The sequence below is a fragment of the Bacillus sp. N6 genome, from assembly GCF_052805735.1.
The window spans coordinates 475,515-520,000 of the sequence record NZ_CM127843.1; the positions used below are offsets into that span (position 1 = coordinate 475,515).

The following is a 44,486-nucleotide window of genomic DNA, read 5'->3' on the forward strand; positions in this document are numbered from 1 at the left end:
GATATTTCAATAGCGCCTTTAATTTTTCCATTTTCTATTATAGGGAAAGTATCGTTAATCGTTGTAATTTCTTGTCCTTTGTTGTTAAAATACGTTTGTTTTATATTTTTGTTTGTTTTTCCTAATTTTAATGCCTCTATAAGAGTACTATTTTTATTTTCTTCAAATGCAAATATTTCTAAAGGACTTTTATATAATACATCTGAGCGTTCCATTGATTCAATTTCCATCATTTTGCGGTTATAGATAATCGTTTTACTTTCCTCATTAATAATATGAATCCCGATATCGAGTTCATTGAGTAAAGTTTCATATAGCATGTTCATTTCAATGATCTGTTTAAAATTAATGTCTTCTGTACGCATAGATTATCTTCTCCTCATTTCACCCTATGAAGACTGACTTTTTATAATTTTATTAAAATTCTTATAAAACCGCAAAATTTTTTTGCTATTTTCCTTTTAAAACTTTTCAAATGATAGAAAAATTTTGCGGTTGTGCACGCTTTTTTGTGTAAAACTCTCATTTAATATATGAATTAGAGACTTGGTACGCATTTTGCATAAATAATATTTGAAATCTCTAGAGGGGAGAATATGAATTTTTACAGGATATACAACGTTTCGGTGTCAATTAATAAGAGGGAGGGATTTATAAAGTGAAGACAGTTATAGAAGGTGTGTATAGTCCTTGTTATGGAAAAGTAGAGAAGTTATTTGTTACGGAAAGTTCTTACGTATACGAGTGGGAGAAATTAGCGTTAATTGAAACGATAGATAAACAGAAAGTAGAAATTAAGATAGGAATCAGTGGTTATATTGAATCATTAGAAGTAGTAGAAGGACAAGCTATTGCTGATCAAAAGTTATTAATAACAGTAAGGGATGACCTTTTAGTAACAGGCAGTGATTAATGTAAGTGATGTGTATTTTTGCTATTTTAAATCATTATTTTTACGGTGAAGAATTTTAAAAACGCTTACATTGAATGGATTGGCAAAGTGAAAAGGGGGGATTTATATGATGGATCAAAACCAAGGATTAAAAAGAGAATTGAAAAGCAGGCACATATTTATGATTGCACTCGGTGGAGTTATTGGTACAGGACTTTTTTTAGGATCAGGTTATACGATTCATGAAGCTGGGCCTGGAGGAGCAATTGTAGCCTATCTTGTCGGTGGATTTGTAATGTATTTAACGATGCTCTGTCTTGGAGAATTAGCGGTTGCGATGCCTGACGCAGGGTCTTATCAAACGTATGCGACAAAGCATATTTCCCCTGCAGCGGGTTATGTAGTGGGATGGATGTCGTGGTTAAACTGGTCTGCTACGATAGGCATTGAATTAATTGCGGTTAGTATTTTGATGAAACGTTGGTTTCCTGATGTACCGTCATGGATTTGGTGTGTAGTATTCGCGGTACTGCTCTTTGCTATTAATGCGTTATCTTCAAGAAGTTTTGCGGAAGTGGAATTTTGGTTTGCAAGTATTAAAGTAATTACAATTATTGCATTTATTATTTTGGGCGGGGCAGCAATGTTTGGTTTTCTAGATATGAAAGGAAATGAACCAGCGCCAATGTTCTCTAGCTTTACTGATTATGGTGGATTGTTTCCAAATGGATTATCAGCCATTTTAATTACAATGATTGCAGTTAATTTTTCTTTCCAAGGAACAGAATTAGTTGGTATTGCAGCAGGTGAGAGTGAAAATCCAGAGAAAACGATCCCGAAGGCAATTAACAATACAGTTTGGCGTATACTTGTTTTCTTTGTACTATCTATTTTTATTCTTGCTGGACTATTCCCTTGGCAGCAAGCAGGAGTAATAGAAAGTCCATTCGTAGTTGTATTTGATAAAATTGGTATTCCTTATGCAGCAGATATTATAAATTTCGTTATTATTACAGCAGTACTATCCGTTGCGAATTCAGGATTATATGCAACTTCGCGTATGCTATGGTCTATGTCTAATCAAGGAATGATTAGTCCAATTTTTGGCAAGTTATCTAAAAACGGTGTTCCTATTTATGCATTAATCGTAAGCACAATTGTAGGGTGTCTCTCACTACTATCAGGTATTTATGCGGAAGATACAGTTTATTTATGGCTGCTTTCTATCGCTGGGTTCGGAGCGATACTAGTTTGGGCATCTATTGCTTTATCAAATTTATTAGCTAGAAGGTCATACATGAAGCGGGGCGGGGATGTTAAGGACTTGAAATTTAAAACACCATTGTATCCATTTGTACCACTTCTTGCGTTAGTATTAAATTTAACAGTAATCGTTGGCATGGCCTTTATTCCAGAACAAAGAATGGCATTGTATTGTGGTATTCCATTTATGATTGTTTGTTTACTGTTTTATCGTGCTACAAGAAATAAGGGAAGTAATGTGGAGCATATTGAAAAGACAAATACAACGGAAGTAGAGAATTTATAATAGTGATTAATTAGGAGACTGTAAAATTGTAAACAGTCTCTTTTTTTGTGAAAATAAAGCTGGAAACATACTATGTATGCAAAGGGGAATTAGCGATGAATCCAGAAGTTTCGCAGTTGTTAAAACAAATAGATTCAAGGAAAGAGGAATTACTAGAACTTACAAAAACTTTAATTCGTTTTGAAACACCAGCACCGCCAGCGAGAAATACAAATGAAGCACAAGAATTTGTTGCAGAGTTTTTAAGAAAACGAAATTTTAGTATTGATAAATGGGATGTATATCCGAATGATCCGAATGTTGTTGGGGTAAAAAAAGGGATAAAAAGTGACTCATATAAAAGTCTTATTATTAATGGACATATGGATGTAGCCGAAGTGTCAGCAGATGAGGCGTGGGAAACAAATCCATTTGATCCATTTATAAAAGATGGCTGGTTAGTTGGACGTGGCGCAGCAGATATGAAAGGTGGGCTGGCTGGAGCGCTATTTGCCATTCAACTTTTACAAGAAGCTGGTATTGAATTACCTGGAGATTTAACTTTTCAATCGGTAATTGGAGAAGAAGTTGGAGAAGCAGGTACACTTCAATGCTGCAAAAGGGGTTACGATGCTGATTTTGCAGTAGTAGTGGATACGAGCGATTTACATATGCAAGGACAAGGCGGTGTCATTACTGGATGGATTACAGTGAAAAGTCCACAAACGTTTCATGATGCAACGCGCAGACAAATGATCCATGCTGGAGGACGTTTATTTGGAGCGAGTGCGATTGAAAAAATGATGAAAATTGTACAAAGCTTACAAGAATTAGAGCGCCACTGGGCAGTTATGAAAACATATGAAGGCTATCCATTTGGAACAACAACAATTAATCCAGCTGTTATTGAGGGAGGAAGGCATGCGGCGTTTATTGCGGATGAGTGCCGATTGTGGATAACAGTGCACTTCTATCCGAATGAAACACATGAACAAATAATAAACGAAATTGAAGAGTATATTGGAAAGGTGGCAGCTGCCGATCCATGGTTAAGTGAAAATCCGCCACAATTTAAGTGGGGCGGAGAATCAATGATTGTAGATCGTGGGGAAATTTTCCCTTCATTAGAAATAGATAGTGAACATAAAGCTGTAAAAAAACTTAGCTCAGTACACGAGTCTATTCTATCAAAAAATGCAATTTTAGATATGTCTGCAACGGTAACTGATGGCGGTTGGTTTAGTGAGTTTCACATTCCAGCGATTATATATGGACCAGGTACATTAGAAGAAGCACATTCTGTAAATGAGAAAGTTGAGATTGAACAGTTAATTGAATTTACAAAAGTGATAACAACATTTATATATGAATGGTGCCACACGAAAAAATAGATTTGTATAGTAAAATCGTACGAGTATGTATACTTGTACGATTTTTTAGTGAACTATTTCAGAGTTGAATATAAACAACTGAAATAGTTCTTTATTTTGCTATGTCTTTCGTTTCATTTCAATTAATTTCTCTTTCGCTAATTCAACGGCAATCGCATCATCTAAATAGCCAATTGGAAAGAGATAGTCGGGAATAATATCTGTCGATAATATGAAATAAAGTAATGCGCTCCCAAGAACTGCACGTTCTTCTTTTGAAATGGTTTCATTACAAAATTGTTGATACATATCTGTTAATTGTTCAATAAAAGGACCAGCACTATCAATTTGCTCTAATTTGCTTGCAAAACTGTCATGAATACGTTTTTCGCCTTCTGTTGTCTGGGCATAGCGTTCGTAATTTTCGAGTTCTTGTTTTACGCGAGTTGTAGTGTAATCGAAATCGAATAAGTTAGAGGATTGTAAAGTTTGTTGAATGGTATCAAGAGATGTGTACATATCCGTTTTTTCTTTATTAATGTGAGGAGAATCAGGGTACATTTCATCAAATAACAATTGGGGTGGAACTTGAAGACATTCTGCAAATTTTTGTAGATGTTTTTGTTTTGGCGGTTGTTTGCCATTAATAATTCTTGAGACTGTTGCAGGATCAATATTTGTAAGTATTCCTAGTTGGCGCATAGATAAGGCGCGTTCTTTTAAAAGTTTTTTTATTAATTTACCAAGCCGATCATTCGGGTTTTCATTAGCCATAGTGCAGGCACTCCTTTTTTAGTGTTGAAAAAATGTTGAGCATTTATTACAAGTATATGAAACAGACAGGCACAGTTGCTCAACATTTTCATAATATGCATTGAAAAGTGAGAAAAAGGGGTGACTATTTATGAGTACGGTAGGCTTATTTTCAATTTTTTTAATTGGGATCGCTTCTAATTTAGATAATGCAGGTGTTGGGATTGCGTATGGCATTCGTAAAATTCGTATTTCGTGGTTTAACAATTTTATCATCGCATTCTTTGGATTTTTATTTACTTTACTAGCTGGATTTTTTGGGAACTGGATTGCATTATTTATTTCAGAGTTTACAGCAAACCTGATTGGAGCAATCGTTTTAGGGATAATTGGGGTGTTTATTTTATGTCAGCCTTTCTTGGGTCAAAAAAATACTGTAGGTTCTAAAGATGATAATGTACTTATGGGAATTTTACGTGATCCAGAAAAAGCAGATTTTGATGGATCTAAAACAATTAGTTTTTCTGAAGCACTTGTTTTAGGAGTTGCATTATCTATTAATAATATTGCAGGTGGGTTTGATGCTGGAGTAACAAATTTAAACCTTTGGCTTACAGCGACTATTTCTGGGGTATTTAGTTTTATTTGCATAAGTGGTTTTGCATATGTAGGAAAACGATATTTAGCAGAATACTTAGGGAAATGGGCGACGGTTATTGCAGGAGTGTTATTAATTCTTATTGGGATCGATCAGTTGTTGTAAGGAGAGTAGAAAACAAGGTTCGAGTATTTCCTTGGAAATACAGCAAGGGATTGCATATATCGACGTACTTTTCTCCATACTAATACGGATTTCTTTTAAGAAAGGGGGATTTGTATGGGACGCGGGAAAGCATTTGATCATAAGAAAAAAGGGCATGATCATCAACCACCTAAAGGTGCGTTCATTCATAAAGATGTAAATGAACATACTTTGGAAGAGGAAGAGCTACCAGTAAATATTGAGGCGTATAAAAATAGTTTAAAAAAACATTAAAAGCACCTACATAGGTGCTTTTTTTACCGTATATCTTCAATTAATTGTTCGGATTCTTCATGCATACTGTACTCACTTAATACTTGAATGCAAAGCCACTTTAATTCTTCGATCGTATGCTCAAGTTCTTCAGGAAGCACATGGTGAATGTCTTCAAGTCCCATTCCGAAATGAATAAGTTCAAGTACTTGATCATCGATGTTCCGATCCATTAATAGTTCAAGTACTTCTAAATTGAATATGTATCGGTGAGCTTCATCGAGTGAAACAACTTTTAGCTTTAAGCTTTCTACAATACTCAATATAAAAAGAAGAATTGTTTTTTCAAGAACAGGCTGTTTTCCCATTTGAAATATTAGTTTCATCTTTCACACCTCCACATATAGCGCTAGGTTGTACTATATTATTCAGGAGGGGGGAACAAATATGCATGATATAGAGAAACTTTCAGCACTGTTTTTGTAAGAGGATTGATAACTGACAAAAGTGAGGTTTTGGTGAAATAAAAAATCCTGCTAGTATAGCAGGATAACTCGCGATTAAAAAATACTCCAGCCTTCTTGAGCAGAAAGAAGTTCAAGGATTTTAAAACCAGCAATGCTATTTCCGTTTGCATCTAAAGCTGGTCCGAAAATACCGATTCCCATATCGCCTTTTACGCAACCGAAAATACCACCGGCTACACCACTTTTTGCAGGGATACCAACACGAATTGCAAATTCACCAGATTCGTTATACATACCACATGTGACCATAAATGTTTTGCAAATTTTTGTAATATGTTTAGGGATGATTTGTTTCTTTTTATATGGATCATATCCATCCATTGCAAAAATTAAGCCGATACGTGCTAAATCGATGCAGTTTACTTCAACTGCACATTGACGAGTATATAAATCCATAAGTTCTTCAATATCACAATCGATAATTCCGTTTTGTTTCATATAATAACAAAGTGAACGGTTTAGATAAGCTGTCTCTAATTCTGAATCGGCAACTTTAGAGGAATAATTAATAGTAGGATTATCTGTTATTTCACGTACAAAATGAAGAATACGTTCCATTTTTTCCTCGTTATCTTTTCCTGCTAACATGCTTGTAATAGCTAATGCTCCTGCATTTATCATTGGATTAAGGGGTTTGGACGGACTTGTCGTTTCTAACTTAATAATAGAATTAAATGGGTCACCCGTTGGTTCCATTCCAACTTTAGAAAATACATATTCTTCGCCACGGTCTAAAAGGGCAAGGGCAAGTGTAATTACTTTGGAAATACTTTGAAGAGTAAATAGTGTTTGTGAGTTGCCTGCATGGATATATTCTGTTTCTTTATGGAAAATGGCAATCCCTAAATCGTCTGGATTTGCATTTCCTAGTTCGGGGATATAAGTAGCAAGTTTTCCTTTTTTCGTATATGGTTTTACTTGTTCTAACAACTGTTGTAAGTTGTTTGTTTCAATGCACTGCATAGTACCAACGCTCCTATTTTGAATTAACTAAGTTTACTTTTCCCGATATGCTCGGAAATAAATAATAACATGAAAAAGTGGAATGATAAAACGAAAGTTTAATGTGCTATAATAGGTCTTTCGTTTCGAGTATTCTGTATTTTTAAAAGGAGAATTTTCCTTTTATATAACAGTTTGGAAATAGGAGATTTATCCATAAAAAGTTCAGAAATAAAAACTACACATCTATACAACTATATGTTATTATGGTTATGTAATAGAAAGCGTTTTCTAAAGCGTATTTATAATGATAACGATTTCATAAATTTAATTAGGGGGAATTAAAATGTTGCAGTTTTTACAACGTATTGGTAAAGCTTTAATGCTTCCGATCGCAGTACTACCAGCAGCAGGATTATTGCTTCGTCTAGGACAAGAAGACGTATTAAACATTCCTGTTATGGCACAGGCCGGTGCAGCAATTTTTGATAATTTAGCACTTATTTTTGCAATTGGTGTTGCAATCGGTTTATCTATTGACGGTAGTGGTGCAGCTGGTCTTGCAGGTGCAATTGGTTATTTAGTTATGAAGAATACAACTAATGCTTTAAGTGTTACTTACTCAACAGCAGAACTAAATGATAAATTAAAAAGTGTTCAAGATTTAGTTGGTTCAGTAGATCCAACTAAATTAGCGGATACGATGAATAAAGTTTCTAAAGCAGCAGCTTTGACGCCCAAAATAAATATGGCCATACTCGGTGGTATTATTGCCGGGGTTATCGCTGGATTACTATACAACAAATTCCATAAGATTAAACTACCAGAATGGTTAGGATTCTTCGCTGGAAAACGTTTCGTACCAATCATTACTTCTATTGTAATGCTTCTTTTAGGATTAGTATTCGGTCAAATTTGGCCAACAATCCAAACTGGTATTGATGCAGTATCACACGGTATCGTAAACTTAGGTTCAATCGGTGCAGGGTTATTCGGATTATTAAACCGTTTATTAATTCCAATCGGTTTACATCACGTAATGAACACATATTTCTGGTTTGTACTTGGTGACTTTACAAATGCAGCTGGCGATCTTGTTCATGGTGATATCGCTCGTTTCTTTGCAAAAGATCCATCAGCGGGTATGTTTATGACTGGTTTCTTCCCAGTTATGATGTTTGGTTTACCAGCAGCTTGTTTCGCAATGATTGCGGCTGCTAAACCAGAAAAACGTAAAGCAGTTACTGGTATGTTAGCTGGTTTAGCGTTAACTTCATTCTTAACTGGTATTACAGAGCCAATCGAATTCTCGTTCATGTTCTTATCACCAGTATTATATGGTGTGCATGCAGTATTAACAGGTCTTTCTTTATTCATAACAACATCACTTGGCATTCGTGATGGTTTCACATTTAGTGCAGGTGCTATTGATTATGTTATTAACTTTGGTATTGCAACAAAACCTATATTATTAGCAGGTATCGGTTTAATTTATGCAGCAATTTACTTTGCAGTATTCTACTTCTTAATTAAGAAGTTCAACTTAAAAACTCCAGGTCGTGAAGATGACGATGAGTTAGTTGAAGATGCGGATGCACCAGTTGCAGGTTCAATTGGTGAAACTTACGTAGCAGCTTTAGGCGGAAAAGAAAACTTAACAGTTATTGATAACTGTGCAACACGTCTACGCTTACAAGTGAAAGATGCTGGTCAAGTAAACGAAGCGGCACTAAAACGTGCGGGTGCAAAAGGTGTTATGAAATTGAGTGACACAAGTGTACAAGTTATCGTAGGTACAAATGTTGAATCTGTTGCCGATGATATGAAAAAACACGTATAAATAATTAGATAAGAGGATATCCAAAAAAATTGATAACATCAGTTTTTTAGAGGATATCCTCTTTTTTTATGTTGAAAATTTAACGGGAATCTTACTTTTGTAAATTTTCTTTTTCTTTTTTGTATATATAGGTTGGTAATATGTGCAGTGCGTGATAAAGTAGGGATGATATAGAATGGATTATCCATAATCTACTAAAATGAAACTTTAGTAGAGGAAGTAAATTATTGGTGAATAAGGGGAAAAAGGCAATTATGGATCAGGAAAAAAATAATGCGAATGGGAAAGCACGTCGGCCGATTGTATACATAAAAAGAACAATCATTCTCGTCTTACTATTATTACTTGTATATTTCATGTATACAAAAATTGTTGCGCATAATAAGAAAGAAGAAACTTTAAAAGCGGCAGCAGAAATGAAGAAACAAGAAGAGCTAAAAAAGAAAGAAGAGGAAAAAAAGAAGCAAGAAACACAAAAACAAAAAGAGCAGGAAGAACAAGTGAAGCAAGCGCAAGCTGTGGAGAAACCTGCTGAAGGGCCACCTCAAGAAATTAATGAAAACGCTCAACTGGATCAATATTTACAAAACGCAGGGTTTAGCGGGACAGCTGTTATTGTGAAGAACGGAAAAGTTCTTTTGAATAAAGGATACGGTATGGCAAATAAAGAGCAGCAAGTACCGAATAATTCAGAGACGACTTTTTATATTGGTTCTATTTCAAAGGCGTTTGTAGCAACTGCTATTATGCAGTTGAAAGATCAAAATAAATTACAAGTAGAAGATACTGTTGCAAAATATATTCCAAATTTCCCACAAGGTAATAGTATTCAGCTAAAACATCTATTAACACATACATCAGGGATTCCCGAATATGAGCAGGGAAAAGAAGATATTTCTCATGAAGAACTGATAAAGCGAATAGGAAATCAAAAGCGTATTGGTGGTCCAGGAGAGAAGTGGAAGTATTCCGATTCGAACTACTCTATACTTGCATACATTGCCGAGAAGGTAAGTGGACAGTCGCTTGAAGAATATATTAAACAACATATTTTTGCTACTGCTGGTATGAAACATTCTGGTTTTGGCACAGCGTTAGAACAAACAAGATTCCCATCAACGGGTTATAAAATAGTAAATAATAATATGACAACACCTAATATTCCGAGCATGTCACAACTATATGGTTGTGGTGATATATATACGAGTGCACATGATTTATATTTATTTAACGAAGCGTTATACTCTGGAAAGTTAATTTCAAAAGCGAGTTACGATCAGATGTTTACAGCCGTGAAAAAGGATTACGGATTTGGCTGGTACGTAGACCCAGGAAGCTATTCGAATCACGGTGTAATGCCAGGTTGGAATTGTTTAAATGGATTTAGTAAAAATGGTAGTGTGTATGTTGTTTTATTATCTAACATTCAAAATAACATTAAATCATTTGGTAAAGTGAATAATGATATTTATACGATGTTGCGAAATATTGAAGTGTAAAAAACTATCCTTTTGGATAGTTTTTTTTTGCCCTGAAACAAATATTTCTTTTAGAAAATGTATGCCTTACCTATCACAAAAATATCTATTTTGTATACATTAAGATGTATGGATGTAAAATTTTATAATCTAAAAATAATAGGAGGAGAAGTGTATGTGTCTGTTCAGAAAATATTGGCATAAATTATCAAGATTGTTTAATAGACAATTAAGCTATTTTTTAGATGATAAATTATTGCCTGCTGTGGAACGACTTTTATTTTCGCAAAACTTTGCAAGGTTTATTCAAAGAAACTCTAAGCAAGCTACGGAAGAATTTATAAAATCAAGCCAATTTCAATCTATTATTTGCAACATTTTAAAAGAATGCAATACATCACCTTTTAAAGAAATTGCAAAGCAGTATTTAGGTAAAAACGTTGAAATTACGGTGACAGTTGGACAATTAACAGGCGTTATTGTAGCAGTCGGTGATGATTTCTTAACATTGCAAGAAGGTATAGGAACTGAAGTTTTATTACCATTTACAAGTATTATATCAATTAAAGAAGTGTAAGAAAGGAGAGCTATATATGTTATTTACTGATGAATTACGTAACCATGTTGGTGAATTAGTGCAAGTTGTGACAGCTGTAGAAATTGTTACAGGCATTCTTTTATCTGTGACAGATGGGGCGGTAAGTGTTCGTACTTCTCCTTCTTATGGACCACCGGAAGATGTAATTGTGCGTACTCCTATTATTGCTTATGTTCGCTTGGAAGGGTAAGCGTGATACAAGTATGAGAGTATCAGTTGTTATTCCAGCGCACAATGAAGCGAGTACTTTATCACAAGTTTTAGTAGAAGTGGAGAAGCTCAAGCCTTACGAAATTATTGTAGTAGATAATGGCTCGACAGATGGAACGAAAGACATAGCGTTACAACATCATTGTCACGTGATTTATTATAAACATTCTCTTGGCAATGATGTTGGACGGGCTATTGGAGCTAGAGAAGCAAAAGGTGAAATTGTTTTGTTTTTAGATGGTGATATTGTTATTGATAGTAAAGAGTTACAACGTTTCGTGAAAGGAATTCGACAAGGGCATCAAATTGTTGTGAATAATTTAACATGGTCGGTTTATTTAAAGATGAGACCACATTATACGACAGTTGGAAAGTTCATGTTGAATCGTTATTTGAATAAAAAGGAGCTTGTTGTTGGATCTTTAATTGCAATTCCACATGCGATGAGCAGGGAAGTTATCGAGAAACTTGGGTGGTGGAATTTAGCAGATCCAGCACTATTTCAAGCGATAGCGATGTCTAGAGGAGTAGATATTGTTGATATGGCTTCGGTCGATGTAATTCACACAAATAAGGTTCGTCCTGTGCATACAGGAACATCACCTGGTTCTCCTTATCCGAAAGCGACTAGCCGTATTATGGGTGATCATTTACGTGCTTTGCAATTTGTAATCGAAACATATGGTAAACGCGGCGGTTTTTCGGAGGGAAACAGGGATAGGGAGTTTATAGGGAACTATAAACCAGTTGTATTAAAGAAGGAAAAAGCGAAATATAGTGCGATTATACCAGTGTCAGAAGAAAAAATGACGATAAGATCTGTTATACAAGAAGTGAAAAAAGCAGGGATAGATGAAATTATTGTTGTCGCGAATGGAGCAGATTTTGAGACTGTTAAACAGGCAAAGTTAGAGAATGTTATCGTTATTGAATTCGAGGAAGCACTCGGACATAATGTAGCTCGAGCGATAGGAGCTATGCATGCCACAGCCGATATTTGTTTATTCGTTGATGGTGATTTTGTTATTCCAGCAAAAAAACTCACTCCATTTTTGCAAGCTGTTGAAGATGGAGGTGACGTGGTTTTAAATGATTTACAATGCTTATTAGATATGTTTCATCCTGCAGATCCAATTAGTATGGGGAAATATTTTGTGAATTTAGTAGCGAAAAGACCGGATTTATGGAATAACTCATTAACGGCAGTACCACATGCTATGCATAAAAGGGTAATAGAGAAAATAGGATATGACTCGCTTGTTATTCCGCCATTAGCTCAAATGAAAGCTATTTTGGAGGTTTTTTCTATTACAGCAGTAGAATTTGTAGATGTTATAAAAACCAATCGGGTACGCCCGGAGCAACATGGATTTGTAAATGGACGTATTCCGGCATTTGACCGTATTTTCGGTGATCAACTTGAGGCGATTGCTTATCTATTACAATATACAGACGAACGTGGGAGTTTTACAGATGGAGATCGCGATAGAGACACTATTCAACAATTGAGAAAGGAAGAAAAGAATACAGATGAATGCTAGTAGTAAAGTAGCTATTATTGGATTAGGGTATGTTGGTCTTCCTTTAGCAGTCCATTTTGCAGAAAGAGGACATACCGTACTTGGATTAGATAAAGATACTAGAAAAATAGAATCGATTATAAAAGGAGAAAGTTATATTCCAGATGTTTCTTCTAAAGTGTTGCAAAGTTTATTGACTAAAAATAAATTAATAGTAAATACACCAGATAAAGGTATTACTGATTTCCAAAGTAGTGATTATGTTATTGTTACTGTTCCAACTCCAATTAATGAACGAAGAGAACCAGATTTAAGTGCTCTCATTTCAGCTTCGCATTATATACAACAAAATCTCCAAAAAGGACAAACCTTCATTTTTGAAAGTTCCACATATCCAGGCACACTTGAGGAAGTTATTATTCCTATTATTTCTCAAGCTGGCCAAAAGGTAGGAGAAGATTTCTATATCGGATATTCCCCTGAGAGAATTGATCCAGCAAATAGTCAATATTCAGTTCAATCTATTCCAAAAGTTATTAGTGGACAAACAGAAAAGTGTAAACAAAAAGTACAGGATTTATATAGTACCATTTTTGACGTAGTTGTACCTGTTAGTTCGCCGAAAGTAGCAGAGATGTGTAAGTTATTTGAAAATATTCAGCGCTTAGTTAACATCTCTTTAGTAAATGAGTTAAACACATTATGTGAAAGTTTAGGGATTGATTTTTATGAGGCCATTGAAGCGGCATCTACAAAACCTTTTGGATTTACTCCGTATTGGCCAGGACCAGGGATAGGGGGGCACTGTATTCCCGTAGACCCCTTATATTTTCAATGGAGAATAAAAAAGAATGGGGCAATTAGTCAATTAATTGAGGCGGCACATGTAATTAATGAAGAAATGCCAGAGAAAATAGTCCGGAAAGTAAAGGGCATGGTGCAATCACCCGGACTAGTTTTAATTGTAGGAATCGCATATAAGAAAGATGTAAATGATTTGAGAGAATCACCGGCTTTGCCAATTATTCAATTACTAATAAAAGAAGGATACGAGATAAAATACCATGATTCATATATTTCTTCCGCGGAAATTGGAGATAAGGTGTATCAATCTGTTGCTTTAGATGAACAAACAGTTAAAGAGGCAGGTTGTATTTTAATTTTAACTGACCACTCTAATATCGATTGGAAGCTTTTTAAAGGAATGAACCGAGTAATAGATACACGGGGAATCGTAAAGAAGGTGAGTGTATGAGTAAGAAATGTTTAATTACAGGTGGGGCCGGATTTATTGGATCTCATTTAGCTGAAGAGTTGGTGAGAAGGGGTTATGAAGTCACGATTGTGGATAACTTCTATAAAGGGAAAAATAAGTATCATAATGAGCTAATGAGAGAGATTCGGGTTATTCCAATAAGTGTTTTAGATAAAAACTCTATTTATGAATTAGTAAATCAACATGATGTAGTGTTTCATTTAGCAGCAATTTTAGGTGTTAAAACGACAATGGAAAAAAGTATAGAGCTCATTGAAACGAATTTTGACGGAACGAGAAACATTTTACAAGCAGCATTAAAAGGAAAGAAGAAAGTAGTTTTTGCATCTACTTCAGAAGTATATGGTAAAGGCAAACCGCCTTTCTCTGAAGAAGGAGATCGATTGTACGGGGCAACTTCTAAAATTCGTTGGAGTTATGCAGTTTGTAAAACGTTAGAAGAAACATTATGTTTAGGATACGCATTAGAAGGTTTACCTGTAACGATTGTTCGTTATTTTAATATTTATGGTCCAAGAGCGAAAGATGGTCCATATGCAGGAGTAATCCCGCGATTTATCCGTGCAGCTTTGCAAGGAGAAGACATTCTCGTATATGGAGATGGAAAGCAGACACGTTGCTTTACGTATGTGAGTGATGCGGTAGAAGCAACAATTCGGGCAATGGATGAGAAGGTAAATGGTGAGATTATTAATATAGGTTCTGAGAACGAACAGAGTATAAAAGAAGTAGCAGAAACAATAAAAAAACTAACGAAATCTTCTTCGAAAATTGTACAAGTTCCTTTTGAGGAAGTATATCCACATGGCTTTGAAGAAATTCCGAATAGAAGGCCGAACGTAACAAAGTTAAGAGAACTTGTTCAATTTCAAGCGACAGTAACGTGGGAACAAGGATTGAAAGAAACTATTAAATGGTTTCGTGAAGAAAACAATGGCTAAGTCGCTATCAGTTATTATTCCTGCAAGTAATGAAGTAGATACGATTTCAGGCGTTATTCAATCGGTAAAGCCGTTAAATCCAGTAGAGATTATTGTCATAGCAAATGGTTGTAATGATGGTACAGAAGAGGTTGCTGATCAGCTAGGTTGTAAAGTAATCAGGTATACAGAACTATTAGGAAACGATGTTGGGCGTGCAGTTGGCGCAAAACATGCGATAGGTGATGTATTACTATTTATAGATGGGGACTTTGCTATTCCAACTTCCAAATTACAATTGTTTCTTAATCCAATTTTACATGATCAGACTGATATCGTTTTAAATAATTTGGACGCATTGTTTTTAAAGAAACAAAAACCCCATTCCGTTACAGTGTGGCGTCAAATATTAAATGCAATGTTAGAGCGTGAAGAATTAAAGATAGATTCTTTATTATCTGTACCTCATGCGTTGACGAAAGAAGTCGTCCAAAGTATTGGATATGAATGTTTAGTTAATCCTATTGTAGCTCATTTACGTATAGCACAAAGTAAATGGAGAATTAACCGTCATTGTGCTATTGATGTTATTACGCCGAATAAATTTCGACCGATTGAACATGCTGCATATGGCACAAACCTTTCTCAATCTGAAAGACGAATGATAGGTGATCATATAGAAGCAGTTGCAGAACGAATAGTAAGCAGTGATATACGCGGGGGATATTATGATGGAAATAGGAAAAGGGATAGCGTCTATCATACTTTAAATTTCGAAGATTTTTATCAAGGATGGGGCGTTACATCCAATTTGTATAGAGAAAAGCAACTATCGGTTGTTATTCCTGTACAAAATGAAGAGAAAACAATTGGAAAGGTTATAGAAGAGCTTCGTAAAATTGAACCTTTTGAAATCATCGTTGTCGTAAATGGTTCGTCAGATAAAACAGCAACGATTGCAAAATACAAAGGCGCAACAACCATTGTATATAAAGAAGCCCTTGGAAACGATGTAGGGCGTTCACTTGGAACTTATTTTGCAAAAGGAGAAATTGTGTTATTTATAGATGGTGATTTTGTTATTCCAGCTAGTGAACTATATCCTTTTGCAAAAGCTATTGCAGATGGAAAGGACGTCGCATTAAATGATTTAAATCATTATTTAGATTTAAGAGTACCACTTCATCTTGTAACTGCATTTAAGTATGCACTAAATTTAGCTTGTAATAGAAAGGATTTAGGGGTAGGCTCACTTATTGCGGTACCTAATGCATTTAGCCACAAGTGTTTGAAAGCAATTGGATATAAATCTTTATTGTCACCTTGTGTAGCACAGGTGAAGGCTCTTCTTTCTGGATTTGAAATTGCATGTGTATGTCGTGTTGAGGTTGATAAGATGAACCGTATTCGTCCCAGTGAACATTTTGCAAAAATAGGTCATCCTCCAGCTGTACTTCGAATTATAGGTGATCATATAGAAGGACTAGAGCAAATAATTGCATCAACAGACAATCGTGGCGGATTCTATGATGGCAATAGAAAAAGAGATGTTTTATAGAAGTAACAAAAAAAGTGTACAACATGTGTACACTTTTTTGTTCTGTTATAAAAACTATAACAGATTAGGAGATAAGAGTATTACAGCTCTACAATGGGTATTGTTCTTATATTACAAAATAGGACTCGTATATAAGGATACCAAAAAAATACAATTAAGGAAAGGGTTAATTTTAAAGACTTTTAAATGAAGTTAACACTATATATATAGTAGTTTGCTCAACATTTCACAAACATGTCACAACTATTTCGTTCACTTTCGTAAAAAAGTAGTATTCTAAGTGTGTAAGCTGTTATATAAAAAATCTTAGTCCTGTACTAATCAAAAATGGAGGAGATTAGGATGACTCAAGTATTAGAAAATGTTAAAAACGCATGGGAAAACTTTAAAGGTGAAAAATGGAAAGCAGAGATTGATGTTCGCGATTTCATTTTAAATAATGTAAACGTTTTCGAAGGAGACGAATCTTTCTTAGCAGAAGCAACTGAAGCAACGAAACAACTTTGGGATCAAGTAATGGATTTAACAACAAAAGAACGTGAAAACGGTGGCGTTCTTGATATGGATACAAAAATTGTTTCTTCTATTACATCACATGACCCAGGATACTTAAATAAAGATATTGAAAAAGTAGTTGGTTTCCAAACTGATAAACCATTTAAACGTTCTTTACAACCATATGGTGGTATTCGTATGGCAGAACAAGCTTGTGAATCTTATGGATACGAAATGGACAAAGAACTTAGTCGTATTTTTAGAGATTGGAGAAAGACTCATAACCAAGGTGTATTTGATGCTTATACACCAGAAATGAGAAATGCACGTAAATCAGGTGTTATTACTGGTCTTCCAGATGCATACGGTCGTGGACGCATTATCGGTGACTATCGACGCGTAGCATTATATGGTATTGATCATTTAATTGAAGCGAAAAAAGCTGATTTGAATTTAACTGGTGGTGTAATGAGCGAAGATACAATGCGTTTACGCGAAGAGTTATCTGAGCAAATGCGTGCACTTCAAGAACTAAAACAAATGGCTGCTTCTCATGGTTTCGATATTTCTAAACCAGCAACAAATGCACAAGAAGCATTCCAGTGGTTATACTTCGCATATCTTGCAGCGATTAAAGAGCAAAACGGAGCTGCAATGAGTCTTGGACGTACTTCTACATTCTTAGATATTTACATTGAAAGAGATTTAGCAAATGGTACTTTAACAGAAGAAGAAGTACAAGAAATTGTAGATCACTTCATTATGAAATTACGTCTTGTGAAATTCGCAAGAACACCTGATTATAATGAATTATTCTCTGGTGACCCAACTTGGGTAACTGAATCTATCGGTGGTATGGCATTAGATGGTCGTCCATTAGTAACAAAGAACTCATTCCGTTTCTTGCATACATTAGATAATTTAGGACCAGCTCCAGAACCGAATTTAACAGTTCTTTGGTCTAAACAATTACCAGAGAACTTTAAAAACTACTGTGCGAAAATGTCCATCAAAACATCAGCAATTCAATATGAAAATGATGACATTATGCGTGCTGATTACGGCGATGATTACGGAATTGCTTGTTGTGTATCTGCAATGAGAATCGGTAAGCAAATGCAGTTCTTCGGAGCTCGTGCAAACTTAGCGAAAGCATTATTATATGCGATTAACGGTGGTAAAGATGAAAAATCAAAAGCACAAGTTGGTCCTGAGTACGCACCAATTACTTCTGAAGTACTAAATTACGAAGAAGTTATGCATAAGTTTGATATGACAATGGAATGGTTAGCGGGTCTATATTTAAACACATTAAATGTTATCCATTACATGCATGATAAATATAGCTATGAACGTATTGAAATGGCACTTCATGATACAAATGTTCTTCGTACAATGGCAACAGGTATCGCGGGTCTATCTGTAGTAGCAGACTCATTAAGTGCAATTAAATACGCACAAGTAAAACCAATCCGTGATGAAAATGGTATTGCAGTTGACTTCGAGATTGAAGGAGACTTCCCAAAATACGGTAACAATGATGATCGTGTAGATGAGATCGCTGTAAATCTCGTGAAAACATTTATGAATAAACTGCGTAAACATAAAACATATCGTAATTCCGTTCATACAATGTCAATTTTAACTATTACATCTAACGTTGTATACGGTAAGAAAACTGGTAACACTCCAGATGGACGCCGTACTGGAGAACCATTTGCACCAGGTGCAAATCCAATGCATGGACGTGATACAAAAGGTGCATTAGCTTCATTATTATCTGTAGCTAAATTACCATATGAAGATGCACAAGATGGTATTTCTAATACATTCTCTATTATTCCAAAAGCACTTGGTAAAGAAGATGATGTACAAGTACGTAACTTAGTATCTATGCTTGATGGCTATGCAGTAAAAGAAGGCCATCACTTAAATATTAACGTATTTAATCGTGAAACATTAATGGATGCAATGGAACATCCTGAGAAATATCCACAATTAACAATTCGCGTATCTGGTTACGCTGTAAACTTTATTAAATTAACTCGTGAACAACAAATTGATGTAATTAACCGTACAATGCATGAAAGCATGTAAATGAAAAAAAGTGTCCCTTCGCTTTTAATACATAGCGAAGGGAGGCTGTTTCAATAAAGGAGGAAGTAACATGGTAAAAGGAAGAATACATTCTGTAGAGTCTTGTGGTACTGTTGATGGCCCAGGGATTCGTTATGTCATATTTACACAAGGGTGTTTATTACGTTGTCAATATTGTCATAATGCTGATACGTGGGAAATCGGTAAAGGTAAAGAAATAACAGTTGAAGAAGTGATGCAGGATGTGACATGTTACCTTCCATTTATTGAAGCCTCCGGAGGCGGTATAACAGTTAGCGGTGGAGAGCCATTATTACAGCTAGACTTTTTAATTGAGTTGTTTAAAAAGTGTAAAGAGGCTGGTATCCATACAACAATCGACTCTTCTGGTGGGTGTTATTCTGAGGAACCAGAATTCCAAAATAAGCTAGATATTTTAATGGATTATACAGATTTAGTTTTATTGGATTTGAAACATATCGATTCCAAAAAGCATCGTAAATTAACAGGGAAACCAAATGAACATATTTTACAATTTGCTCGTTATTTATCGGATAAGAATAAAGCGATTTGGGTACGACACGTATTAGTTCCTGGTGTTACGGATAATGAAGAGGATCTACAAAAACTATCTAGCTTTATTCAAAGTCTGTCTAATGTTCAAAAAGTTGAAGTGTTACCATATCATAAGCTTGGTGTATATAAATGGGAGGCGCTTGGACACAAGTATCCACTCGCAAATGTAGAACCACCTACTGAGAAAAATGTAGAACATGCTAAACATATTTTACAAGCGGTCTAATCCAAATATTGGATTAGGCTTTTTGCTTTCTTTACAATAAAATCTAGAGTATATATTGATAAAAGAGTATACTGAAAGTAGAATATCCATAATTTTGTACGGACTAAGTGGATAAATTTACATAATTGTAAAGGGAAATCAAAATAGTAAAAAGAATTAAGAAGTAAAAGAGTGAGTATCATGGAATAGAGAAGATTTGTAAGTTATTGCGAAAGCTCTTATAGGAAAGTATAATGTAAAGATATGAGCACAGATAGGATTAAGGGGTCAATCTTATATGCTTTGCATATCCACGACAGGTACATAGCTGAAAAGGGAATTATTAGAATCTGTTTATGTAATTTTTAAGGAAAATGTTTTTCCTATTGTCGTATATGCAATATGGAGAAACAAAAAGCTAGGAGTGGATTTGTTTGATAAAAAACCCCAAGGTTTTAATATTAACTGCACATTACGGTAATGGTCATGTGCAAGTAGCAAAAACATTAGAACAAACATTTCGCCAAAAAGGAATTGAAGATGTTATTGTATGCGACTTGTTTGGAGAATCACATCCATTTATAACTGACATTACAAAATATCTATATTTAAAAAGTTATACAATAGGAAAAGAATTATATCGTTTGTTTTATTACGGGGTAGAAAAAATTTATGATAAGAAAATAGCATCTTGGTATGCGAACTTTGGAAGAAAACGTTTGAAAACACTGTTACAGGTGGAGAAACCAGATATTGTAATTAATACATTTCCAATTATTGCTGTACCAGAATTGAAAAAACAAACGGGGATTTCAATTCCTGTCTATAACGTATTAACGGATTTTTGCGTGCACAAAATATGGATTCATCGAGAAGTAGATCGTTATTTTGTTGCAACGGATTACGTGAAAGAATTGATGGTTGATATCGGTGTACCTGCGGAACAAATTGTTGAAACAGGAATTCCAATTCGGAGTAGTTTTGAGTTAAAGGTAAATTCAGACATCATATATAATAAATATCAGTTATGTAAGAATAAAAAGATTTTACTAATTGTAGCAGGTGCTCATGGGGTATTAGGAAATGTAAAAGAACTATGCCAATCATTTATGTCAGTGCCTAATTTACAAGTAGTTGTCGTTTGTGGAAAAAATGAAGCTTTAAAACATGATTTATTAAGTTTACAGAAGCAAAATTCCGATGCATTAAAAGTGTTTGGGTATGTTGAAAATATTGATGAATTATTCCGAGTTACTTCTTGTATGATTACGAAGCCAGGCGGAATAACATTAAGTGAAGCAGCAGCGTTGCAAGTACCTGTCATTTTATATAAGCCTGTTCCAGGACAAGAAAATGAAAATGCGATGTACTTTGAAAAAAAAGGAGCAGCAGTTGTCATTCGCGATGATAGTGAGGTTTTCGCAAAAACAGAGGCATTATTACAAGATGATGTGAAGCTTCTTCAAATGAAAGAAGCAATGAAAAGCATCTATCTTCCAGAGCCAGCTGGTCATATTGTAGATGCAATTTTGGCAGAAAATCATGCAGAACCGCGTCATATACCTATTAAATCACCTGCTCTTGCACAATCTTTTACTTAATATGAAACCCTCTTTGTATATGTAAAGAGGGTTCTTTGTTATTTTCAAAGAAAATTTAGCTACTTATCCACAAAAGGATTGCGCTTTCATTAAACAGTAAAGTCGGAATATTAACAACTATATCCACATTGTCCACAATTTTTAGAAAAATATCCACAATTAAAACAGTCGATATATGCTTGAATATAGAAAGATATTAAATGTTTTTGAAAATTACTAACAATTGCATCAGTTTTGTGGATAAAGTTGTCCACAGAAAAAAGGCCCCTTATGCATAAGCATAAGGGGCCTTTTTTCTTACTTCTATCAGTCGAGAAAATTATGTAATGAAAATGAATAATTAGGGGGGAAACTTCTAATTATTCATTTTCACTTTAAATGCTTTTCGAGCGATATCCTGCTGCACGATCTGCTTTTTGAAATTCGCGTTGATAGAGAACTTCTTGTGTACTAGATAATGTGTTTTTTGCTTTATCACGTTTCTTTTTATCCATTACAAATCACCTCGTGTCTTAAAGTTACTATTTATCGTTTCCAAAGACATGAGGGGATATACGCATATGGAAAATGTTAATGATTGATTATCATTTCAGAAAATTTAGATTATGCTTCTTTTAATTGATGAGCATCTTGGAAGGTTGTATCTCGCATTGTAGCAAGTGTGTATTGATCTTTTGGAATTTCATATAAGTTATATACTTCTTCGTTTGCGTTAATTTCATCATATACGGCTTTTCTTGTTTCATTTGCTAGATTCACATATTGCAGTTTTTCTGCAGCTTTAATAGAACGAATATTTATTTTACGAATACGCATGAAAATTGTTTCAATATCTAATTCATAGAAAAGTTCACTAAAAAATGAATCTTTTGCCAATTTATTATAGCCTTTTCCATGATATGGTTTGCCAAGCCATGTCCCGAGAAATCCAGCTTTTTCTTGCACATCAAATAAAGTAATTGTTCCGATAGGGTTACCCCATTCATCTAAAATTGTGCGTGAAATTAATTCACCACGCTCTTCAGCTTCAATCGTTTGTTTCGTTAAGAATAAATATTCTTCATAAGAATAAGCCTTTTGACGCACAAAAGGGAAGACAGCTGGATCCACCATTAACTCGTATAGAACGTGGCTGTCGTGTAAGTCGCGTTTTTTCAACATACTAACTCCTCCTCACACGAGGGTAGCATGACGAAAAAACACCCCACCCTCGAAATTTTTATATCAATCTTTAAAAAATTTCGGGGTGGGAATCGAACCCACTAGAACCAGTTTCTAACGCTGGTGGCGCACCATTTGCCTTCCCCATTCATCAATTTGAAAATGATAATCACGACACAAATTGATTATGGTTTCATTCAGTTTATAATCGTATAATACTTTATCTAGTCAAAAAAATAAACTAGTTTTTTTTATTTTTTTTGTAAATTATTTTTCCATCAATCATAGTTAGTACAGGCTTGGCTAAATAATGGAAAGGATGATGAGTCCATAACACGAGATCGGCGTCTTTTCCAACCTCGATGCTTCCAATTCTATCCTCTAACCGCAAATTTCGCGCTGGGAATATGGTGATTCCTTCTAGTGCTGTTTTCTCGTCTAACCCTTCTCTTACTGCGACAGCAGCACAAATATTTAAATACTGAATGGGTGTATAAGGATGATCGGTTGTTATAGAAACTTCCACACCATTTTTGGATAATATATGGTAAGTATCCCATGTCTTGTTTTTTAGTTCGATTTTAGAACGGCGTGTCAGAGTGGGACCAACTGAAACCTTCAAATTGTGTTTCGAAAGCTCTTCAACAAGAAAGTGTCCTTCTGTACAATGTTCAATACGTAGATCGAGGTTGAATTCCGTTGCAAAGCGTAGCGCAGAACTAATATCATCTGCTCTGTGAGCGTGGATACGTACGGGTATTTCACGACGTAATGCTTTTAAAATAGGAAGCATTCGAAAATCAGCTTCGTGCCCGTAGTGTTGTGCTTCATAGAATGATTCCCGAAGTAACCCCATAATCCCCATACGTGTTATGGATTCTTTTGTTCCATTACTATGGACTTTTTTAGGGTTTTCTCCAAAGGCAATCTTTAAACCAGCAGGTTCTTGAATAATCATATGATCAATACAAGTTCCAGCTGTTTTTATTACACAAGTAGTACCCCCGATAATATTTTGACTGCCAGGCATAACGTGAACGGTTGTAATTCCATTTTGTACAGCGTCTTGAAAGGCGATATCGAGAGGATGGATTCCATCTAAAGAACGAATATGTGGTGTTGAAACTTCAGATGTTTCATTGGCATCATTTCCAGCCCAACCAGTACCTTCATCATAGAGACCAAGGTGAGTATGGACATCAATAAAGCCAGGTAAGAGATGGAGTGCTCGTGCATCTATAACGGTCATATCTTGAGTAGGTTGAATAAAAGGTTTGACCTCGGTAATTCGCTCTCCTGTAACGAGTACATCGCCTTGAAACTTTGGAGATGTAATAGGGTATACAATGGCTTGTTTGAGCAATATTTTCATAGGTACCTCATTTCTGTTACTTTATAATGCTAATGGAAGTTGAGGGAAAGTAACTGAAAGGTTATTTGTATGGTAATGCTTCGGATCCTAGAAAATGAAAGTTTTAAAAGGGCCCATGTAAAATTGTGTTTTAGAAGTACTACATTGTATGCGAAAGTATATTTTGTAATGCATGGTCTATTGCCGGAAATGTGTATTGATATCCATGTTTAATTGCTTTACTAGGTAATACATGTTGCCCTTCTAGTACAAGTATGCTCATCTCACCTAATAAGGCGTGAAGCATAAATGAAGGGACAGGCAGCCAATGTGGTTTTCTCGTTGCAGCAGCGATGGTCTTTCCAAATTCCTTCATTCTTATAGGTGTTGGTGCTGTCATATTAAGAGGACCATCAATTTCTTTTTTGTGTATGATGAAATCCATCATACGAACGACATCGTCTATATGAATCCATGATAACCATTGTTTCCCAGAACCAATGGTGCCGCCGATATAGAATTGATAGGGAAGTAACATTTTTGGCAAGGCTCCGCCATCTGCACCTAATACAACGCCAAATCTTGTGTAAATTGTTCTTATTCCGAGAGAACATGCTTTAGCTGCTTCTTGTTCCCATAAAAATACTGTTTCTGCTAAAAAGTCATTTCCGGGAGTTTCTTGTTGCTCAGTAAAAGACTCTACTTCAGATGTTCCGTAGTATCCAATAGCACTTGCATTAATAAATGTATGTGGTTTTTTATGGAGTGCCTGCAATTGTTTAATGAGTCCTTTTGTTGTTTGAATTCTACTGTTTAAAATGGCTTTCTTTTGTTTCTTTGTCCATCTACTATTAATAGACTCTCCGGCTAGATTAATAACTACATCAATAGAAGAGAGGGGGAAGGTTTGTAAATCTGGTGTCCATTGAACATACTGAAGGTTAGGGTCGGAAGTTTCAGTAGTTTTTTTTCGTGTGAGGATGTAAACAGTATATCCTTTTTGAACAAAAAAAGTAGAAAGATATTTACCGATAAAGCCTGTACCACCAGAAATTGCGATTTTCACAAGTATTTCCTCCTCATTATATATATTCTTGAAAAGAAAAAATGTTCCTCGACTATGTTAAAATAATAGAGAGGTGAGAGTATGGCTGTCATTACAAAAATAGAAGTACAAAAACGATCGAAAGAACGATTTAATATTTATATTGATAAAGGCCAAGGTGAAGAGTACGGGTTTAGTGTGGATCAAGTAATCTTAATGAAACATGGATTACAAAAAGGCTTAGAAATTGATGAAATAGAGTTAGGAAATATTTTGTACAATGAAGAGGTACAAAAAGCATATTTACAAGCAATCTCCTATTTATCCTATCAAATGAGAACAAAACAAGAAATAGAAGATTTTTTACGAAAAAAAGAAGTGGGACAGGCCATCATCTCTGAAGTCGTTTCGAAATTATTACATGACCGATATATTAATGATAAAGAGTACGCTGTTTTATATACGCGAACGCAAAGTAATGTGAATCGAAAAGGTCCAACTGTTATTAAAAGAGAGTTGTTAAATAAAGGTGTTCAAGATTTACTTATTATGCACAGTTTACAAGAATATCCGAAGGAAAAGCAAATTGAGAATGCCTTGTTTCTCATAGAAAAGAAGAAAAAATCTTATCAAAAGCATTCTTTTTTACAAATGAAGCTAAAGTTAGATGAGATGCTTGTTCGAAAAGGATATTCTAGAGAAGTAATTCAAATTTGTTTGGAAGAATTGAAAGACGAAAGAGATGACGAAAAGCAACAAGAAGCGTTACACTATCATGGGAATAAATATTATGAGAAATATAAGAAGTATGATGGATGGACATTTGAAAACAAGATGAAACAAGCGTTATATAGAAAAGGATTCTCGATTGATGAAATTGAGATATTTTTGCAAATGAAACGCGAAGAGGAATGAGGAGAATAAGATGAATATGCCAAAACGCTACAGTGAAATGACACCGCATGAGCTAAGGGAAGAAATTGGCGCTTTGAAGGAGCAAGCAGTAAAAGCTGAGCAGCTTGGGATTGTCAATGAATTTGATGTATTAATGAGAAAAATGGCAATGGCTCGTGCTTATATGACGGATATAAACAAGTTCCGTATTGGTGAAATATATGAATTAGTAGAAGAACCTGGTGTATTATTTAAAATTACGTATTTCAATGGGGTATTTGCTTGGGGATATAAGCAAAATGATAATGAAGAGATTGGCATACCAATTTCCTTATTGCAAGAAAAATAAAAACCAGAGAGCACATATCTCTCTGGTTTTCATCTTTGGTAGGCGTTAAAGGAGATAGGAGATTCTAAAATTGGCGTTTTTTACATTCATTTGCCAATATAATGAGAGACTGGGTTTGTTGCGTCTGTCCGTTAACTTGCGCTTTCGCATGTTTTGGACGAGTCCACGTATGGTTAAATAATTCAGAACGACTATCTAAGCGATCACGGTAGCTCATCTTTATCACCTCGTGTAGGAAGTTAATTTAATTTGTACTACTCTTCCTGCTGATTTGCAGCACGCATACGTTCTTGTGGGTGCGTGTTAATTGTGCCGTTAGGTCGCTTCGAAGCGAAGCGTGATTTCGCTTTCGGCTGACCGTCGATTTTGCTGTTGTTTTTTGACTCAGACCAAAATTCGGCTTGTTTACCCATTGCGAACGCCCTCCTCCTCATCAGTTGATACCTCTTTAAGAAGTATCACTTATAGAATGTGCAAAACAGAAGAAACTATCCTTTAGAAATGAAGGGATAAATAGGTAAAAGGAGATTAGAACATGAATGATATTTATGAAGCATTAACGAAAGAATTATTAGACAAGAATGACAAGCTTTCTTACGGACAAGCTCGTGCATGGGTTGAATTACTTTGGGAAGATTTTCAAACAACTTATGCAAAATCAGGGCGTTATCAAGGTGAGGAAATGACTGAGCAAGTGGTACGATCATGGATTAATAATCATGGTGTACGCCTTCATGAAATGCGTACAAACAATCCGAAGTATAGTCATTTAATTAATCAAGAAGATCATTTGAAACATTAAAAAAAGCGACTTGAGTCGCTTTTTTTAATGTGGAAGTAATTCCAGTTTTTTTCGAAGTTTTTCTTCACTAAAAATCCATCCTGTATAGGAACTAATAATATTTAAATTATGGTCGAGCTGAACAATCGCGACAAATGGATAATAATCTTTACTTCGATACCGTAAATCAATGAATCGTACTTCGTAATAATGATCATGATCAAAAATATCCCAGCGATATACAGGAGAGAAAGATAGGAAGGCCGAGATGTTTTCATCTTGTTTAGCTGCTCGCATAATATCATTGTCTGGGAACGGTACCCGATCGAACTTGTCATATATCATGATGTTACCACGGTGCCATCTCGCAACGTAGTAATAATCAGCTGTAACGACTGCTAAATGATAATGATAAAATCGGTAAGAAGGAGAAATGATAATCTTTTCGACATTTTTGAAACGTTTGTGTACAACGCTTCTTATATTTCTGTGCATCATAATTCGTCCGATATAGTAAACAATCATTAATATATATGCTGCTAAGGCAGTGTATCCTTTATGAGAACCGACGAGCATGCAAGCAATTGCAAGTATATGGATAAAGAAAATTACAGTATCGAATGTATTAATCACGCCGAGTGCGACCCATTTTTTTGTGAAAGGCCGTAATGCTTGTGTACCATAGGCGTTGAAAATATCTACAAAGACGTGAAGGAAGACTGCAATAAATGACCAAAGTAGTAGATGAAGATATGGAGCGTCTGAAAAGAAGGCGAAAGAGATGCCACTTATAAGGAATGACCAAAGAATTACCGCGGGAATGGAATGAGTAACTCCGCGATGATTTCTTATATATTTAGCGTTATTACGCAATTTTAAAACTGTGTCAATGTCAGGAATGTTGGAACCAGCAATTGTAGCAAGCATAACAGCTTGTGGGCCAATATCACTTTGTGCTATGGCTGGATCTAATGTTGCTAAGCTACCTAAAGTGATACCCATAACAAGGTGAGTGGCTGTGTCCATAGAAATCCACCTCCGTTTTTTATTAATGTAACTCTTTTTATTCGATACCTCAAGTCCTTTGCCTTCAATTTCCTATGTCATCTTACTTAAATTTTTTCCTAAAATCTTTATAATAGTACTTATATGCAAAAAAATGAGGGGGATCAAGTTTGACACTTGAAATACTAAAAAATTTTAATATAGAGCAGTTTCAAAATGATTTAATTGGTTGGTTTGAAGAAGAACAGCGCGACTTACCATGGAGAAAAAATAAAGATCCATACCGCGTTTGGGTTTCGGAAATTATGTTACAGCAAACAAGAGTAGAAGCTGTAAAACCATATTACGCAAATTTTATGGGGAAGTTTCCTACACTTGAAGCGTTAGCGAACGCAGATGATGAAGAAGTATTAAAAGCATGGGAAGGTTTAGGATATTATTCTAGAGCACGTAATTTACATGCGGCAGTAAAAGAGGTAAAAGAAGTATACGGCGGGGTTGTACCGAGTGATGTAAAGAAAATTGAAAAGTTAAAAGGTGTCGGACCATATACAAAAGGCGCTATTTTAAGTATCGCATATGGTATACCAGAGCCGGCAGTTGATGGAAATGTTATGCGTGTATTATCTCGCATTTTATCAGTATGGGATGATATTGCAAAACCAAAGACTCGAAAAGTTTTTGAAGAGATTGTGCGTGAAATTATTTCGAAAGAAAATCCATCTTATTTTAATCAAGGTTTGATGGAGTTAGGTGCATTGATTTGCATTCCAAAAAATCCATCTTGCTTACTTTGTCCTGTACGTGAGCATTGCAGAGGATATGCTGAAGGTGTTCAAAAAGAACTACCAGTAAAAAGTAAAGCGAAAGCTCCTACAATGGTACCGCTTGTTGCAGGAGTACTTCAAACTAAAGATGGTCGTTACGTTATTAATAAACGTCCAAGTAGCGGATTATTAGCTAATATGTGGGAGTTTCCGAATATTGAACTTGGCGAAGGGATTCGAAGTCAGAAAGAACAGCTTATAGATTATATGAAAGAAAAGTTTGAGCTTTCGATTTCTATTGATGAGTACGCAATGAATGTACAACATACATTTACTCATCGTACTTGGGATATATTTGTATTTTACGGAAAAGTAACCGGTGATATTGTTGAAACAGATACATTGAAACTTGTATCGAAAGAAGCATTTGAGCAGTTACCTTTCTCTAAATCGCATCGTACGATTTATGAGAGTTGTGTTGAGAAAATTACAATGCAATAAACAAAAAAGTGTTCCCTAAATTGGGAACACTTTTTTAATCGTAAGAAATTTTTGTCCCATGAGTCCAACTGGCATCACCTTCTTGTAAGCCGCCCCTTGATTCGATCTCTATTACAATTTCTTTATAAATACTTTGCCCTTCCGCATTTAAATAGGGCAAAATCTGTTGTAATGAATGATGAAAATAAGCTAATTCATCTTCTTTCCATTCGTTTTTTGAAAGCATCGTTAGTTCAGTCATATCGCGTCCTATATACATATTTCCACCTCCATTTTCTATAGTTTGAATGAGTAACAAGAGATATATGCGGAATTTTTTTAAAAGAAAATTACGGATAGCTTCTAGTTGAATTGGTTACATTATTGATTGTGGAGGTGAGAAAGATGAGTAAAAAACAACAAGGTTATAACAAGGCAACTTCTGGTGCTAGCATTCAAAGTACAAATGCTAGTTATGGTACAGAGTTTGCAACTGAAACAAATGTACAAGCAGTAAAACAAGCAAACGCACAATCAGAAGCAAAGAAAGCACAAGCTTCTGGTGCACAAAGTGCAAACGCTAGTTATGGTACAGAATTTGCAACTGAAACAGACGTGCATGCTGTGAAAAAACAAAATGCTAAGTCAGCTGCAAAACAATCACAATCTTCTAGTTCAAACGAGTAATGAAAGAAAAACACTTCTCCAATTCGAGAGAAGTGTTTTCTTTGTGTGCGGGTCATTGTAATGAAAAGAAAGTGAACGACATAACTTCTAATAAGTCAACAAATGTTGTCAAAGGAGAAGGAAGTTAAAGATTAGAAATATGTAATTAGGAATAATAACTGATGAAGAAATCCAAAAGGGGGTAAGTAATGAACGATTTTGATAAGTTGGTGGGAGAACAATTGGAAACGATGGATGAGCTGTTAAAATTGCAATCACACTTAGAGAAGTATCAACAAATTGAAATGAATGAAAAAGATACGTGCGATAAAAAAGAACTGCATTTTATCCGTCAGGAAATATATAGAACAGAAGTAGCGTTGAAGATGTTACATGAGAAATTTGAAGAACAAACGAATAGTGTAATCCAATCTTTTACAACTGAAAAAATGATTTCAAATTTAGGATAAGATATATTATTGCCTTCAGGTGAAAAGTCCTTCAAATAGAGAGGGGCTTTTTCTATTACATGTCCTCGTTTATAAATAATACAGTACAATCCTTGTGTTCTGAGAAGATTGGGTATTATTGTATTCAACGATAAACCTCCTGCATATTCAGTGTGGAAAATAGAGTCTTATCCCTTTAGTTTTAAAATTTTGACAAAAAAGTTATAATAGAAGAAAAGTGAATGCCGTTCAAAGGGCATTTGCAGTTGAAAGAAGGGAGCATATATGGGATTTCCCAAAGAAGGAGAAAAAGTACAAATACATAGTTATAAACATAATGGCTCCATTCATAGAATGTGGGAAGAAACAACAATTTTAAAAGGGACACAGAGTCTTGTGATCGGAGCGAATGATCGTACAGTAGTTACAGAATCGGATGGCCGAACATGGATTACGCGTGAACCAGCAATTTGTTATTTTCATGCCAACTATTGGTTTAATGTGATTGGGATGCTTAGGGAAGAGGGCGTATATTATTATTGTAATTTAAGCTCCCCTTTTGCGTATGATTCTGAAGCATTAAAGTATATTGATTATGATTTAGATATTAAAGTGTATCCAGATATGACGTATACGCTTCTAGATGAAGATGAGTATGAAAAACATAGTCAAATTATGCAGTATCCACCTGTTATCGATACAATTTTAAAACGAAATGTAGCACATTTAACACAGTGGATTCATCAAAGAAAAGGTCCGTTCGCACCAGACTTCGTAGATATGTGGTATGAACGATATTTAATGTACAGAAATTAAAACAAACCTGCAGGGGGCTTCCCGGCAGGTTTGTCCTATTAGAGGGGGGATTATGTGCAGGGCATAAAAAGATATTTACAATTTGTTAAACCATATCGATGGCTTATCGCTATTACAATTATTATTGGACTAGTTAAGTTTGGTATCCCACTTATTATGCCGTGGTTATTAAAGTATATTATCGATGATGTAATTCAAGGCGGAGGTTCACTTCAAGATAAAACATCTCAATTAATAACAGCGATTGGAATTGCTTTTTTTATTTTTGCGGTATTAAGACCACCGATTGAATATTATCGTCAATATTTCGCGCAGCGTATCGCAAATACAATACTGTATGATTTGCGGAAGTATATTTTCGGTCACTTACAAAAGTTAAGTTTACGTTATTACTCCAATACAAAAACAGGAGAGATTATTTCGCGTGTCATCCATGATGTAGAACAAACGAAGGATTTTGTAATTACTGGTTTGATGAACGTCTGGTTAGATACTGCAACAATTGCTATTGCCATCATTGTTATGTTTTCTATGAATATAAAATTAACATTTGTTGCATTATTGATTTTACCTATTTATGTAATTGCAGTGAAATATTTTTTCGGACGTCTTCGGAAATTGACGAAAGAGCGTTCACAAGCGTTAGCGACGATGCAAGGGTATTTGCATGAACGTATTCAAGGAATGCAAGTGACACGTAGCTTTGCGTTAGAAGAGTATGAGGGGAAGCAGTTTGAAAAAAGAAATAATGAGTTTTTAACGAAAGCATTAACCCATACAAGTTGGACGGCGAGAACATTCTCGGCAGTAAATACGTTAACAGATTTAGGTCCATTACTTGTGATTGGTTTTGCAGCATATGAAGTAATTCAAGGGCAGTTAACGCTAGGGACGATGGTAGCTTTTGTTGGATATATGGATAGTTTATATAGTCCGCTTCGCCGCCTTGTTAATTCATCTACAACATTAACACAATCTTTTGCATCGATGGACCGTGTGTTTGAACTGTTAGATGAAAAATACGATATTGTTAATGTGCCAAATGCGGTACAAACGAAAAAATTAAATGGAGAAATTGTATTTGATAATGTTTCTTTTCGTTATAATGCAGATGAAAAAGAGATATTACACAACTTGTCATTAACTATGCAGCCTGGAGAGAAAGTAGCGCTTGTAGGAGCGAGTGGGGGAGGAAAGTCATCTCTTGCTAGTTTGATCCCGCGTTTCTATGATGTTTCTGAGGGAGCGGTTTATGTAGATGGGATAGATGTAAGAAAGTATAATATGAGAAATTTACGTAGTAATATTGGAATTGTACTGCAAGATAATTTATTGTTTAGCGATACAATTGGAGCTAATATATTATATGGAAATCCGAAAGCTACAGAGCAAGAAGTGATTGCAGCTGCCAAAGCTGCGCAAATTCATGATTTTATTATAGACTTACCAGATGGTTATAATACTGTCGTTGGAGAACGTGGTGTAAAGCTATCGGGCGGGCAAAGACAACGTGTGGCAATTGCACGAGTGTTTCTAAAGAATCCGTCGGTACTTATATTGGATGAAGCAACTTCGGCATTGGATTTAGAAAATGAAAGGTATATTCAAGAGGCGCTTCAGACGTTAGCTGCTGACAGGACGACGATTATAATCGCACATCGATTAGCGACGATTACGCATGTTGATACGATTATTTACATTGAAGACGGTGAGATTAAAGAGACTGGTTCTCATGAAGAGTTAATGCGAAAAAAAGGATTTTATTACAATTTATATCAACTTCAACATATAACAGAAACAGCTCCTTTAGCATAAAAGGAGCTGTTTTTTTATTCGTCTTCTTTTTTATCATCGATTTGGAGTTCTTTTTCTGGTTTATGGTATGTGTAGAAGCTATCTACAAGTAAATCTAAATGCTCTACTTCTTCACTATAGTTAATAATGGAAGAAATAAGAGGGAAGAGATGTAGCCATGTTTTATATGCTTCTTCATCGTCCTTATTTTGATATTCCATAAAGATATCAATTAATTCTTGTTTACCTGTTTCAACTTCATCAAGCATCTCAACAGATTGTTGTTTTTTTGCTTTACCAATAAATTTTAATAAAACTTGTTCATGATAATGCGTTAATGAGTCAAGTTCGTTTTGGATAGATTCCTGAAACTCTTCTGGCATGTAACGCAGTTCGTTTTCAGTACGGTGTAATGATTTTAACGTACTTAAAGCACGGCTTGTTGTCGCTAACATTTGTCTGAATAAAACGAGCTTACGAATTTTTGCGAACTTTACTTTTTTCGTGTAGCTTCTTTCTTCTTTATACAGCAAATAGTAATGGTTTAATTTGATCATTTTTTCTTTCATACGATCAATATCAGTTTTTAGCGTTGTAAAATCAGAAGCTTGCCTGCTATTCATTCGAATCCATTTTACAATTTCTTCTGTATTATCAACGATACGATGATAAAGTTTTGTTTCATATTTCGGCGGCATAAATACTAAATTTACAAGTGAAGCCGCAATAATACCAATCATAATCGTCGCAAAGCGAAGTAAGGCAAAACTAAAGAAATCTTCGCCTTGATACTCCATAATGGCGATAACTGTTACTAAGGCAATTGATATTGTGTTTTCTAATCGTAATTGCAGTGTAAGAGCAATTACTAATATACATGTTAATCCAATAATAAAAGGATTATGTCCAAAAGCAGTAGCAAATGCGATAGCAAATATCGCACCGATTACATTTGCTTGAATTTGTTCAAGTGCGGTTAAATAAGAACGGTATACAGACGGTTGAACAGCAAAGATAGCTGAAATTCCCGCAAATACCGGACTCGGTAATTGAAGTAAAATACAAGCAAATAAAGCTAACGTGATGGCAATACCCGTTTTTAAAATGCGAGCACCAAGTTTCATACCCTTAATAAGATCCTTTCTCTTGTCATAATGAATGTACAACATGATACTATACATTCATTACAATATGTTAGCAAGTGATATTTTAGTGACGTTAAAAGAAATTAGTATTCATTTTATCGCGCTAATTGTGAACAGTAAGATTCCCGCCTCTAAATTCAGTAGCTGGATGCCGGTAAACGCTCAATTGCTGTAGGCTAATTAAAGTTTCACTTTATAATTTTTCCTAATTTCTTTTAAACATCAGTTTTTAGTAAAAAGACCTGCTGAATTTCAGCAGGTCTCAAATTGTTACTATAGATTACTATGAGAAGTGTACTTCGTCAATTTTTTCTTAATAATGAAAATTACTCATGTTACTCTGTTGAGATAGATGGATCTGCCTGTTCTTTTTTCGGGATAATTTCAAAAAACTGGTTCTGTATATCATCTAATAACGGGGTTAACAAAGCAACTTCCTCATATTGCTCATGCTCGTTTAGTACACGAATATAGTCTAACAATAATTCAGTTACATCTTTCAAACCGTTTTTACTAATTGGTTGTAATGTAACATTTGCCCCTTTTGCGATTCTTCTTTTTAAGGCTTGTTCTGTTAAGCCTAAGTTTGAATCATGACGTAAATAAACAACACCGCCAGTCATGCCGGCGCAAATCCATGGACCAGGGTCACCTAAAACAAGCGCTCGCCCATTTGTCATATATTCAAAAGCAAACCCTTTAATATTGGAGTATGCCCCTATATTCCCGTGCTCTTTTTCACGGAGTGGTTTTGTTATTCTACCTCCAATTATCATGTCTGCCCCAGAAAGGCGAATGCCAGCGCGAGCATCAGCGTTCCCTTGTACGTATAGTGCCCCTTTTTGTGCGCCATATCCAAATCCTTTTCCGACAGAACCGTTATAATATACTCCGTCTTTTCCTTTTGATTTCGTTATATAAATCCCACCACCAAAGGAGGTTTTACCAATGCCATCTTGTGCGCCGCCATTTACGTGTATAAATAAATTTTCACTATTGTAAGCACCTAACCCATTTCCGGGAATAGAACCATTCGTATACTTTAATGTAAGTGGTTCAAGTTGAGTAGCTTCATATAATTTACTGCGAACGCGATAACATGATTCTAGACCACCCATAACGCGTTGCTCTACACCAACGCCTACTAATTCTTTTGAGTCAGCGGAATGAACTGTTTTAAATTGTTTTTCCGGTACGCCTTCTGTTGTTGTAACAGATGGATGTTCTATTATTTGTAGTAAATTACGTAAGTTTAATAAATTTTCGCCTCGAACTTGCTCTAATAAATCAGAACGCCCAACAATTGCTTGTAAATTTGTATACCCAAGCTGTCCTGTTAATCGTTTTAGTTCTATACCGAAAGTGGTGAATAAATTTAGCAGGCCAGCAACTGCGCTTTCTAATTCGCGCGGGACGAAGCGGCGTAATCCGTGTTCTTTTGCTTGTGCTTCAGACTCGATTTGTGTCGCAATTCCAACATGGCAAGTATCTAGATGGCACCCACGGCAAGTAGTACAGCCGATTGCAATCATTGATAGTGTGCCAAATCCAATACGGTTTGCTCCGAGGAGCATGATTTTCAAGGCATCATTTACACTTCGAATACCACCATCTGCCCAAATCTCTACTTTATGTCTCATGCTTGCTTCTAATAAAGCGTTGTGAGCGGCTTTAACACCAATTTCTACAGGGAGACCTACATGCTGCAATGCGTGAATACGTGCAGCACCTGTTCCGCCATCGAATCCGCTAATGTTAATAAAATCAGCGCCAGCTTTGGCGATACCGACAGCAATTGTTCCGATATTAGGAACGACAGGGACTTTCACGGCTACTTTGGCAAGTTGATTAGCTGTTTTAATTTCTGTAATCATTTGAGCTAAATCTTCAATTGAATAAATATCATGGTTATTAGAAGGTGAAATTAAATCTGAGCCGATTGTCGCATTACGTGCTTCAGCTATTTTGGCTGTCACTTTTGAACCAGGTAAATGTCCACCTTCCCCAGGCTTTGCGCCTTGACCGATCTTGATTTCAATTAAGTTTGATGAGTTTAGTAGTTCGGCATTTACTCCAAATCGTCCAGATGCCACTTGTTGTCCACGTGTATGTGGGTATTTCCCAATCATATCTTTAATTTCGCCGCCTTCACCGTTCAAGCTAATCATATTTAGCTGATCGGCAGCTTCTGCATATGCACGAAAGGCGATTTCGTTTTGAGAACCAAATGACATAGAACTAATAATAAATGGTAAATTATGATTTTGAATGCCGATAGATACTTCTTCAGTTGGAACGACATGTTTTGTTTGTTTCGTTTGAACAAGATGTCTGATTGCGATTGGGTTATTCTCTTCTAGTTCACTTAACTTGTCACGGTAATCATCATAAGAATTTCCTTTTGCAACATCGCCAATTGCTTTCCAAATTCGCGGGAATATATGAAATGATTTTCGCATTCTAATTTTAGGATTGTTATAATCCTCTGCTCGTATTTTTGCATCTTCAGTAAGTGATTCAAGTGAAAAAGCTAAATCATTTGAACCGAAGAAATTTGTAATTTGTAATATATTTGCAATTCCCTCATGTAACCCAATAGATGAATAGAGACGTCCGTAACCACGTAACTCATGAATTCCAATTGTTGAAATGACTTTTTCTAGTCCTTTATTAAGTGCATTATACAGATTCGTAATTGGTATTTTTGTTCCATCATTTACAGTCGCGAATAATAAATATGGATTAATACTATCTGCTCCTAATCCATATAGCGTTACAATGTCATGTAAGGAGCGAAGGGCACCAGAACGTATAACGAGAGAACAATTGCGGCGTAATTTATTTTCACTTAATGCTTGATGTACTTTAGCGGTAACTAAATGTGGATCAATCCACAAGCGTTCATTTAGATGAGCTTTTGCGTCATCTAATACTAGTAGAGAAGCACCATTGTTAACAGCAGCTATCGCTTCAAAACTAATGCGGCTTAATGCACATTGCAGGGTTTCTGACGAGCTGAATGTAGCAGAGATTGTGGCGATAGAGTTATGAGTCATAAATAGCTCTATGAGTTGTTCATACGTAATTGTGTGTAATTCCTCTGCAATAGGTTGTGCCACGCTGCCTTCTAAAATAATTGGTGAAAGCATTTCAACTACAAATGGCCGTTTTGCGCCGCTTAATAAACTTGGACGCTCTCCAAGTACAGTACGTGTAGAGAAGTGTTCAATTTCACGGTCACGGTCAATTGCAGGGTTTGTAACAACAGCTACACTTTCTTTAATAAAGTCAGCGATATTTCGTCTATCAGTATCGAGTGCGGCAAGTGGTGAGTCATGCCCAAGTGAGCGTATTGGCTCAACGCCTTTTGTTGCCATCTGTTCAAGGAGCTGAATATGTTCTCGGTCCCATCCGAAAGCGACGTATTGTTTCGTTTCAACTTGAACAGAATCACATAGCCCTTGGATTTTTTTCGTTTCAGGGATAGATAAATTTAAATGGTAATTGGTAGTATCAATTCGCTTTTTAAAACGGTTATATACTTGGATTTGATATTTGTCATATTCATAAAGAACAAGTTCATCTTGTTCATTCCATTTTAATCCAACCTTTTCTCCAGGGGCGAGTGGTTTTGGTTCTGCTACATATTTAGTTGGTGATACAACTCCAGGTTCAGAAGAGAAAATATAAGAGCTCTCTGTCTCTACTTTCCATACTGGGCGTAATCCAAGGGAATCAACACTGAAAACAGCTTCATCTTTAAAACGGGAAATGATGCCAGCTGGTCCTTGTGCAAAATGTCCCCATGCTTCACGTATATACGTATATAAATCTTGTAAAGGTGTTTCATAAAGTTTAATTTCATTAATAATTGGAGGGAACAATATTTCCATTGCTTCAAATAAACTGTAGTCGTATTGAACAAGTAGAGTTTCTAAGGTGCGGTTTAAATCTTGAGAGTCACTGCCTCCAGCAGTAAGTGGTACATCAATCATTTCAGCTTGATCGCGTAATTTTGCGATTGTGTTAATTTCACCATTATGTCCGAGAATGCTAAATGGTTGTACACGAAAAAAATTAGATAATGTATTAGTAGAGTAGCGGTTATGTCCTAATGTCATAGTTGAAGCGATAAGTGGATGTTGTAAATCATTATAGTAGGCAACAAGTGTATCACCAGCACCTAGAACTTTATATACAACATGATCACGACTTAATGAAGCAACATGAATTGCTTCGTTTTCCTCTATTTTTATTGTGACAGAAAATAATGTTTGCTCAATATTTGTAATTTCGTTTTCTGCGATAAGGGCAACTTGCCAAAATAAAGGTTCTTCTTGTTTACCAAGTGGACCGAGTGCATCGGAGTTTGTTACATCATCACTTTCGAAAATGATTGTAAATTTTTTGTTGTTTAATTGCGTACGAATATAATCTTTTAAGATAGTAATGTTTTCTTTTTTATTTAGAAAAAAATGTCCAACGATAAAGTGGGGATGATCCACAATCGTTGGATTATATCCGCTACTTTTTAGTTTTTCATTCCAAAGCGCTTTTGGTACATCAATGTGAATGCCGATGCCATCGCCCTCACCATTAATGAAACCAGCTCTATGATTCATTTTGACGAGTGATTGAATACAAAGGTCAATGTTTTCTTTTGTAGCAATTTTTCGTTTCTCCATAACGGAAACGATTCCACACGCATCGTGTTCTGCATTTCTATAATCTCGAAATAAAGACGGTGTCCATGTATTTTTTGTATTGAGCATCCGTCAATCCCCCCTCTTGTAAAAGTTAGAATAATCTTACTATTTAAGGTGCAAATCACCTTGTACACAGAGATAGTAATGCTGTAAAAGAATATAAAACAGATAATTATGAATAATTATACTATTAATACGGGATTTATGAAATAGAAAAAAGGAAAAAAGAAAGGTGAGCTTTCTTTTTTCCTTTTAATGACGGGATTATTTATTGTCTGCTAGGGCAGCAAATGCTCTGCCGACAGCTTCGATTGTATATTCAATATCTTCTTTTGTATGTTCTGTCGTTAAGAACCATGCCTCGTATTTAGAAGGTGCTAAGTTAACTCCTTCTTGAAGCATAAGCTTGAAGAATTTACCGAACATTTCACCGTCTGTATCTTGTGCGGCATCGTAATCTTCAATTGTATTTGTTGTGAAGTATACAGTTAAAGCTCCTTTTAGACGGTTTAATGTAATGTCGATATTATGTTTCGTTGCTTGCTCTAAAATTCCTTTTTCAAGCATTGCACCAAGTTCATCTAATTTCTCATAAAGTCCTTCTTGTTGAAGCACTTCTAGACAAGCGATACCTGATGCCATAGAAGCAGGGTTTCCTGCCATTGTACCAGCTTGGTATGCAGGTCCAAGCGGAGCAACTTGTTCCATAATTTCTTTCTTACCACCGTAAGCACCGATCGGTAAACCGCCGCCAATAACTTTACCAAGCGCTGTTAAGTCAGGTGTCACACGAAGTAAGTCTTGAGCACCACCGTACATAAAGCGGAAAGCAGTAATAACTTCATCGTAAATTACTAGTGCGCCAGCTTCGTGAACAAGTTCATTCACTTTTTCAAGGAATCCTGGTTTAGGTTCTACAATACCGAAGTTTCCAACAATCGGTTCTACAAGGATAGCTGCTACTTCATGACCCCATTTATCTAACGCCTCTTTTAAAGTTTCTACATTATTAAATGGAACGGTAATAACTTCTTGTGCGATACTTTGTGGTACGCCAGCTGAGTCAGGAGTTCCTAAAGTAGAAGGACCAGATCCAGCTGCCACAAGTACTAAATCAGAATGACCGTGGTAACAACCAGCGAATTTCATGATTTTTGTGCGACCTGTATAAGCACGAGCAACACGAATCGTTGTCATCACTGCTTCTGTACCAGAGTTTACAAAACGGACTTTATCTAATGCAGGCATTGCTTCTTTTAACATTTTTGCGAATTTTACCTCTAGCGCTGTTGGTGTTCCGTAAAGTACCCCATTTTCAGCAGCTGTAGTAATTGCTTTTGTTATATGCGGATGAGCATGTCCAGTAATAATAGGACCGTATGCTGCTAAATAATCGATATATTTATTTCCGTCTACATCCCAGAAATAAGCGCCTTTCCCGCGTTCCATAGCAACAGGAGCGCCGCCGCCAACTGCTTTAAAAGAACGAGAAGGACTGTTAACACCGCCAACGATATGCTCTAAAGCTTCTTTATGTAATGCTTCTGACTTTGTGAATTTCACTACAATTCATCTCCTTACAAAAATCTATGTATTATTCTAACATGTTTTTCGAAAAGACGTATTGTTTGTGATAGCGAAGGCAGTTGGGTAAACTATTCGTTGTGACATTTAGGAGGGGGGTCCGATTATGAAATCGGTAATTGAGGTACAAGGGTTACGTAAAGAGTTTACAGCCTATTCAAGTCGTCCGGGCTTAAAGGGTGCATTTCGCGATTTATTAAATCGTAATTATAAAATAGTACCAGCAGTAAATGATGTATCTTTTACTGTAAAGCAAGGTGAAATGGTTGGTTATATCGGTGAGAACGGTGCTGGTAAATCAACAACAATTAAAATGCTTACGGGGATTTTGACTCCGACATCAGGGCAAATCACAGTAAATGGAATGAATCCACATAAACAAAGAGAAGAATTTGTAAGAACAATTGGTGTTGTCTTTGGACAGCGCTCGCAACTTTGGTGGGATATTGCAGTCCAAGAATCGTTTCGTTTATTAAAGAAAGTGTATGGTGTATCAGACGCTCAGTATAAGGAGCATATGGAGCACGTAATTGAAACGTTAGATATAGGGCCTTTATTAGATAAACCAGTTCGAAAATTATCTCTCGGTCAAAGAATGCGTTGTGAATTAGCAGCAGCCTTAATTCATAATCCACCGTTATTATTTTTAGATGAGCCAACAATTGGGTTAGATGTACTTGTGAAATTGAAAATACGTGAATTTTTAAAAGAAATGAATGAACGTTATAAAACAACAATTTTATTAACTACTCATGATATTACGGATATTGAAGCTTTATGTGAGCGTGTTATCATGCTGGATGAAGGAAATATTATGTATGACGGTTCTTTAAATAATCTTCGTACGCAGTGGGGAGCAGAGAAGGAAATACACTTTCAGTTTGTTGCACCAGTTTCCTATCAGGCTTTATCAATGGTTATGCCAGATAATCATGTTGTTTGGTCGAAAGCGAAAGAGGAAAACGCATGGGTTGCAAAAATTCCGAATGAAGAAGTTGTTATTTCAATGCTTATTTCTAAAGTAGTACAAGCATTTCAAATTAAAGATTTAAAAATTAACGAAGTGTCTACAGAGGAAATTATTCGTAACATTTATGAAGAAGGTATTACGCATGGGTAAGTATATTGAAATGATTCGAATTCGCTTTTTAATGATGCTTGCGTATCGCACAAACTATTATAGCGGGATTTTAATTTATACAATTAATATCGGCGCATATTATTTTTTGTGGCAAGCAATTTATAGCGGAAAAGAGAATATTGAAAGTTTATCTATTTCGCAAATGACTACGTATATCGCAATCGCGTGGATGGCACGTGCGTTTTATTTTAATAATATAGATAGAGAAATTGCGATGGAAATTCAAGAAGGCCGTGTGGCTGTAGAATTAATTCGTCCTTACAACTATTTAGGTATGAAAGTTATGCAAGGTCTTGGCGAGGGGATATTCCGTTTTGCATTCTTTTCCATCCCGGGCATGGTTATCGTTACGCTATTATTTTCATTGCAAATTACAACGAATTTTCAAACGTGGTTATATTTCTTCTTATCTTTAATATTTAGTTTTATTATTAATACACAAATTAATTTAATGACGGGAATGCTTACGTTTTTCCTATTTAATAATAGTGGAATTATGTATGCAAAACGCGTTGTTATTGATTTATTTTCAGGTCTATTATTACCAATTAGTTTTTATCCGTTATGGGCCCAAAAAGCAATGATGTTTTTACCGTTTCAGGCTATTAGTTATATTCCAAGTATGATTTTTTCTGAAGGTATACAGGGGAGTAAGTTGTATGAGGCTTTAGTATTTCAAGTGATTTGGGCAATTGTACTTATTATTCCAATTGTACTCATGTGGAGAACGGCGAGAAAACGTCTAATTGTACAAGGGGGATGATGAGATGCTATATATAAACTTATTTTTACAATATGCAAGTCAATATATAAAAACGAAATTGGAGTATCGAGGCGATTTTATCGTTGGTTTACTTTCTGATTTATCGCTTCAAGCAGTTAATTTAATATTTATTCTCGTTGTATTTGGGCATACACAAGCATTGAAGGGATGGAGTCGAGAAGAGGTAATCTTTATTTATGGTTTCTTTTTAGTACCATTTGCCATCTTTTCAGCTTTCTTTAATATATGGGATTTTAATGATCGATACATTATTAAAGGGGAGATGGATCGTGTATTAACGCGACCGATCCATAGCCTATTTCAAATTATATTAGAAAGAATGGAACTTGAATCTTTAATTGGAGCCATTACAGGGATTGTTGTAATGGGATATGCAGCTGTGGAGTTACAATTATCTTTTTACTGGTATGATTTCTTCTTATTTATATTGATGGTAGGAGGAGGAGCACTTGTATATGGAGGGATATTTGTTACGCTTGCGAGCCTTGGTTTTTGGTCGGATGCGAAAAGTTCAATTATGCCCCTTATGTATAACATAGGTAATTACGGGCGCTATCCTGTTAATATTTATAATCGTGTAATTCGTTTCATTTTAACGTTTGTTTTACCGTTCGCGTTTGTTGGAGTATATCCAGCAGCGTACTTTTTAAGAAAAACAGAATGGAATAGTTATGCATTCGCGACGCCACTTGTTGGTGTTATCTGTTTTACGATTGCAATCAACCTCTGGAACCAAGGAGTAAAAAGATACCGTGGCGCGGGTAATTAATTATAGAAGCTTGTTCGTTTCTAAGGGATAAATCAGTCCTCCACCTCATACATATAAAATGAGGTGGAGGACATGTTATGGGGATTTATTCTATTAATTGCAGCAATCGCTATTTTGAAAAGTGTCCAATTATTATGGAGTTCCTATTCAGATTCAACGCGTTTTTTTTCGCTGTATAATTTGGCCACATTATTTTTGATCTATACAACAGTACTGATCGCGTTTGGATTAAGTTACGTTGTATTAGAGGAAATGGGTTTCGCAGTTTTGAAAGAGGACGGAGAAAGTTTGAACGCTCATTCTTTTCAACTCGTTGAAGTTTGTTTATATTTTAGCGCAGTTACTTTATTGTCTGTTGGATATGGTGACATATCTCCGATTGGAATTGGGCGATGGATTGCAATTGCAGAAGCGCTAATTGGATATACACTCCCTTTTGCTTTTGTGATGAGGTCTGTAATAGACAATGAAAAATAAGGAAGCATTTGTTATAGTAAAGGAAAAGAGTAGGAGTGATAGCAATGATTACAGTAGGAGAAATGGCACCAGAATTCACATTAGAGGGAAGTAACGGAGAAGAAGTTAGCCTAGCTGATTTCCGCGGTAAAAATGTAGTTCTCTATTTTTACCCGAAAGATATGACGCCAGGATGTACAACTGAAGCATGCGATTTTCGTGATGCGTATGGAGTATTTCAAGAGAAGGATACGGTTATTCTTGGAGTAAGTCCTGATTCAGCGAATAGACATTTGAAATTCATTGAGAAACATGAATTGCCATTTACACTTTTAGTAGATGAAGATCATAAAGTAGCAGAGTTATACGATGTTTGGAAGTTAAAAAAGAACTTTGGGAAAGAGTATATGGGAATCGAGCGTTCTACATTCCTTATTAATAAAGACGGTGAACTTGTAAAAGAGTGGCGTAAAGTGAAAGTGAAAGGACATATTGAGGATGTTCTTTCTTATATAAAATAAATCTACGTTGGAGATAAAATATGCAGAAACAAGGCAAGTGTCTATACATATTTTACTGCCTTACATAAAGTGGAAGTGTAGGGCATACCTCCTCAGATGATAGTATTCCAAGTGCGATTATGTCGCACTTTTTTCTATTTAATATATGAAGAAAAAGGGAAAGATACATAAAAACAAGTCCTGAATATAAAAATAAACCACATACTTATAGTAGAAATATTGACGATTTATAAGAAAAGGAGTACACTCTTTATAAGAATTATAAAATAATAATCCGTATAGAATCGGGGTGCATGACGGTGGTCAAAGAAGAATTAAAAGAAGCGCTAGAAATGCTGAAAAATACGGGTGTACGCATTACTCCACAGCGTCATGCTATTTTAGAGTACCTTGTGGAATCAATGACGCACCCAACAGCGGA

46 protein-coding genes (2 of these 46 cut by a window edge) are annotated in these 44,486 nt (G+C 35.5%); 31 read left to right on the forward strand and 15 right to left on the reverse strand.

Annotated elements, in window-relative coordinates; translation table 11 throughout:
- A protein-coding gene (locus ACUXVC_RS02435; protein WP_089170367.1) for a sigma-54 interaction domain-containing protein crosses the window boundary here: on the reverse strand, nucleotides 1–365 show its start. 1,039 nt of this gene lie to the left of the window's left edge; 365 of the gene's 1,404 nt are visible here — the first part of the coding sequence; the start codon lies at nucleotides 363–365; its stop codon lies off the left edge, out of view.
- 293 nt (nucleotides 366–658) lie between these two features.
- On the opposite strand from ACUXVC_RS02435, the gene ACUXVC_RS02440 reads away from it, so the two are divergent.
- The 3 genes from ACUXVC_RS02440 to ACUXVC_RS02450 all read left to right on the forward strand — a co-directional run bounded on the left by ACUXVC_RS02440 (nucleotide 659) and on the right by ACUXVC_RS02450 (nucleotide 3,811).
- Nucleotides 659–913 (forward strand): biotin/lipoyl-containing protein, encoded by a 255-nt coding sequence (locus tag ACUXVC_RS02440; RefSeq protein WP_000859489.1) that lies wholly within the window; start codon nucleotides 659–661, stop codon nucleotides 911–913.
- Nucleotides 914–1,019: 106 nt separating this feature from the next.
- Nucleotides 1,020–2,441 carry an amino acid permease gene (locus ACUXVC_RS02445; protein WP_000969252.1) on the forward strand — a complete coding sequence of 474 codons (1,422 nt, stop codon included), beginning with the start codon at nucleotides 1,020–1,022 and terminating at the stop codon, nucleotides 2,439–2,441.
- 47 nt (nucleotides 2,442–2,488) lie between these two features.
- A complete protein-coding gene (locus ACUXVC_RS02450) occupies nucleotides 2,489–3,811 on the forward strand; it encodes an acetylornithine deacetylase (RefSeq protein WP_141241122.1) in 1,323 nt (440 codons plus the stop codon).
- 99 nt (nucleotides 3,812–3,910) lie between these two features.
- Here ACUXVC_RS02450 and ACUXVC_RS02455 read toward each other — a convergent pair whose 3' ends face one another.
- Nucleotides 3,911–4,564 (reverse strand): DUF1232 domain-containing protein, encoded by a 654-nt coding sequence (locus tag ACUXVC_RS02455; protein WP_001262771.1) that lies wholly within the window; start codon nucleotides 4,562–4,564, stop codon nucleotides 3,911–3,913.
- 130 nt (nucleotides 4,565–4,694) lie between these two features.
- Between ACUXVC_RS02455 and ytaF the strand changes: the two genes are divergently transcribed.
- The gene (ytaF, locus tag ACUXVC_RS02460; protein WP_095691454.1) at nucleotides 4,695–5,306 is read left to right on the forward strand and encodes a sporulation membrane protein YtaF; all 612 of its coding nucleotides are present in this window, start codon (nucleotides 4,695–4,697) and stop codon (nucleotides 5,304–5,306) included.
- Between the two features lie 114 nt (nucleotides 5,307–5,420).
- Nucleotides 5,421–5,579 (forward strand): hypothetical protein, encoded by a 159-nt coding sequence (locus tag ACUXVC_RS02465; protein ID WP_000532409.1) that lies wholly within the window; start codon nucleotides 5,421–5,423, stop codon nucleotides 5,577–5,579.
- A 23-nt stretch (nucleotides 5,580–5,602) separates the two neighbouring features.
- Here ACUXVC_RS02465 and ACUXVC_RS02470 read toward each other — a convergent pair whose 3' ends face one another.
- Both ACUXVC_RS02470 and glsA read right to left on the reverse strand, forming a co-directional pair.
- Nucleotides 5,603–5,944 (reverse strand): DUF3969 family protein, encoded by a 342-nt coding sequence (locus ACUXVC_RS02470; RefSeq protein ID WP_000766603.1) that lies wholly within the window; start codon nucleotides 5,942–5,944, stop codon nucleotides 5,603–5,605.
- 174 nt (nucleotides 5,945–6,118) lie between these two features.
- A complete protein-coding gene (glsA, locus tag ACUXVC_RS02475) occupies nucleotides 6,119–7,048 on the reverse strand; it encodes a glutaminase A (protein ID WP_001149850.1) in 930 nt (309 codons plus the stop codon).
- A gap of 325 nt (nucleotides 7,049–7,373) precedes the next feature.
- Between glsA and nagE the strand changes: the two genes are divergently transcribed.
- The 12 genes from nagE (at nucleotide 7,374) to ACUXVC_RS02535 (ending at nucleotide 21,401) form a co-directional block, all read left to right on the forward strand.
- Nucleotides 7,374–8,867 carry an N-acetylglucosamine-specific PTS transporter subunit IIBC gene (gene nagE, locus ACUXVC_RS02480; RefSeq protein ID WP_095691453.1) on the forward strand — a complete coding sequence of 498 codons (1,494 nt, stop codon included), beginning with the start codon at nucleotides 7,374–7,376 and terminating at the stop codon, nucleotides 8,865–8,867.
- Between the two features lie 254 nt (nucleotides 8,868–9,121).
- Entirely contained in the window at nucleotides 9,122–10,366 is a 1,245-nt protein-coding gene (locus tag ACUXVC_RS02485) for a serine hydrolase domain-containing protein (RefSeq protein WP_095691592.1), read from the forward strand.
- Between the two features lie 154 nt (nucleotides 10,367–10,520).
- Complete coding sequence (locus tag ACUXVC_RS02490; RefSeq protein ID WP_000335542.1) at nucleotides 10,521–10,922, forward strand: hypothetical protein; 402 nt, start codon at nucleotides 10,521–10,523, stop codon at nucleotides 10,920–10,922.
- 16 nt (nucleotides 10,923–10,938) lie between these two features.
- A complete protein-coding gene (locus ACUXVC_RS02495; protein ID WP_000899476.1) occupies nucleotides 10,939–11,133 on the forward strand; it encodes a hypothetical protein in 195 nt (64 codons plus the stop codon).
- Nucleotides 11,134–11,146: 13 nt separating this feature from the next.
- Complete coding sequence (locus ACUXVC_RS02500; RefSeq protein WP_260859140.1) at nucleotides 11,147–12,694, forward strand: glycosyltransferase family 2 protein; 1,548 nt, start codon at nucleotides 11,147–11,149, stop codon at nucleotides 12,692–12,694.
- On the forward strand, nucleotides 12,684–13,928 hold the full coding sequence (locus tag ACUXVC_RS02505) for a nucleotide sugar dehydrogenase (protein WP_071730629.1): 1,245 nt from the start codon (nucleotides 12,684–12,686) through the stop codon (nucleotides 13,926–13,928). The genes ACUXVC_RS02500 and ACUXVC_RS02505 overlap by 11 nt, the downstream gene beginning before the upstream one ends.
- Nucleotides 13,925–14,890, forward strand: a complete 966-nt coding sequence (locus ACUXVC_RS02510; RefSeq protein ID WP_064532189.1) for an NAD-dependent epimerase/dehydratase family protein — start codon at nucleotides 13,925–13,927, stop codon at nucleotides 14,888–14,890. Before ACUXVC_RS02505 ends, ACUXVC_RS02510 begins: the two co-directional genes overlap by 4 nt.
- Nucleotides 14,883–16,427: a glycosyltransferase family 2 protein gene (locus tag ACUXVC_RS02515; protein WP_144465710.1), complete on the forward strand. Its 1,545-nt coding sequence runs from the start codon at nucleotides 14,883–14,885 to the stop codon at nucleotides 16,425–16,427. The genes ACUXVC_RS02510 and ACUXVC_RS02515 overlap by 8 nt, the downstream gene beginning before the upstream one ends.
- On the forward strand, nucleotides 16,396–16,617 hold the full coding sequence (locus tag ACUXVC_RS02520; RefSeq protein ID WP_002094217.1) for a hypothetical protein: 222 nt from the start codon (nucleotides 16,396–16,398) through the stop codon (nucleotides 16,615–16,617). Before ACUXVC_RS02515 ends, ACUXVC_RS02520 begins: the two co-directional genes overlap by 32 nt.
- A gap of 152 nt (nucleotides 16,618–16,769) precedes the next feature.
- The gene (gene pflB, locus ACUXVC_RS02525; RefSeq protein WP_000195468.1) at nucleotides 16,770–19,019 is read left to right on the forward strand and encodes a formate C-acetyltransferase; all 2,250 of its coding nucleotides are present in this window, start codon (nucleotides 16,770–16,772) and stop codon (nucleotides 19,017–19,019) included.
- A gap of 70 nt (nucleotides 19,020–19,089) precedes the next feature.
- Nucleotides 19,090–19,821: a pyruvate formate-lyase-activating protein gene (gene pflA, locus ACUXVC_RS02530; protein WP_000238463.1), complete on the forward strand. Its 732-nt coding sequence runs from the start codon at nucleotides 19,090–19,092 to the stop codon at nucleotides 19,819–19,821.
- Between the two features lie 413 nt (nucleotides 19,822–20,234).
- Nucleotides 20,235–21,401 carry a diglucosyl diacylglycerol synthase gene (locus ACUXVC_RS02535; protein ID WP_053565322.1) on the forward strand — a complete coding sequence of 389 codons (1,167 nt, stop codon included), beginning with the start codon at nucleotides 20,235–20,237 and terminating at the stop codon, nucleotides 21,399–21,401.
- A 374-nt stretch (nucleotides 21,402–21,775) separates the two neighbouring features.
- On the opposite strand, the gene ACUXVC_RS02540 is transcribed toward ACUXVC_RS02535, so the two are convergent.
- The 4 genes from ACUXVC_RS02540 to ACUXVC_RS02555 all read right to left on the reverse strand — a co-directional run bounded on the left by ACUXVC_RS02540 (nucleotide 21,776) and on the right by ACUXVC_RS02555 (nucleotide 24,979).
- Nucleotides 21,776–21,895 (reverse strand): YfhE family protein, encoded by a 120-nt coding sequence (locus ACUXVC_RS02540; protein ID WP_000358482.1) that lies wholly within the window; start codon nucleotides 21,893–21,895, stop codon nucleotides 21,776–21,778.
- Nucleotides 21,896–22,004: 109 nt separating this feature from the next.
- Complete coding sequence (locus ACUXVC_RS02545) at nucleotides 22,005–22,562, reverse strand: GNAT family N-acetyltransferase (RefSeq protein WP_000914737.1); 558 nt, start codon at nucleotides 22,560–22,562, stop codon at nucleotides 22,005–22,007.
- Between the two features lie 241 nt (nucleotides 22,563–22,803).
- Nucleotides 22,804–23,934, reverse strand: coding sequence for an amidohydrolase (locus ACUXVC_RS02550; protein ID WP_000698297.1), 1,131 nt, complete (start codon nucleotides 23,932–23,934; stop codon nucleotides 22,804–22,806).
- 139 nt (nucleotides 23,935–24,073) lie between these two features.
- Nucleotides 24,074–24,979 carry a TIGR01777 family oxidoreductase gene (locus ACUXVC_RS02555; protein WP_053565321.1) on the reverse strand — a complete coding sequence of 302 codons (906 nt, stop codon included), beginning with the start codon at nucleotides 24,977–24,979 and terminating at the stop codon, nucleotides 24,074–24,076.
- A gap of 81 nt (nucleotides 24,980–25,060) precedes the next feature.
- On the opposite strand from ACUXVC_RS02555, the gene recX reads away from it, so the two are divergent.
- The gene (gene recX / locus ACUXVC_RS02560) at nucleotides 25,061–25,873 is read left to right on the forward strand and encodes a recombination regulator RecX (protein ID WP_053565320.1); all 813 of its coding nucleotides are present in this window, start codon (nucleotides 25,061–25,063) and stop codon (nucleotides 25,871–25,873) included.
- A gap of 10 nt (nucleotides 25,874–25,883) precedes the next feature.
- Entirely contained in the window at nucleotides 25,884–26,201 is a 318-nt protein-coding gene (locus tag ACUXVC_RS02565) for a YfhH family protein (RefSeq protein ID WP_001057023.1), read from the forward strand.
- 64 nt (nucleotides 26,202–26,265) lie between these two features.
- On the opposite strand, the gene ACUXVC_RS02570 is transcribed toward ACUXVC_RS02565, so the two are convergent.
- Together ACUXVC_RS02570 and ACUXVC_RS02575 are read right to left on the reverse strand one after the other, a co-directional pair.
- Nucleotides 26,266–26,418, reverse strand: a complete 153-nt coding sequence (locus ACUXVC_RS02570; RefSeq protein ID WP_000122093.1) for a YpzG family protein — start codon at nucleotides 26,416–26,418, stop codon at nucleotides 26,266–26,268.
- Between the two features lie 37 nt (nucleotides 26,419–26,455).
- Nucleotides 26,456–26,614, reverse strand: coding sequence for a small, acid-soluble spore protein K (locus ACUXVC_RS02575; RefSeq protein WP_000517891.1), 159 nt, complete (start codon nucleotides 26,612–26,614; stop codon nucleotides 26,456–26,458).
- A gap of 122 nt (nucleotides 26,615–26,736) precedes the next feature.
- Here ACUXVC_RS02575 and ACUXVC_RS02580 point away from each other — a divergent pair, with 122 nt between their 5' ends.
- Nucleotides 26,737–27,003 (forward strand): YfhJ family protein, encoded by a 267-nt coding sequence (locus tag ACUXVC_RS02580; RefSeq protein WP_000998159.1) that lies wholly within the window; start codon nucleotides 26,737–26,739, stop codon nucleotides 27,001–27,003.
- Nucleotides 27,004–27,027: 24 nt separating this feature from the next.
- Here ACUXVC_RS02580 and ACUXVC_RS02585 read toward each other — a convergent pair whose 3' ends face one another.
- Complete coding sequence (locus ACUXVC_RS02585; protein ID WP_000379115.1) at nucleotides 27,028–28,008, reverse strand: metal-dependent hydrolase; 981 nt, start codon at nucleotides 28,006–28,008, stop codon at nucleotides 27,028–27,030.
- 149 nt (nucleotides 28,009–28,157) lie between these two features.
- Between ACUXVC_RS02585 and mutY the strand changes: the two genes are divergently transcribed.
- Nucleotides 28,158–29,255 carry an A/G-specific adenine glycosylase gene (gene mutY, locus ACUXVC_RS02590; RefSeq protein ID WP_095691451.1) on the forward strand — a complete coding sequence of 366 codons (1,098 nt, stop codon included), beginning with the start codon at nucleotides 28,158–28,160 and terminating at the stop codon, nucleotides 29,253–29,255.
- Nucleotides 29,256–29,289: 34 nt separating this feature from the next.
- Here the strand turns inward: mutY and ACUXVC_RS02595 are convergent, their stop codons facing one another.
- The gene (locus ACUXVC_RS02595) at nucleotides 29,290–29,514 is read right to left on the reverse strand and encodes a hypothetical protein (RefSeq protein WP_000275439.1); all 225 of its coding nucleotides are present in this window, start codon (nucleotides 29,512–29,514) and stop codon (nucleotides 29,290–29,292) included.
- Nucleotides 29,515–29,639: 125 nt separating this feature from the next.
- On the opposite strand from ACUXVC_RS02595, the gene ACUXVC_RS02600 reads away from it, so the two are divergent.
- The 4 genes from ACUXVC_RS02600 (at nucleotide 29,640) to ACUXVC_RS02615 (ending at nucleotide 32,980) form a co-directional block, all read left to right on the forward strand.
- Nucleotides 29,640–29,921 (forward strand): gamma-type small acid-soluble spore protein, encoded by a 282-nt coding sequence (locus tag ACUXVC_RS02600; RefSeq protein ID WP_000039034.1) that lies wholly within the window; start codon nucleotides 29,640–29,642, stop codon nucleotides 29,919–29,921.
- Nucleotides 29,922–30,109: 188 nt separating this feature from the next.
- A complete protein-coding gene (locus tag ACUXVC_RS02605) occupies nucleotides 30,110–30,370 on the forward strand; it encodes a YgaB family protein (protein ID WP_000997586.1) in 261 nt (86 codons plus the stop codon).
- Between the two features lie 264 nt (nucleotides 30,371–30,634).
- Nucleotides 30,635–31,165, forward strand: a complete 531-nt coding sequence (gene ntdP, locus ACUXVC_RS02610; protein WP_000506627.1) for a nucleoside tri-diphosphate phosphatase — start codon at nucleotides 30,635–30,637, stop codon at nucleotides 31,163–31,165.
- A 54-nt stretch (nucleotides 31,166–31,219) separates the two neighbouring features.
- On the forward strand, nucleotides 31,220–32,980 hold the full coding sequence (locus ACUXVC_RS02615; protein ID WP_001161604.1) for an ABC transporter ATP-binding protein: 1,761 nt from the start codon (nucleotides 31,220–31,222) through the stop codon (nucleotides 32,978–32,980).
- A 14-nt stretch (nucleotides 32,981–32,994) separates the two neighbouring features.
- Here the strand turns inward: ACUXVC_RS02615 and ACUXVC_RS02620 are convergent, their stop codons facing one another.
- The 3 genes from ACUXVC_RS02620 to hemL all read right to left on the reverse strand — a co-directional run bounded on the left by ACUXVC_RS02620 (nucleotide 32,995) and on the right by hemL (nucleotide 40,373).
- Entirely contained in the window at nucleotides 32,995–34,083 is a 1,089-nt protein-coding gene (locus ACUXVC_RS02620) for an aromatic acid exporter family protein (protein WP_000765787.1), read from the reverse strand.
- Nucleotides 34,084–34,439: 356 nt separating this feature from the next.
- Entirely contained in the window at nucleotides 34,440–38,876 is a 4,437-nt protein-coding gene (locus ACUXVC_RS02625; protein ID WP_095691449.1) for a glutamate synthase-related protein, read from the reverse strand.
- 198 nt (nucleotides 38,877–39,074) lie between these two features.
- Nucleotides 39,075–40,373, reverse strand: coding sequence for a glutamate-1-semialdehyde-2,1-aminomutase (gene hemL / locus ACUXVC_RS02630; protein ID WP_000673247.1), 1,299 nt, complete (start codon nucleotides 40,371–40,373; stop codon nucleotides 39,075–39,077).
- Between the two features lie 127 nt (nucleotides 40,374–40,500).
- Between hemL and ACUXVC_RS02635 the strand changes: the two genes are divergently transcribed.
- The 6 genes from ACUXVC_RS02635 to perR form a co-directional block, all read left to right on the forward strand.
- On the forward strand, nucleotides 40,501–41,514 hold the full coding sequence (locus ACUXVC_RS02635) for an ABC transporter ATP-binding protein (protein WP_089170375.1): 1,014 nt from the start codon (nucleotides 40,501–40,503) through the stop codon (nucleotides 41,512–41,514).
- The gene (locus ACUXVC_RS02640; protein ID WP_000521519.1) at nucleotides 41,507–42,298 is read left to right on the forward strand and encodes an ABC transporter permease; all 792 of its coding nucleotides are present in this window, start codon (nucleotides 41,507–41,509) and stop codon (nucleotides 42,296–42,298) included. The genes ACUXVC_RS02635 and ACUXVC_RS02640 overlap by 8 nt, the downstream gene beginning before the upstream one ends.
- A 4-nt stretch (nucleotides 42,299–42,302) precedes the next feature.
- The gene (locus tag ACUXVC_RS02645; RefSeq protein ID WP_000965774.1) at nucleotides 42,303–43,088 is read left to right on the forward strand and encodes an ABC transporter permease; all 786 of its coding nucleotides are present in this window, start codon (nucleotides 42,303–42,305) and stop codon (nucleotides 43,086–43,088) included.
- A 72-nt stretch (nucleotides 43,089–43,160) separates the two neighbouring features.
- A complete protein-coding gene (locus ACUXVC_RS02650) occupies nucleotides 43,161–43,565 on the forward strand; it encodes a potassium channel family protein (protein ID WP_000964343.1) in 405 nt (134 codons plus the stop codon).
- 44 nt (nucleotides 43,566–43,609) lie between these two features.
- Nucleotides 43,610–44,065: a thioredoxin-dependent thiol peroxidase gene (bcp, locus tag ACUXVC_RS02655; RefSeq protein ID WP_000633711.1), complete on the forward strand. Its 456-nt coding sequence runs from the start codon at nucleotides 43,610–43,612 to the stop codon at nucleotides 44,063–44,065.
- A gap of 299 nt (nucleotides 44,066–44,364) precedes the next feature.
- Nucleotides 44,365–44,486: the beginning of a peroxide-responsive transcriptional repressor PerR gene (gene perR / locus ACUXVC_RS02660; protein ID WP_000237829.1), read on the forward strand. Its footprint extends 307 nt past the window's final position; the window shows 122 of its 429 coding nt (coding positions 1–122); the start codon lies at nucleotides 44,365–44,367; its stop codon lies off the right edge, out of view.

Excerpts from the sequence above, each read along its gene's own strand:
- ACUXVC_RS02445 (WP_000969252.1), top strand. The coding sequence starts at position 1,020 with ATGATGGATCAAAACCAAGGATTAAAAAGAGAATTGAAAAGCAGGCAC.
- ACUXVC_RS02455 (WP_001262771.1), bottom strand. The coding sequence starts at position 4,564 with ATGGCTAATGAAAACCCGAATGATCGGCTTGGTAAATTAATAAAAAAA.
- ytaF (WP_095691454.1), top strand. The coding sequence starts at position 4,695 with ATGAGTACGGTAGGCTTATTTTCAATTTTTTTAATTGGGATCGCTTCT.
- ACUXVC_RS02465 (WP_000532409.1), top strand. The coding sequence starts at position 5,421 with ATGGGACGCGGGAAAGCATTTGATCATAAGAAAAAAGGGCATGATCAT.
- ACUXVC_RS02470 (WP_000766603.1), bottom strand. The coding sequence starts at position 5,944 with ATGAAACTAATATTTCAAATGGGAAAACAGCCTGTTCTTGAAAAAACA.
- glsA (WP_001149850.1), bottom strand. The coding sequence starts at position 7,048 with ATGCAGTGCATTGAAACAAACAACTTACAACAGTTGTTAGAACAAGTA.
- nagE (WP_095691453.1), top strand. The coding sequence starts at position 7,374 with ATGTTGCAGTTTTTACAACGTATTGGTAAAGCTTTAATGCTTCCGATC.
- ACUXVC_RS02485 (WP_095691592.1), top strand. The coding sequence starts at position 9,122 with ATGGATCAGGAAAAAAATAATGCGAATGGGAAAGCACGTCGGCCGATT.
- ACUXVC_RS02490 (WP_000335542.1), top strand. The coding sequence starts at position 10,521 with ATGTGTCTGTTCAGAAAATATTGGCATAAATTATCAAGATTGTTTAAT.
- ACUXVC_RS02495 (WP_000899476.1), top strand. The coding sequence starts at position 10,939 with ATGTTATTTACTGATGAATTACGTAACCATGTTGGTGAATTAGTGCAA.
- ACUXVC_RS02500 (WP_260859140.1), top strand. The coding sequence starts at position 11,147 with ATGAGAGTATCAGTTGTTATTCCAGCGCACAATGAAGCGAGTACTTTA.
- ACUXVC_RS02505 (WP_071730629.1), top strand. The coding sequence starts at position 12,684 with ATGAATGCTAGTAGTAAAGTAGCTATTATTGGATTAGGGTATGTTGGT.
- ACUXVC_RS02510 (WP_064532189.1), top strand. The coding sequence starts at position 13,925 with ATGAGTAAGAAATGTTTAATTACAGGTGGGGCCGGATTTATTGGATCT.
- ACUXVC_RS02515 (WP_144465710.1), top strand. The coding sequence starts at position 14,883 with ATGGCTAAGTCGCTATCAGTTATTATTCCTGCAAGTAATGAAGTAGAT.
- ACUXVC_RS02520 (WP_002094217.1), top strand. The coding sequence starts at position 16,396 with ATGATGGCAATAGAAAAAGAGATGTTTTATAGAAGTAACAAAAAAAGT.
- pflB (WP_000195468.1), top strand. The coding sequence starts at position 16,770 with ATGACTCAAGTATTAGAAAATGTTAAAAACGCATGGGAAAACTTTAAA.
- pflA (WP_000238463.1), top strand. The coding sequence starts at position 19,090 with ATGGTAAAAGGAAGAATACATTCTGTAGAGTCTTGTGGTACTGTTGAT.
- ACUXVC_RS02540 (WP_000358482.1), bottom strand. The coding sequence starts at position 21,895 with ATGGATAAAAAGAAACGTGATAAAGCAAAAAACACATTATCTAGTACA.
- ACUXVC_RS02545 (WP_000914737.1), bottom strand. The coding sequence starts at position 22,562 with ATGTTGAAAAAACGCGACTTACACGACAGCCACGTTCTATACGAGTTA.
- ACUXVC_RS02550 (WP_000698297.1), bottom strand. The coding sequence starts at position 23,934 with ATGAAAATATTGCTCAAACAAGCCATTGTATACCCTATTACATCTCCA.
- recX (WP_053565320.1), top strand. The coding sequence starts at position 25,061 with ATGGCTGTCATTACAAAAATAGAAGTACAAAAACGATCGAAAGAACGA.
- ACUXVC_RS02565 (WP_001057023.1), top strand. The coding sequence starts at position 25,884 with ATGAATATGCCAAAACGCTACAGTGAAATGACACCGCATGAGCTAAGG.
- ACUXVC_RS02570 (WP_000122093.1), bottom strand. The coding sequence starts at position 26,418 with ATGAGCTACCGTGATCGCTTAGATAGTCGTTCTGAATTATTTAACCAT.
- ACUXVC_RS02575 (WP_000517891.1), bottom strand. The coding sequence starts at position 26,614 with ATGGGTAAACAAGCCGAATTTTGGTCTGAGTCAAAAAACAACAGCAAA.
- ACUXVC_RS02580 (WP_000998159.1), top strand. The coding sequence starts at position 26,737 with ATGAATGATATTTATGAAGCATTAACGAAAGAATTATTAGACAAGAAT.
- ACUXVC_RS02585 (WP_000379115.1), bottom strand. The coding sequence starts at position 28,008 with ATGGACACAGCCACTCACCTTGTTATGGGTATCACTTTAGGTAGCTTA.
- ACUXVC_RS02595 (WP_000275439.1), bottom strand. The coding sequence starts at position 29,514 with ATGTATATAGGACGCGATATGACTGAACTAACGATGCTTTCAAAAAAC.
- ACUXVC_RS02600 (WP_000039034.1), top strand. The coding sequence starts at position 29,640 with ATGAGTAAAAAACAACAAGGTTATAACAAGGCAACTTCTGGTGCTAGC.
- ACUXVC_RS02605 (WP_000997586.1), top strand. The coding sequence starts at position 30,110 with ATGAACGATTTTGATAAGTTGGTGGGAGAACAATTGGAAACGATGGAT.
- ntdP (WP_000506627.1), top strand. The coding sequence starts at position 30,635 with ATGGGATTTCCCAAAGAAGGAGAAAAAGTACAAATACATAGTTATAAA.
- ACUXVC_RS02620 (WP_000765787.1), bottom strand. The coding sequence starts at position 34,083 with ATGAAACTTGGTGCTCGCATTTTAAAAACGGGTATTGCCATCACGTTA.
- ACUXVC_RS02625 (WP_095691449.1), bottom strand. The coding sequence starts at position 38,876 with ATGCTCAATACAAAAAATACATGGACACCGTCTTTATTTCGAGATTAT.
- ACUXVC_RS02635 (WP_089170375.1), top strand. The coding sequence starts at position 40,501 with ATGAAATCGGTAATTGAGGTACAAGGGTTACGTAAAGAGTTTACAGCC.
- ACUXVC_RS02640 (WP_000521519.1), top strand. The coding sequence starts at position 41,507 with ATGGGTAAGTATATTGAAATGATTCGAATTCGCTTTTTAATGATGCTT.
- ACUXVC_RS02645 (WP_000965774.1), top strand. The coding sequence starts at position 42,303 with ATGCTATATATAAACTTATTTTTACAATATGCAAGTCAATATATAAAA.
- ACUXVC_RS02650 (WP_000964343.1), top strand. The coding sequence starts at position 43,161 with ATGTTATGGGGATTTATTCTATTAATTGCAGCAATCGCTATTTTGAAA.
- bcp (WP_000633711.1), top strand. The coding sequence starts at position 43,610 with ATGATTACAGTAGGAGAAATGGCACCAGAATTCACATTAGAGGGAAGT.